Annotated in this window: 40 protein-coding genes; 12 read left to right on the top strand and 28 right to left on the bottom strand. The window is 41.3% G+C overall.

All coding sequences use genetic code 11. The features are described from left to right. Positions 1–310 precede the first annotated feature (310 nt). From ACLS0A_RS08275 to ltnD, 11 genes are all read right to left on the bottom strand, one after another. Entirely contained in the window at positions 311–961 is a 651-nt protein-coding gene (locus ACLS0A_RS08275; protein ID WP_416082988.1) for a TfoX/Sxy family DNA transformation protein, read from the bottom strand. Between the two features lie 408 nt (positions 962–1,369). Beyond that, on the bottom strand, positions 1,370–3,169 hold the full coding sequence (locus ACLS0A_RS08270) for an alpha/beta hydrolase (RefSeq protein WP_416082989.1): 1,800 nt from the start codon (positions 3,167–3,169) through the stop codon (positions 1,370–1,372). An 11-nt stretch (positions 3,170–3,180) separates the two neighbouring features. Further along, positions 3,181–4,524: a phospholipase gene (locus tag ACLS0A_RS08265; RefSeq protein WP_416082990.1), complete on the bottom strand. Its 1,344-nt coding sequence runs from the start codon at positions 4,522–4,524 to the stop codon at positions 3,181–3,183. A gap of 58 nt (positions 4,525–4,582) precedes the next feature. Continuing rightward, entirely contained in the window at positions 4,583–6,049 is a 1,467-nt protein-coding gene (locus ACLS0A_RS08260) for a gluconate:H+ symporter (RefSeq protein WP_416082991.1), read from the bottom strand. Positions 6,050–6,058: 9 nt separating this feature from the next. Next, on the bottom strand, positions 6,059–7,006 hold the full coding sequence (gene denD / locus ACLS0A_RS08255; protein ID WP_115248748.1) for a D-erythronate dehydrogenase: 948 nt from the start codon (positions 7,004–7,006) through the stop codon (positions 6,059–6,061). A 52-nt stretch (positions 7,007–7,058) separates the two neighbouring features. Further along, complete coding sequence (locus ACLS0A_RS08250) at positions 7,059–7,778, bottom strand: MIP/aquaporin family protein (RefSeq protein ID WP_115248747.1); 720 nt, start codon at positions 7,776–7,778, stop codon at positions 7,059–7,061. 56 nt (positions 7,779–7,834) lie between these two features. Continuing rightward, entirely contained in the window at positions 7,835–8,521 is a 687-nt protein-coding gene (locus ACLS0A_RS08245; RefSeq protein WP_115248746.1) for a cyclase family protein, read from the bottom strand. Between the two features lie 66 nt (positions 8,522–8,587). Continuing rightward, the gene (gene otnI / locus ACLS0A_RS08240) at positions 8,588–9,370 is read right to left on the bottom strand and encodes a 2-oxo-tetronate isomerase (protein WP_416082992.1); all 783 of its coding nucleotides are present in this window, start codon (positions 9,368–9,370) and stop codon (positions 8,588–8,590) included. 2 nt (positions 9,371–9,372) lie between these two features. After that, complete coding sequence (locus ACLS0A_RS08235) at positions 9,373–10,005, bottom strand: aldolase (RefSeq protein ID WP_416082993.1); 633 nt, start codon at positions 10,003–10,005, stop codon at positions 9,373–9,375. Beyond that, positions 10,002–11,243, bottom strand: coding sequence for a 3-oxo-tetronate kinase (gene otnK / locus ACLS0A_RS08230; RefSeq protein WP_423105281.1), 1,242 nt, complete (start codon positions 11,241–11,243; stop codon positions 10,002–10,004). The genes ACLS0A_RS08235 and otnK overlap by 4 nt, the downstream gene beginning before the upstream one ends. A gap of 1 nt (position 11,244) precedes the next feature. Next, entirely contained in the window at positions 11,245–12,153 is a 909-nt protein-coding gene (gene ltnD / locus ACLS0A_RS08225; protein ID WP_416082994.1) for an L-threonate dehydrogenase, read from the bottom strand. A 172-nt stretch (positions 12,154–12,325) separates the two neighbouring features. Here ltnD and ACLS0A_RS08220 point away from each other — a divergent pair, with 172 nt between their 5' ends. Further along, positions 12,326–13,084 (top strand): DeoR family transcriptional regulator, encoded by a 759-nt coding sequence (locus ACLS0A_RS08220; RefSeq protein WP_416083017.1) that lies wholly within the window; start codon positions 12,326–12,328, stop codon positions 13,082–13,084. 28 nt (positions 13,085–13,112) lie between these two features. Here ACLS0A_RS08220 and srmB read toward each other — a convergent pair whose 3' ends face one another. Further along, positions 13,113–14,429, bottom strand: a complete 1,317-nt coding sequence (srmB, locus tag ACLS0A_RS08215; RefSeq protein ID WP_416082995.1) for an ATP-dependent RNA helicase SrmB — start codon at positions 14,427–14,429, stop codon at positions 13,113–13,115. Between the two features lie 82 nt (positions 14,430–14,511). On the opposite strand from srmB, the gene ACLS0A_RS08210 reads away from it, so the two are divergent. Further along, positions 14,512–15,225, top strand: a complete 714-nt coding sequence (locus ACLS0A_RS08210) for a tRNA1(Val) (adenine(37)-N6)-methyltransferase (RefSeq protein ID WP_416082996.1) — start codon at positions 14,512–14,514, stop codon at positions 15,223–15,225. A 37-nt stretch (positions 15,226–15,262) separates the two neighbouring features. On the opposite strand, the gene ACLS0A_RS08205 is transcribed toward ACLS0A_RS08210, so the two are convergent. Genes ACLS0A_RS08205 through ACLS0A_RS08195 form a run of 3 tightly spaced genes read right to left on the bottom strand, consistent with a single transcriptional unit; the run spans position 15,263 to position 17,893 of the window. Beyond that, the gene (locus ACLS0A_RS08205) at positions 15,263–16,180 is read right to left on the bottom strand and encodes a Dyp-type peroxidase (RefSeq protein WP_416082997.1); all 918 of its coding nucleotides are present in this window, start codon (positions 16,178–16,180) and stop codon (positions 15,263–15,265) included. 45 nt (positions 16,181–16,225) lie between these two features. Continuing rightward, complete coding sequence (locus ACLS0A_RS08200; protein WP_416082998.1) at positions 16,226–17,068, bottom strand: hypothetical protein; 843 nt, start codon at positions 17,066–17,068, stop codon at positions 16,226–16,228. A 12-nt stretch (positions 17,069–17,080) separates the two neighbouring features. Then, a complete protein-coding gene (locus ACLS0A_RS08195) occupies positions 17,081–17,893 on the bottom strand; it encodes a Cof-type HAD-IIB family hydrolase (RefSeq protein ID WP_416082999.1) in 813 nt (270 codons plus the stop codon). Between the two features lie 142 nt (positions 17,894–18,035). On the opposite strand from ACLS0A_RS08195, the gene ACLS0A_RS08190 reads away from it, so the two are divergent. Beyond that, positions 18,036–18,725 (top strand): amidophosphoribosyltransferase, encoded by a 690-nt coding sequence (locus tag ACLS0A_RS08190; RefSeq protein ID WP_416083000.1) that lies wholly within the window; start codon positions 18,036–18,038, stop codon positions 18,723–18,725. Between the two features lie 108 nt (positions 18,726–18,833). Then, positions 18,834–19,418 carry a Fe-S biogenesis protein NfuA gene (gene nfuA, locus ACLS0A_RS08185; protein ID WP_423105280.1) on the top strand — a complete coding sequence of 195 codons (585 nt, stop codon included), beginning with the start codon at positions 18,834–18,836 and terminating at the stop codon, positions 19,416–19,418. A gap of 45 nt (positions 19,419–19,463) precedes the next feature. Here nfuA and trmL read toward each other — a convergent pair whose 3' ends face one another. The 7 genes from trmL to uspA all read right to left on the bottom strand — a co-directional run bounded on the left by trmL (position 19,464) and on the right by uspA (position 27,607). Beyond that, entirely contained in the window at positions 19,464–19,946 is a 483-nt protein-coding gene (trmL, locus tag ACLS0A_RS08180) for a tRNA (uridine(34)/cytosine(34)/5-carboxymethylaminomethyluridine(34)-2'-O)-methyltransferase TrmL (RefSeq protein ID WP_416083002.1), read from the bottom strand. 116 nt (positions 19,947–20,062) lie between these two features. Next, entirely contained in the window at positions 20,063–21,364 is a 1,302-nt protein-coding gene (brnQ, locus tag ACLS0A_RS08175) for a branched-chain amino acid transport system II carrier protein (protein ID WP_416083003.1), read from the bottom strand. Positions 21,365–21,628: 264 nt separating this feature from the next. Next, a complete protein-coding gene (gene galU, locus ACLS0A_RS08170; protein ID WP_416083004.1) occupies positions 21,629–22,516 on the bottom strand; it encodes a UTP--glucose-1-phosphate uridylyltransferase GalU in 888 nt (295 codons plus the stop codon). Positions 22,517–22,657: 141 nt separating this feature from the next. Further along, complete coding sequence (locus ACLS0A_RS08165; RefSeq protein WP_103854348.1) at positions 22,658–24,022, bottom strand: phosphomannomutase CpsG; 1,365 nt, start codon at positions 24,020–24,022, stop codon at positions 22,658–22,660. 22 nt (positions 24,023–24,044) lie between these two features. Further along, positions 24,045–24,227, bottom strand: a complete 183-nt coding sequence (gene csrA / locus ACLS0A_RS08160; RefSeq protein ID WP_103854347.1) for a carbon storage regulator CsrA — start codon at positions 24,225–24,227, stop codon at positions 24,045–24,047. Between the two features lie 149 nt (positions 24,228–24,376). Continuing rightward, positions 24,377–27,001 (bottom strand): alanine--tRNA ligase, encoded by a 2,625-nt coding sequence (alaS, locus tag ACLS0A_RS08155; RefSeq protein WP_416083005.1) that lies wholly within the window; start codon positions 26,999–27,001, stop codon positions 24,377–24,379. Positions 27,002–27,181: 180 nt separating this feature from the next. After that, the gene (gene uspA / locus ACLS0A_RS08150) at positions 27,182–27,607 is read right to left on the bottom strand and encodes a universal stress protein UspA (protein ID WP_103854345.1); all 426 of its coding nucleotides are present in this window, start codon (positions 27,605–27,607) and stop codon (positions 27,182–27,184) included. A gap of 223 nt (positions 27,608–27,830) precedes the next feature. On the opposite strand from uspA, the gene mazG reads away from it, so the two are divergent. Next, positions 27,831–28,622, top strand: coding sequence for a nucleoside triphosphate pyrophosphohydrolase (mazG, locus tag ACLS0A_RS08145; protein WP_416083006.1), 792 nt, complete (start codon positions 27,831–27,833; stop codon positions 28,620–28,622). 169 nt (positions 28,623–28,791) lie between these two features. On the opposite strand, the gene ACLS0A_RS08140 is transcribed toward mazG, so the two are convergent. After that, positions 28,792–29,436: a tellurite resistance TerB family protein gene (locus ACLS0A_RS08140; protein ID WP_416083007.1), complete on the bottom strand. Its 645-nt coding sequence runs from the start codon at positions 29,434–29,436 to the stop codon at positions 28,792–28,794. 160 nt (positions 29,437–29,596) lie between these two features. Further along, on the bottom strand, positions 29,597–31,078 hold the full coding sequence (ilvC, locus tag ACLS0A_RS08135; RefSeq protein ID WP_416083008.1) for a ketol-acid reductoisomerase: 1,482 nt from the start codon (positions 31,076–31,078) through the stop codon (positions 29,597–29,599). Between the two features lie 365 nt (positions 31,079–31,443). Between ilvC and ilvY the strand changes: the two genes are divergently transcribed. Both ilvY and rarD read left to right on the top strand, forming a co-directional pair. After that, entirely contained in the window at positions 31,444–32,322 is an 879-nt protein-coding gene (gene ilvY / locus ACLS0A_RS08130; protein WP_416083009.1) for an HTH-type transcriptional activator IlvY, read from the top strand. Positions 32,323–32,357: 35 nt separating this feature from the next. Beyond that, entirely contained in the window at positions 32,358–33,242 is an 885-nt protein-coding gene (gene rarD, locus ACLS0A_RS08125; RefSeq protein WP_126370973.1) for an EamA family transporter RarD, read from the top strand. A 148-nt stretch (positions 33,243–33,390) separates the two neighbouring features. On the opposite strand, the gene ACLS0A_RS08120 is transcribed toward rarD, so the two are convergent. Next, the gene (locus tag ACLS0A_RS08120) at positions 33,391–35,310 is read right to left on the bottom strand and encodes an ABC transporter ATP-binding protein (protein WP_416083010.1); all 1,920 of its coding nucleotides are present in this window, start codon (positions 35,308–35,310) and stop codon (positions 33,391–33,393) included. Between the two features lie 188 nt (positions 35,311–35,498). Here ACLS0A_RS08120 and ACLS0A_RS08115 point away from each other — a divergent pair, with 188 nt between their 5' ends. The 3 genes from ACLS0A_RS08115 to ACLS0A_RS08105 are packed head-to-tail and all read left to right on the top strand — an operon-like array spanning position 35,499 to position 38,931. After that, positions 35,499–35,753 (top strand): oxaloacetate decarboxylase subunit gamma, encoded by a 255-nt coding sequence (locus ACLS0A_RS08115; RefSeq protein ID WP_035688694.1) that lies wholly within the window; start codon positions 35,499–35,501, stop codon positions 35,751–35,753. Positions 35,754–35,777: 24 nt separating this feature from the next. Then, the gene (oadA, locus tag ACLS0A_RS08110; protein WP_416083011.1) at positions 35,778–37,613 is read left to right on the top strand and encodes a sodium-extruding oxaloacetate decarboxylase subunit alpha; all 1,836 of its coding nucleotides are present in this window, start codon (positions 35,778–35,780) and stop codon (positions 37,611–37,613) included. 13 nt (positions 37,614–37,626) lie between these two features. Then, complete coding sequence (locus tag ACLS0A_RS08105) at positions 37,627–38,931, top strand: sodium ion-translocating decarboxylase subunit beta (RefSeq protein WP_416083013.1); 1,305 nt, start codon at positions 37,627–37,629, stop codon at positions 38,929–38,931. 41 nt (positions 38,932–38,972) lie between these two features. On the opposite strand, the gene ACLS0A_RS08100 is transcribed toward ACLS0A_RS08105, so the two are convergent. The 3 genes from ACLS0A_RS08100 to lptM form a co-directional block, all read right to left on the bottom strand. After that, entirely contained in the window at positions 38,973–39,386 is a 414-nt protein-coding gene (locus ACLS0A_RS08100) for a hypothetical protein (protein WP_416083014.1), read from the bottom strand. A gap of 155 nt (positions 39,387–39,541) precedes the next feature. After that, entirely contained in the window at positions 39,542–40,792 is a 1,251-nt protein-coding gene (lysA, locus tag ACLS0A_RS08095; protein ID WP_416083015.1) for a diaminopimelate decarboxylase, read from the bottom strand. A 10-nt stretch (positions 40,793–40,802) separates the two neighbouring features. Continuing rightward, positions 40,803–40,922 carry an LPS translocon maturation chaperone LptM gene (gene lptM, locus ACLS0A_RS08090; RefSeq protein ID WP_264244790.1) on the bottom strand — a complete coding sequence of 40 codons (120 nt, stop codon included), beginning with the start codon at positions 40,920–40,922 and terminating at the stop codon, positions 40,803–40,805. Positions 40,923–41,069: 147 nt separating this feature from the next. Between lptM and cyaY the strand changes: the two genes are divergently transcribed. Both cyaY and recQ read left to right on the top strand, forming a co-directional pair. Next, the gene (gene cyaY, locus ACLS0A_RS08085) at positions 41,070–41,378 is read left to right on the top strand and encodes an iron donor protein CyaY (RefSeq protein ID WP_017806692.1); all 309 of its coding nucleotides are present in this window, start codon (positions 41,070–41,072) and stop codon (positions 41,376–41,378) included. A gap of 60 nt (positions 41,379–41,438) precedes the next feature. After that, entirely contained in the window at positions 41,439–43,283 is a 1,845-nt protein-coding gene (gene recQ / locus ACLS0A_RS08080; protein WP_416083016.1) for an ATP-dependent DNA helicase RecQ, read from the top strand. The last annotated feature ends 226 nt before the right edge of the window (positions 43,284–43,509 follow it).

Genomic DNA, 43,509 nt, shown 5'->3' with positions numbered 1-43,509 from the left:
ATGAATTTCAGTTAAGCACTAATTGTTTCTAAATCTTTTAAGTTTTTTTCCAGAATCAACAAGTGCCCACACAGATTGTCTGATTGATTGTTAAAGAGCAAAAAAACAACGACGCGATGTATATCTTTCAACTTCTACAACGTCGCGTCGTTGTGTGCGGCGTATTATAGGCATCTGAAAAATCTTTGCAAGCATTTTTTGACAATTTTTTACAAAAAATTTTAAAAACATTGCAAATGATTATTTAGAAAACAAAGTGCGGTGAAAAATCTTACACTTTTGTTTGTATTCCACCTCAATATGCTACTTATTAATCCTTGATAGGATCAATCGCCCTCATACCCTCTTTAGCAAGCTCAGTATTTAACGCCTCTAATGCTTTTTCCTTTTCCTCTTGTGTTAACATCATAGAATGCTTTTTCAAAGAAGCCGCTTTTAAGTTCCAGAAAAAGCTCAAATTAACACTCACTCCCGTTTTTTTAAGTGCAATATAGCAGTATTCTGCTCCTGCCTTTAAAAAATCATCAAAAGAACGAATTCCAATTTTATTCAGAAGACGTTCGTGTCTAACAGACAGGTTTACTCGTCCTCGAATTAAATCAACTTTTGCCATTTCTTTCTGATTTCTATCTTCTTCTATTTGCTCAATTGACCATAGAACAACAGATTTATATAAATCTTTATTCTCTCTAATCTTATCAGGAAGAAGATAAAAATTTATGCCACAAGAAACTGGCTTTTCAGAATGTTCCATATAAGGTATCGCTCCTTGGCTTTCCAAATATTGTGCTAATTTCCCAACAGCCCTTAGATAAAAATAGTTATCTTGGAATAAACCAAACATTGATTTTTCTTGGAAAATTCCATAACTATTAAAAACGCCTTTTGCTGAGACATCGCCAATAAGTTCACTTAGTTCTTTTCTAATTTCAAACGTTAGAGTGTTAGTAATACTCATCATTGCTCTCCTCCATTTAGCTTACTCATTTAGAAGTGCTTAAAGTTATATCACATAAAATCACTCTTTTTACTTAATATTTTCAAGCAATTATCATTTTTGCGACAGCGATCGTAAATCTACAATGTCATTCCCCTATTAGGGCTTAAAACACGATAAAATGGTTCTCTTTTCCATTATTCATTCAAATAGCACATTCTACTACTTTTGTGGTATTTTTTGCTCAAAATGATAACTATGTGTGAATAGTTTCTAAATTAAAGAAGGTTAGTATCAGAATAGAAGATGTAACGTAAAGGTAGTATTACAATGAAATGAAGAACCATTCACCTCAACTACTTGATTTAGATAAATCTATAAATAAGTGTGAATGGTACACAGATTATTAATTTTACTTATACCTTCAGATTGTCAAGCCAAAAATCGCCCAATAACCTGCCCGCCAACTAAAATCCACGCCATTAGCATTGAAGTAAAGAACACGCCAAGATAAATGTACCCTGTTTTGAGATAGCACCAATGGTTGATAACAATGAATACAATAAATTGTGGAATAATCACGGCGAGCATCATCATCCAGCGTCCACCAAATTGTGGCAAACCAATCAAGTCAAACCCCGGCCCAATTTGCATAAAATCAGGAATAAAGTGGAATAACCATAAAATAAATAAACCGCTGACGGCAAAAATAACGGTTTTTATCGACCAACGCATTAATGTGGCAAAAAATGTTTTCTGTAATGGTTGTTTCATTTGCACGCCAATGATTAATCCATTGAAAGCAAAGAAAAAGAGCAAAATCGGTAACCAATAAACGATAAATAGTTCCGCTCTTTCAAGGGTGAGTGGTTTTAAAAGCGGCCATAGGAAACGCAATTCTACGCCTAACCAAGCGTGTACAAGGCAAGTTAAAATATAAAGATAACCTACGGCAATGGTGCTTAACAATAACGAGCGTAGCACCAATGATTTCAAGCCGATATTTGCGTGATTAAGCACACCAAATTCTTGTAATGAAACGGTTGGGTTGGCTTTTTTCCATAATATAAAAAAGAGCAAATTTATTACCGCACTGACTAAAAGCCAGCTAATAATACCATTTCCCATTTCAAGGGGCATAAACTCAAGTGTTGCAGCAATAGGTTCATTGGCACCGCCCCATTGAGTAAAAATAGGATAAAGTAACATTGTGAGTGCAATATTAATGCCAGCAAAGATCCACCATTTTCTAGTAGATAGTGTAGTTTTCTCAGAAATTTGCTGAGTGATGGCAGAAAAATACGGACGTTTTAATAATCCATTTATTAAAAATAGCGCAGAAAGAATAGCACTAAATAATGCGATCAAGCCTGAGAATTCTTTATACCAATAGGTTTGATCGTCAGGATCAACCCAATCTTGATCTTTTACCCCATTTTGTAAGGCTTGGTTAAACCATAGGATTGCTTCTTTATTACTTTGTTCAGCAATCATTACACCAAGATGCGTGCCATCAACTAATGCAGCACGTCTTGCCGTTCCGTTATCAAAAGAACCATAAGTCTGATCCCATTGCAAGGTTGTATTTTCAGGTAAAGAAAAAGCTTTTAAACGAGCGGGGTGATTGACAAGATCTTTGACGGGAAATGTTTTCTCACGGTAACCGCCAATTTCTTCATATAAACCTTGTGTAAGCAAATAATTATGTAACGCTGGATCGCCGCCATTACTACTTAACCCGTTTACGGCTTTATGATCAGGGTTTAATTTTGCGACACGAATCGCATTTAATGCACCTGTCGAATGTCCAAAAATACCAAGTCGATCTTTATCAACAAAGGGTAAGGTTTTTAAATATTGATAACCATTGTTTGCACCACTAATAGTTTTATTGGAAGCGGGTAATTTGGTGGAATAACCGTGCCCAAAATGATCGATAGCAAGTACCACAAAGCCCCGCTTTGCCAGTTCCAACGCGCCGAAAGTACTGGTGGCTTCTTTATCGCTTTGATAGCCGTGCAGGGCGAGCAACGCAGGTTTTGGCGTTTGTGCGGTAGCGGAAATCGGGCGGTACAGTTTGGCGACCATCGGTTGTTTTTCTTCTGTGGGAATTGTGATTGTTTGTACATCAATACGCCCAAAATCACGCTCAATTTGAAAGCCTACATAAGAAGCCAATAGGGTAATGGCAAGAAATATCAAAGCAATGATATAGCTGGTTTTGGAGTTCATTATTTATTCCTCTATGGTTTAATGATTCTACGTTGTGCTAATAGCCAATGAATGACTTCAGGGCTGTTAAAAACAGCGTCCCAAGTGTTGTGTGGGTTGGCGTTTACAATGCCGTTATCACCTGCTTGTTTCATAGTAAATTCAGTATATTTCACATTTGGTGCATTGAGTTTGTCGCGCAAAATGGCGTAGTTAATCCTTGAGCCACGCACGGGGGAAACTTTGTCTTCTTTGCTATGAAAAAACCAAATATGTTCATTTTTGAGCATTGATAGATTGGCAATATTTGCATTGCCATCTATCCATTCTAATGTGTTCGCTTCTCGTCCACTCATTAATAAAGCCCCAGCAAAAAAGTGCGGTCGTTTTTGCAACAGTTTTAATGCTCCTTCTGCACCACGCGATAGCCCAATTAAATAAATTCGTGAGGGATCAATTTGCGGTTCATTTTTTAAGGTGTGATCAATCATTTTAAGAACTAGATCAAGACGATTATCGGTTTGCCAATGAATACCATCTTGTGGTGCAAAAGGATCAAATACTGTTTGATATTGTGGTGCAAGTACAAATCCTGCTTCATAAGTTAAGGTTGCAATCGCCCCTTTGCTAGACAATAAATGCGCAAGATTGTCTTTTCCAACTTGTCCTGAACCGTGTAGGAATATGGTGAGTGGATAAGTTTGATTGACGTTAAGTTGTGGGCGATAAAAGCGATAAGCTAATTGGTTTTCAGCAGGATTTCCTTTTACCGTTTTGGCAACAAATTCATCTAGATAAGGGGTATGAATCGTTTTTTGCGTGGCTGATTGTTTTATACTTGTTTTAGCTAAGGTTTTGCCATTCGTTAATTTAAGCAAGCCCGTTTGTTCAACCTGATAAATTAATCGATCATTGTAATATTCAGGCACTTTTGTACGTTGAATTTTTTCCACAGAAACAATCTCGCCATTTTTATCTTTTGCCTTAAATGTCATGGGCTGCGTATTTTCTTCACGCAAATTATAAGGAATGGCGTTTTTATCTTGAGTATCTAACTCAATGATGACAAATTTCCCTGCATTTGATTGATGAGATTTTTGCGCTTGATTATTCACATAGGCTTTTAAAACAGTTCGAGAAATCGGTGCTTGTTGATCTAATTGAGTTTGAACTTGATACAGCTGGCGTAAGTTTGATCCCGATAAAATATTGTCTTCATACTCTAAAGCAATACCGCTAATTTTTTGTCCTTGCTCGGTAATTTCGCCAATCAATGTCATCTTTATGGGCTTATTTGGTACTTGGGGCTGATCATTGGCATTGGCGATATTGAGCAAGCATAAAAAACTACAAAATAAAAGACCGCACTTTTTCATATTTCCTCCATTAGAAAAATTCCGTGTATTGAAAACAACACACGGAATTTATTTAAGGTTAAAGTTGTTTATTTTGTCGGTTTACATAAAGTAAGATTCCGCCAAGCACACCTAAAGGTAAAATTAAGTCAAATAACGAACCATCATTACCCCAAATTAGGTTAGCGAAAATCACCATAGAACCGCCAATTGCCCAAGCGATCGTGGTTGGAACAGACCAAACAATCATTTGTTTTTTCACATCGCTAATGCCCATCATACGGTTTACTACCCAGAATAAACTGTCGTTGAAATAACCGAAGAAAAGCGATCCCATTGTTGCAGCTTGAGCGGCAAGTAACATATTTACCCCCGGGATTTGCGCTAAAATAGGGGCAGAAATGGATGCAGCTGTAATCATTGCCACCGTGCCAGAACCTTGAATAAAGCGAACAAGAGTGGAGACGATAAATGGAATTAAAATGGGTGAAATGGGTAAAGATGCCACTTGTTTAGCAAGTTCTGCCCCCGCACCGCTTTCACGCAATACCGCACCTAATGCACCACCTGCACCAGTTACTAATAAAATAATACCTGCAGTTTTCACCCCTTCTTCTAAATGAAGTGCGGTGGTATTTCTGTCCACTTTTGGCAATAACGCATAAACAGAAATCAACACACTAATTGCTAAAGCAATGATTGGGTGACCAAGGAAAATAAAGGCTTGATAAACCACGTTGTGGGATAAATCTGGATTTCCTTTCGCGATTAAATCTAAAATCGCTTTGATAAAAATTAACACGATTGGCAATAAAATTGGCAGCAAAGAAAGCCCTAAACTTGGTAGATTTTTCTTTTCACGACTTTCAATGTAATCATCATATTTTTGTTTCAATTCTTCTTGAGTGAAGACTTGTTGATTAAAGTCAGGGTATTTTTTATCGAGCCATTTTGCATAGAGAACAATACCAATTACAGGAAAGGCTGCCATCGACATTCCCACTAACAACATTGCGCCAATATCTACGTTAAATAATCCCGCAACCCCTAACGGCCCTGGTGTTGGCGGCACGGTATGGTGTGTAACAACTAAACCACCCGCAAGAGCAACGCCAAGTGTTAATAGCGAGCGTTTACCGTTTTTTGCAAGCGCTTTGGCAACGGGATACAAAATCACAAAGGCGGAATCCACAAAAATCGGAATACTCACAACATAACCCGTAATGGCCAATGCCCATTCTTCTTTTTTCTTTCCAAGCATTTTGATAAAGCTATATGCCATTTTTTCGGCAGCGCCTGACACTTCAAGGATACTTCCCATCATAACGCCTAGACCAATAACAATCCCGATTCCTCCTAAGGTGCCACCAAAGCCTTTAGAGATCGCACCTAAGGTTTCTTGCGCGCTCATTCCACCAATCAACCCAGCAATGGAGGAAGCAATGAGCATTGCAATAAATGCGTGAACACGCGTCTTTAAAACTAAATAAACCAGTACAAAAACAGCAATGATTAAGCCGATAATTGGCGTAGGTAAACCAAACATATTGCCCCCTTACATATCATATTGAATAAATTGTTGAATCACGGATTTAAAATCTTCATCCGCTTTGAAACCTAATGCCAAGGCTTTATGGTTATCAATCTGAGCAGGCCAACTGGCGACAATGTCATTGATTTGCGGATCGAATTGGAATTTGACGTGCTGTAAAATGTCGCGTCCTTTTATTTCTGCAAGATCGGCTAACATTTCTTTCACTGAAACGCTAAATCCTGGCAAATTCACAATATGCCAACTACGCGCTGGTAATTTGGCTAATTGCAAGCAATGAATGAAGTTGTTTACTACGGTATTTGGGCTAGAAAGCCATAAACCGAGATCTTCTGATACAGGGCAAATACTGTCTTCACCGTGTAAAGGTTCACGCATAATGCTACTGACAAATGAAGATGCGGCTTTATTTGGTTTGCCTGGGCGAATACAAATGGTTGGTAAACGTACCACCAAACCATCAACAAAGCCTTTACGGCTGTAATCATTAATCAACAGCTCACACATTGCTTTTTGTGAACCATAAGTAGATTGTGGTGTTACCGCTGTGCTGTCTGTAATCACAGGGGGGAGCTCACCGCCAAACACCGCTAAAGAACTGGAGAAAATAAAGCGAATATTCGGATTGGTTCTGCGACAGGCTTCTAATAAATGACGTGTGGCGAGAAAATTAATCTCATAGCCTAAATCAGGATCTTGCTCTGCGTGGCTACTCACAATCGCAGCTAAATGGAAAATGGCAGTGGTTTGCTCGGTGATGATGTCCTCTAAGCCCTGTGGCTGGCGTAAATCCATTTCTACGCAACGCACCCTTGGATCATTGTTTGGCGCAACGGGTTTTACCACATCAATCAGCACGAGTTCTTCAATCGGAAGTGCGGTCTGTTTGAGTAATGTTTTTGCTAAACGTTGTCCAAGGAATCCTTGTCCACCTGTGATGACAATGTTCATTATGATCTCCTTTTCTATGAAAAGTGGATAAATGTAAAATGAAGTTTATGAATTAAGATACAAATAAAGCTCGATATAACAATGCTGCTAAACAAGCCCCAATAATTGGCCCAACAATAGGTACCCAAGCATATTCAAAGCGAGAATGACCTTTGTTTTTAATTGGCATAATGTGATGGACTAATCGCGGCATAAAATCTCGAGCGGGATTAATGGCATAGCCAGTTAATCCACCAAAAGACATCACCCCACCAGCAACAGCGGCAAAGACAAAAAACATCGCCATACCATTAGCAGGAATTTGATGCCCTAACGCGAATAAAATGAACAGCAAAGAGAAAGTGGCAACAGTTTCAGAAAGACAGTTACGCCAGTTGTTTTGATTAGATGCAATGGTTGCGAAAACACCTAATTTACTATTTTGGTTATCTTCTTCATCTAAATGATCTTTGAATAATAGCCAAATTATTAGCGCACCAATAAATGCACCGATTAACTGTGCAATAATATATCCAGCAACTAAATGAGCGGGAAAACGCCCAACAGCCCAAAAACCAATTGTTACCGCAGGATTAACATGAGCGCCCGTGAGTGGGCCGAAAATAACTGCAATAGAAACCATTGCAAGCCCCCAACCACAAGCAGCGACAATACCGCCACTACCATACATTCCAGATTTTTTTAAGGAAATATTGGCACACACGCCCAATCCTAATACCATAAAAAAGGCTGTACCGACCAATTCTCCAAGGTAAAGGTTAAGATTTTCCATAACCATCTCCTTTTGCTAAAAAAATAGATGCACATTTCAGCGCACCTATTCACAGATTATTCAAGCTCAACAATGCAAGTTACTTGGCTAGAATCTAACCCTACAATACGCAATGGCGCGTTGAAAAATTGCACAATATTGGCATTGCGCGGTAATTCTGCGAGATGCATATCTTCAATAACAGTAGTAAAACGACCTGTGTGATAACCTAAAATAGCTTGATGACAATGTTTTGGATTTTCACTGTCTGGTACGCGTGATGATGGAGAGCCTAAAGCAAGGAAATCAATGCCAACCCCTTTTAAATTTGGAAAGTTATCTGAGAGATATTTTCCTGCACTGGTCGCAATATAAGGACCTTCATTTTGGTAAAGTGCGGGGTTTTCTGTACGATATTTTTCAAAACCTGTGCGTAAAAAGGCAAAAGACACTTGCGATAAAATCTCAGCGTAAGGCATTAAATCTTCTTTCGTGATCCCTTCTGCTTCTCCTTTTGGTATTTCAATGAGAGCCACTTTTTTATGGCAAAAATAATCTATTGGTAGTTCATTAATACTCAATCCATCTTTGACAAAATGGCGTGGTGCATCCATATGGGTGCCACAATGATTGGGTATTTCACTAATAAAACTACTAAATGGGCAATCTTCAGTAACATCCGTGCATCTGGTTACTTTCACAACAGGTTCACCGGGCCAAGCAACGTCTTTCGGATCTAAAGGGTGAGATAGAAACATAAACATAATGATTCTCCTTGTTCATCAACGTGGATAAGGGCTTGCTAGAAATTTACCCTAGCAAGCAATGTACTATGCCTTTTTGTAAGGCTCGAACCAATCTAATCCTTCTTCGGTTTTCGCTCTTGGTTTGTATTCACAACCAACATAACCCTCATAACCCATCTCATCTAATTTATTGAAAATATATTGATAGTTAATTTCCCCTTCATCGGGTTCGTGGCGATCAGGAACGGAAGCTATTTGGATATGAGCAAATTTGCCAGCAAGTTTGTCCGTTAAGCAGGATAAATTGCCATCAACATTTTGTGCATGGAAATAATCTAACTGTACAAACACGTTATCACGATCAACTAACTCAACGATTTCTAACGTATCGTATTGGCTTTTAAGCAAATAATTCGGTTTCACTTCAGGGCTAAGGGCTTCAAGTAATACCTTGATGCCGTGAGGTTTAAATTTTTCTGCGGCATAACGGACATTTTCAATAAATGTCGCTTTGTAAGCCTCACGATCTGCCCCCTCAGGAACAACTGCCGCCATCACGTGAACATTTGGGCAATTTAGGGCAAGGGCATATTCCAACGATAAATCAATATCACGGCGAGCATCATCTTCTCGTCCGGGAATCGCGGCAACGCCCCATTCACCTTGACTCACATCTCCTGCTTGCGTGTTAAATAGCACTTGTTTCAAGCCAAATTGATCTAAACGTTGTTTTAACTCTGTGGTGGAATAATCATAAGGCCAAAGATATTCCACATAACGAAATCCCGCCTTAGCCGCTGCTTCAAAGCGATCTAAGAATGGAACTTCGTTAAACATCATTGTAAGATTAGCTGCAAATTTAGGCATAATTATTTCCCCCTGTTTTCTAAATCTTTCACTTCTGCATCTGTGAGATAACGGATATTTTGTTCTTTTAAGATAAAGAACAATTTGGCGGTTTCTTCTAATTCTTCCGTGTTATCCACCGCATCAACCAAGCTTGTTCCCGTAACAACAACACCGTGATTAGCAAGTAAAAAGGCTTTGCCAGATAAAGCACGTTCCCCTAATTCACGAGCAATATTGACATCACCAGGGCGATAGTAAGGAATCATCGGAAGTTGACCGACTCGCATCACATAATAGGGTGTAAAAGCACGCATTGCGTTGTCTGGATTTAAGCCTTCTAAACAAGAAAGAGCGGTTAAATAAGTAGAATGAAGATGAACCACCGCATTGCATTGCGGATTGTTCTGATATAACGCCAAATGAAAAACATATTCTTTAGAAGGTTTATCCCCTGCAAGCCAGTTGCCTTGCATATCCACCACAGATAGTTTTTCAGGTGTAAGCCGTCCTAAAGATGAACCTGTTGGCGTAACCAAAATCCGATTTTCATCTAAACGAACAGATAAATTTCCCGCCCCACCAACACTATAGCCACGTTCATAAAATGAGCGAGCAAGGTTCACCATTTCAATTTTTTGTTCTAGTTCTGTCATACAGCCATTCCTTGTGCAAATTCAAAGAAATCTACTTTGCCGAAATTGCCCGATTTCAAGGCAAGATAAATGGGTTCTTCCACCGCTTTTAACCAAGGCACACCCGGCGCAATTTGTTTACCAATATGGAAACCACTAAAACCAAGTTGCTGTACCACAATGCTAGATGTTTCACCGCCAGCTGTAATAAAATTGGTTACGCCTGCGTTTTTCAATTTTTCCGCTAAACGCGCAAAGGTTTGTTCAATAGCCTGACTGGCGCGTTCTGCACCAAATTCATTTTGAATAGCTTTAAGTTTTTCAGGGGGAACGATGGCATAAATCATTGGTGCTAATGGTGAATCTAAATTTTCCATCGTCCATTGATATAGCTTGTCCGCATAATCAGGATGATTAATGGCTTGTTCTACATCAAGGAATAAGTGCGGTGCTTTTTTCTGATAATTTTCTACTTGTTGATTGGTCATTACCGAACAAGAGCCTGACAACACGACAGTTTTTCCTTTTGTTGGGGTAAACGCATTGTCTCCTTTTTTACCGCCACTTAAACGCGCAGCCATATAAGCCGCAAGTCCAGAACCGCCTGTTACCAATTTGAAATCAGCCACAGCATCAGCTAAAACCGCAAGCTGTTGGTTATCAACGGCATCCACCACGGCATAACGGCAGCCTTGTTGTTTTAATGCTGCGAAACGCGCCTTAACTTGTTCACTACCCTGAATGACATCAGCATAAGCGACTAATCCCGTTTTCCCTTCTGCTTGAGAATCCATTAAACGGAGCAAATTGGCATCTTTCATTGGCGTGATTGGGTGGTTGCGCATTCCAGATTCATTAAGTAGCACATCGCCCACAAACAAATAGCCATTAAAAATCGTTCTACCATTAATCGGTAATGCCGGCGTGATCACCGTGAAATCATCATTTAACGCCTTTAATAACGCATCTGTAACAGGCCCAATATTGCCTTTTTCTGTGCTATCAAAGGTGGAACAATATTTAAAATAAAACTGTGAACAGCCATTTTGCTTTAACCAATCTAACGCTTGTAAAGATTGTTGAACGGCCTCATTTGCTGGATTTGAACGGGATTTCAAACTAATGACAATGGCATCAACACTATCTTGCAAAGGTTGTGTTGGTACACCATTCATTTGAACGGTGCGAAGCCCATTTTCTACAAGGAAACTGGCAATATCACTTGCACCCGTAAAATCATCTGCAATAACACCTAACATCTTAATATCCCTCCTTTTTTGGTAGCTCGATACCACTAAAAATTTTAATCACTGCGCTGTCATCTTCTTTTCCGTAACCTGCATTGCTTGCTTCTGTAAACATTGAATAAGCCGTGCTTGCCAAGTGCAGTGGGAAATGGAGCGATTTTGCCGTGTCATTCACTAAGCCTAAATCTTTAACAAAAATATCAACCATTGAAAGTGGGGTATAATCACCTTCGACAACGTGTTTCATTCGGTTTTCAAACATCCAAGAATTACCTGCCGCATTGGTCACAACGTCATACATCAAATCAAGGGGAATACCTGCTTTAGCCGCTAAAGCCATTGCTTCAGCACCTGCGGCAATATGTACACCAGCCAAGAGTTGATGAATGATTTTCACTGTTGCGCCTAAACCAATTTCTTCACCGATGTTATAAACCTTACCTGCAACGGCAGTTAATACAGGCTGTAATTTCTCAAAAGCTTGTTTTGAACCTGATGCCATTACTGTCATTTCTCCTGCCGCTGCTTTTGCAGCACCACCAGAAACAGGCGCATCTAACATAAGCAAACCTAACTCTGTTAATTTTTGTGAAATTTCTTTCGCATCTTGTGCAGAAATTGTAGAAGAAACCATTACTGCTGTATCTGGTTTTAAGTGCTGTGCTAAGCCATTTTCGCCAAACAACACCGCCTTAACTTGCGCGGCATTGACTACCAATAACACCACTGCATCTAATTCTTGTGCAAAATCTACCGCACTTTTTCCAACGGCTTTTGCCCCGTGATCTTTTAGGGTTTGTAGTGCAACTGGGTTTAGATCAACGCCATAGGTATCCAAGCCAGCATTTACGCAAGATTTTGCAGCGCCCATACCCATTGCGCCTAAACCAATAACGGCAACTGAATAATTTTTCATACCCATTCTCCTTTGTAATAATGATTAAGATGTAACTCATTTTATCTATTTTGAAATAAAAAACTGCGATAAAGATCACAATATTTAACATTTATTGTGAAATATTGTTAATTTTTAAGATGGGATTTTCCCGTGAAAGACTTTATAATAGAGAAAATTAATCCTTTCGGAGTATGTGATGATTCCTGCAGAGCGACAAAAACAGCTACTTAATCTTATTCGGCAGCATAATATTATTAGTATCACTCAGTTAGTCGAAGTGCTTGGCGTATCTCATATGACAATCCGCCGAGATATTCAAAAATTAGAACAAGAAGGGCGTGTAGTTTCTGTTTCTGGTGGTGTGAAATTATTAGAGCATTTATCAGACGAACTTACCCATAACGCAAAATCTTTGTTATCCACGTTACAAAAAGAAAATATCGGTATTTGTGCTGCACAATCCATTCCACAAAATACAACCGTTTATTTAGATGCTGGCACCACAACCCTTGAAATCGCCCATCGAATTGCAGATAGAGAAGATCTCTTGGTGGTAACCAATGATTTTATTATCGCAGATTTTCTAATGAAAAATGGACAATGCGAATTAGTACATTGTGGCGGAACGGTAAATAAATCTAATTATTCTTCAGTGGGAGAGCTAGCTGCTCAACTCTTAAGACAACTTGCTATTGATATAGCCTTTATTTCCACATCTTCTTGGAATTTAAAAGGACTTACTACACCTGATGAAAATAAGCTGCCTGTGAAACGTGCTATTTTGCAATCTAGCCAAAGAAAAATTTTGGTTTCAGATTCGTCTAAATACGGAAAAAGCGCAACGTTTCATATTTGTGCGCTAGATGAATTTGATCGAATTATTTCCGATCAGGATTTATTAGATAATGCGCAAGTCGCCATTCGAGAAATGAAGATTGATCTAACTTTAGTATAAAAAATGCGGTAAAAAACCACCGCACTTTTTATTCTACCCCACTCGGCTTACGGCGTTTGCCGATGTTTTTTGTGTCTTTATGGCGGAGTTTGGTTTTTTTCTGCTGTTCTGATTTTTTCTTTTCTGCCCGTTTTTGTTTAATACGCGCTTTTTGTTTTTTACTGACGCTTTTGACTTCGCCGTCTTTCGGTGCTTTGGTACGCGGTTCTAAGCCTTCGATAATGCGTGGTTTGAGCAACTCTTCGGTGTAACGCTTAATTTTGCCGAGCAGTTTATAATCGTGGGCTTCTACGAAAGACACCGCCACCCCTTTTTTGCCTGCGCGCGCGGTGCGTCCGATGCGGTGTAAATAAGTGTCTGCGCTGTAAGGCAAATCCATATTCATCACGTGGCTGATGTCATCAATATCAATCCCACGCGCTGCCACATCGGTGGCAACTAGCACGGTTACCACACCATTTTTGAGTTTATCAATGGCATTATTGCGTTGCGTTTGCGCCATTTCCCCTTCTAAATAGGTACTGCGAATGCCACGTTTGCGCAAGGTGTCGGAAAGCTCTCGCACAGTTTCACGGCGGCGAACGAAAATAATGCCCTTGCTTACCTTTTCCTGCTCAATAAAACGAGCGAGCAATTTCACTTTATGCTCATCGCTGTCTGCGTGATAGTACCATTGTTGGATTTTTTTACGCTCACGGCGACTTGGCTCCGCATCAATTTTTACAGGGTCATTGAGTAGCCGCCCTGCAAAATCCATTAGCAATTCCCCTTCTAACGTAGCAGAAAACAGCAAGGTTTGCTTACGCCAGCGGGTTTCTGCCGCGATTTTTTCTGCGTCTTGCCCAAAGCCCATTTGCAGCATACGATCCGCTTCGTCAAAAATCAGAATTTCTACCGCCCGACAATCAAAATTTTCTTCTTGAATATATTGCAGCAAACGCCCCGGCGTGGCGACCACCAAATCTTGGTTGCTGTTAAACACTTCGCCGTGGTTTTGATACGCCACACCGCCTGTGATGGTGGTAATATCAAGGTTGGTAAATTGCGCTAATTGCTCCGCTTGCTCTGCCACTTGCATCGCCAACTCTCGAGTTGGGGTGAGAACCAACACCCTTGGCGTACCAGGTTTACGGCGTGGATTATCTAGCAGATGTTGCAAGGCGGGCAATAAGAAAGCGGCGGTTTTCCCCGTGCCTGTTGGGGCTGAGCCTAGCACATCTCGCTCCGCCATTGCCGCTGGAATACTTTCCAACTGAATAGCAGTGGGGCGTTGGTAGCCTTTTTTCGCTAAGGCTTTTAATAATTCTGGGGCGAGATCCAATTCTTCAAATTGTGCTAAGTTCATATTTATTGTTACTATTAGGAAAAAATTGGTGCTGATTATACCGCACTTTGGGAGCAAAGTGCGGTCAATTTTTGGGAAGTTTATGGCAACGAAAAATCAAGGCTTTCGCTTTAAGCAGTTTCAGGTTAATCATCATCGCTGTGCAATGAAAGTGGGAACAGACGGCATTTTGCTTGGTGCTTGGGCGGATATTCAAGGGGCAAAAAACCTTTTGGATCTCGGCACAGGCACGGGGTTAATTGCGTTAATGTTGGCACAACGCACGGCACAAGATTGCCATATTAGTGCGGTGGAACTTGATAATGCCGCGGCAGAGCAGGCGCAGGAAAATATTCAGGCTTCCCCTTGGGCTGAGAAAATCTCGCTATATCAAATGGATATTGCAAAATTCGCACAAAATCCACCGCACTTTTTTGATTTAATTGTGGCTAATCCGCCCTATTTTGAACCTGCACAGGCTTGCAAAAACGCACAACGTGATCTTGCGCGCTACACTCTTGAACAAAGCCATAATGACTGGCTCAATGTGGCAGCGCAATGCTTAAATGAACAGGGGAAAATTCAATTTATCCTGCCCTATGAAGCAGGAAAAATCTTACAAAAAAGCACCGCACTTTATTGCACAGAACAATGTGATGTGATCACCAAAATCGGCAAGCCCGCACAACGCCTGCTGCTCACATTCCGCAAACAGCCCGCGCCAATGCAACATTCACAACTGATTATTTATGACGAAAATAATCAATACCACCCTGACTTTGTGGCGCTAACGAAAGGGTTTTATTTGAGGTTTTGAATAAAAAACCTAGCACAAACGTGCTAGGTTGATGAGATTACTCCGCAAATTCGTCCAACATATCTAAGGTTGGGACGAAGAAAAGCGTGCCGGTGCGGGTACGGCTGAAATCAAGCAAGCGGTCGTAATTGCCAGCGGGGTTGCCGATAAACATATTGTTTAACATTGCTTGCACGGTGCTGAAGGTGTTGGCATAAGCAATGAAATAAGTTCCCACTTCGCCGTTAGCAGAAAAGGGCATATTGTCGCGAATGACTTTACGATCATCGCCCACGTTAGCTAATGCGCTGTGGCTGTTAGCTGGTTTTGTGTCATCCTCCATTTCAATGTCATCTGCTTTAGAGCGGCCGAACACTTTTTCTTGCTCACTTAATGGCAGCGCGCGCCACGCTTGCATATCGTGAACATATTTTTGTACGAATAAATAGCTACCGCCTTGGTAAGCTGGGTCTTCTTCCCCTACGGTGCCGAATAAGATGCGATCTTCTGGATCGTGCGGGTTTTCTGTGCCGTCCACAAAACCAAGAATACTGCGTCCGTCCCAATAGCGGAAGCCTTGAATATCCACCACGCATTTTGCCACATCGTGTAATACATCGGTGATATTTTGTGCAATATCAAAGCAATAGCTTGGTTGATCACAACGGATATGGAAATGCAAATCGCCACGGGTTGCCACGGCAGTATATTTTGCACCTTTAATTGGCTCAAAAGGGACAAGCTCTTTTGGCAACGGCTGTGGTAAATCAAGGCGTAACCACGCATCGTGTCCAATGCCCATTACGACGCTGGCTTTGGCATCAGGAAAACGGGTTTTCGCCGAATTATTAAGATTGCCAATTAATCCGCAAAGTTGTTGGAACGCGGGTTTTACGTCCACATCATCGTGAAAATTCCACACCATAAAAATGGTGTTTTTGTTTGGTTCATCAAGAACATTTTGTAAAGCAGCCATAATATTTCCTTTCGTTAGAGGCACTTTAATAAGTGCGGTTGTTTTTTATTTCGTTTTTAAATATTGCAAACCGTCAATTTGCATTATTTTACCTGCTGGTGCACCAATGGCGTTCGGCAAGTTATGAATAAGTGAATTGGCAAAATCACCTGTATATAATTTCGCCCCTTGGTGAGTGAGGTTAGATTGGCAATCAATATAAACTTTACCGCCCATTTTACGCCATAAATAGCAAAATCCGTAATCTTCAGAAAGATAGCGGTTGGTCTGCGGGTCGATCATTACGTCAAAAAAACGATAATGTAGCCCTAAATCTTGGTAGCCAATGCTATCTGGCACATATTGCAATTCTGGATAATGCGCCATCATTTTTTCAAATACTTCGCGTTTAATGCACATAAACCCTGTTGGCGCTTCGTCCATTTCCATAAAGCCGTCTGGTTGAATGGCTAATTGCACCTTATCGCCTTCTACACGCCCTGTGTTTACCGTATATCTCGTGCTGGCAGATTCAAATTCTTGCTTTGTCATTCCAGCAGGAATTTCACTTGGAAATTGTTCGTATTTTAGAGGATAAACCCCTGCGGCAATGTCATAATCTGACAATAATAAACGCAAAGCAGCATCAACGGAGAAGCCAATATCGGAATCAATCCAAAATAAATGTGTCCATTGTTTATTGGCTAAAAATTCTGCAACGGCATTATTTCTTGCTCGTGTAATTAGGCTTTCACCACGCTGTAAAGACACCTGTAAACGCAAACCAAGATTACTTGCTGCACTAGTGAAATTTAATAATGAAATCACATAGTTATGAAAATATTTCCCATCGTGGCTTGGCGTCATTATAACGGGGCGCATAGTTTTTAATGCATCGAAATTTAACATTGAGTTTCCTTATTATTCGATTAACCCTGATTTTACAAGAAAATTGTACACGCCGTCTTCTTCAATATGATCCGTAACGTGATTAGCGAGAGCTTTTAAGGTATCGTGTCCGTTTCCCATTGCCACGCCAACACCCACCAAGCTAAGCATTTCGATGTCATTTAAACCATCACCAAACGCCATCACATTTTCCATTGAAAAACCAAGATGACGTGCAATCGCGGCAATGCCTCTTGCTTTTGAGCCTTCAGCATCAAAAATATCCACTGAGTTTTCGTGCCAACGTACCGTTTTCAGATCGTCTAAAATATGTGCTTGTGCAACCAATTCATCTTTATCTTCGGCATAAAAGGCGAGCACTTGGTACACATCATTTTGTTGATAATAGGTTTTATCAACTTGATAATCTGTGGTGATCGGATCAAGCGCGTACTTTAACATTGGTGTAATTTCAGAAACACGAATTTTATCATTAGAAACAAAGGCATAGGCAATATTATGAAGCTCAAAGAAATCCACTAACCGCTGAACTTTTTCTGTTGGAATCGGGTGCTTTTCAATCACCTCATCATTATGTACGGCAAATTGTCCATTGGTAGTAACAAAGGTGCGAATGCCTTCTTGCTCTACCATTTCATTAATTTTAGCTGGAAAGCTGCAACGTGCACGCCCAGTTGCAATGCCAACCAAAATGCCATTCGCTTGCAATTTTTGAATAGCAAGTCTAGCGCTTTCTGGAAAATGTACTTTATTTTTCACAAATAAAGTTTCATCAATATCAAAAAAAACCGCTTTAATTTGCTTACGATAATTCGGTACTATCATTTTTATCCTCTTCTTATCTAAATTTTGAGCAAATTTTACCATTTTTTGCGATCAAGATCGGAAAATTGATCAGAAAAAGTTTTTTTATCAAAAAAATCAATTATAGTGAGTTCAACCAAAAGAGAAGTGCGGTGGAAAATTGGTGAATTTTTTCGGTTTTCGTTGTGTATTATGCCAACAAGTTTTATCACAAGAGAAACAGGGTATATGCACAACTTGCAATAAAGCAATGAAATGTTACATCTATTGTGGTTGTTGCGGAATGCCAACCCCAAGTTACGTTAAACATTGTGGACATTGCACAACTGTTACTCCTCTTTGGGATCAAATAGTCATCATAAGCAAATATGATCCCCCTATATCGGAATTAATTCAACAATTCAAATTCCACCATCTCTTTTGGTTAGACAAAACCTTAGCACGCTTGCTTCTATTAGCGCTTTATGAAGCAAGACGACAGCATTCCCTACACTTTCCACAAGCGATTTTTCCTGTGCCACTGCACCATTTTCGTCAATGGAGGCGAGGTTATAATCAATCTGATTTAGTCGCTAAACATTTATCCAAATGGCTGAATATTCCTTGTCATTCGCAATTTATTCAACGGATAAAACAAACACCGCCTCAGCTTGGTTTAAACGCTAAGGCGCGCAGGCAAAATTTAAAACACGCCTTTAAGTTTGCTAATCAAGAGATAAATTATCGTTCCATTGCGTTGGTTGATGATGTGATCACCACAGGTTCAACCTTAAACGAAATCGCTAAACATTTTCGTCAATTAGGGGTGGAAAATATTCAAGTTTGGGGGCTCGCTCGGGCTTTCCATACTTAGCAATTCCTTGATTATAGAAAACACCAAATAAAAGAAAAGGTGGAAAAAAAGTCTATCTAGCGGTATGATGCCTGACTATCTAGCTCAAGTATTACTGAGGAATAAATAATGCAACAAATTACGATTTCTGACGCGGCGCAAGCGCATTTTCGCCGTTTATTAGATCAGCAAGAAGAAGGCGCAAATATCCGCATTTTTGTGGTGAATCCCGGCACGCCAAGTGCGGAATGTGGGGTGTCTTACTGCCCACCAAACAGCGTGGAAGCCACCGATACAGAAATGAAATATGATACGTTCTCCGCCTTTGTTGATGAAGTGAGCTTACCATTTTTGGAAGACGCGGAAATTGATTATGTTACGGAAGAATTAGGCTCGCAACTTACCCTTAAGGCGCCGAATGCGAAAATGCGTAAAGTGGCAGACGATGCCCCTTTAATTGAACGCGTGGAATATGTCATTCAAACCCAAATTAATCCGCAACTAGCAGGCCACGGTGGACATATCACCTTAATTGATCTGACTGAAGATGGTTATGCAATTTTACAATTTGGCGGTGGCTGTAACGGTTGTTCAATGGTCGATGTGACGCTAAAAGATGGTATTGAAAAACAACTGGTGAGTTTGTTCCCTGGTGAATTAAAAGGGGCGAAAGACGTAACCGAACATCAACGCGGTGAGCATTCTTATTATTAATCGTAAAACAAACAAAAAGGCGCGGATTCTCCCGTGCCTTATTTGTTATAACTCAGAGTCAAAATTAATCGCCCCTGCATAATTAAGTTGTCGCCACGCTTCATAAACAGCCACAGCAACAGAATTGGATAAATTCATACTACGGCTATTTTCTGTCATTGGAATGCGAATTTTCTGTTCCATTGGCATTTCGTCTAAAATCGCCATTGGAATACCGCGGGTTTCAGGGCCAAACATCAAATAATCCCCTGCTTGAAAGGAAACTTGGCTATGTGCTAGCCGCCCTTTGGTTGTCATCGCAAACAAGCGTTTAGGCTGTTCTGCCGCAAGAAAATCGGCAAAGGTTTTGTGCTTTTTAATTTCTGCAAATTCGTGATAATCCAATCCTGAACGGCGTAACCGTTTGTCGTCCCAAGTAAAGCCAAGTGGCTCAATTAAATGTAAACGAAAGCCAGTATTCGCACAAAGACGGATAATATTCCCTGTATTTTGCGGAATTTCTGGCTCATATAGCACAATATCTAACATAATTTTTTCTCATTCAATTTCGGTGTGCGAATTTTACCGCTGAATAATGAAAGATCAAAATAATAAAAAAACCACCGCACTTTAAAATTAAGCCCTCACAACGGAGGGCTTGGAAATTAGGCGGAAACTTTTTTTGCTTTAAACAAGGTGCATAACACAACCATTAGCAATGTTGGCAGTAACCAGGTTAAGCCCTCTTGATGTAATGGCACTTTTTCTAATAGGCTTTGAATAAAGTGCGGTAATAATTCCATATTTTTTAGGCTATCTGTAATACTAAACAAGGCGGTAATGCCAATAATTAAGTTGTAACCTGTGCGGCTAATGCCTAATTTTTCGCGTACCAGCTGCATTGCAACGAGCATAATGGCGATAGGGTAGATCAGCAATAACGCAGGAATTGTAACGCGTAATAAGGTGTTTAGCCCTGTTTCAGAAATAATAATGGTGCTGATGGTAAATAACACCACAAAGAACGTGTAATTTAAACGTGGGTGGAATTTTGAGAAATAGTCCGCACAAGCACTGGTTACGCCCACAAGGGTGGTTAAATTGGCTAAAAGCACGATACCACTCATAATCCAAGAGCCCTCACGCCCAAACAATACGTTCACATATTGAGCGAAAAGCTGTCCGCCATTGCTTGAGGTTTTTGCAACTTGCTCCCCTGTTGCACCTAAATAGAATAAGCACAAATAAAGCAAACTGAGTAGCACAACGGAAACCGTGCCTGCAATCAGCGTGTAGCGCACAATCGCTTTTTTATCTGACACGCCTTTCACTGCCAAAGCACGCGCCACAATACCACCAAATGCCATTGCAGAAAGTACGTCCATTGTTTGATAACCACCGATCAAACCTGTGGCAACTGCTGAATGATCTTGATAAGCGCCACTTGGCTCAACGATCGGAGAAAGCGGATAATTGACCACTTCAAAGGCAACAATCACCAATAAAACAAGCAAAGCTGGCGCCATAAATTTCCCAATACTGGAAATCATTGTGCTGCGCCCAAGCATAAATCCCATACCAATTAAATTAAAAATCGTTACAAAAATAATATGGGAATATTCGCCAGAGAATAAATTCAACGGCTGCCAAGCCATTTCATAAGCCACATTGGTTACCCTTGGCATTGCAAAAGTTGAACCAATCACTAAATACAAAATTGTCCAGAATGTAACGTGCGCCCATTTTGGCAAATCAACCGATAGCGCCTCACCACGCCCTTTTAAGGTAACAACAATCAAGGTGATGAAAGGCATTAACACACCGGTTAATAGAAAACCTAACGCGCCCCAAAACCATACATTCCCTGCGTGATAGCCTTCCATTGGTGGAAAAATAATGTTTCCTGCCCCTAAAAATAGGGAGAAAATCATCATTCCCAAAACAGCAATATCTTTTCCAGATAACATTTTATTAACCTCTAAAAATCAAGTATTTAATTTTATATGAATGAATAAACCAAATGATTTTTCACTAGAAAACCGAGAAGTTATAGGGTTTTATGATTTTTTTGTCAAGGTAGATTTAATTTTTTCAGGAATTATCGCAGAAAATCTGAAAATCACTTAAAAATAAGGGGAAAAATTGGACAATATTTAAAAATTTATCCATCACACAAGAAAAGTAAAAAAGGAATTATGTTTAACCATAATTCCTTTACTGAATAGAAAATATCAAAGGGTTTTCACAAATTTCTTCAAATAAGCACGAAACTCACTGCCCAGTTTAGGGTGATTTACTCCATATTCCACAAAGGCTTGCATATAGCCTAATTTGTCCCCGCAATCAAAATTGCCGCCTGTTTGATAGAAGGCTTCAACGGTTTCTTTTTCAATTAACATATCAATGGCATCGGTGAGCTGAATTTCATCGCCCACGCCCACTGGCGTTTTTGCCAATAAATCCCAAATGCTTGCGGAGAACACATAGCGCCCCACTACAGCAAGATTAGATGGCGCATCTTCCACCGCTGGTTTTTCTACGATGCGTTTAATCTTCGCACTTTCGCCTGGGTTAAACTGCACGCCCTCACAATCGACAATACCATAACTACTGATGTCTTGCTCAGAAACTGGCTCAACCAAGATTTGGCTGGCATTGGTTTCTTTAAAGCGTTTGATCATTGCCGCCAAATTTTCTTTACGCTGATCAGCGCTGAAATCGGTGAGTAATACATCAGGCAGCACCACCGCAAAAGGCTCTTTACCCACAACAGGCAAGGCACATAACACCGCGTGCCCTAAACCTTTGGCATTACCTTGACGAACGTGCATAATGGTTACGTCTTTCGGGCAAATAGAACGCACTTCTTCTAATAATTGGCGTTTTACCCGCTTTTCCAACATTGTTTCCAATTCAAAAGACGTGTCAAAATGGTTTTCAATGGCATTTTTTGAAGAGTGGGTAACAAGGACAATTTCTTTTACCCCTGCTGCCGCGCACTCATTCACCACATACTGGATCAATGGCTTATCCACAAGGGTTAGCATTTCTTTAGGAATGGCTTTTGTCGCAGGTAACATTCGCGTCCCAAGACCTGCAACAGGAATAATGACTTTCATTGGTTTTCCTTTTGTAAAAATTTCTAAAAAAACAACCGCACTTTAATAATGGGGTCGTTGCAAAAATAGCAAAGCGGCTATCTCAGATAGCCACTTTGATAAGCGATGCCGCAAACAAAAGTGCGGTGCTTTTTTCGCAAATTATTGACGTAATAATGCCAGAATTTCTTCTGTTTTTTCCGCCATTAACTCTTTATCGCCACGCGTTTCAAGGTTTAAACGTACCACAGGTTCAGTGTTTGATGTACGCAAATTGAAACGCCAATTTGGATATTCAATACTGATACCATCAATTTCATCTACTGAAATAGCCTCTTTTTCATAGGCGGCACGAACGCGCGCAATCGCCGCTTTGGCATCGGTTAATTTACTATTAATTTCGCCCGGAGATGGGAAAGTATTAATACTTTCATTAACTAATTCGCCTAATGATTTGCCTGTGGTGCAAACTAATTCCATCACTAATAACCAAGGGATCATTCCACTGTCGCAGTAGAAGAAATCACGGAAATAGTGGTGTGCGCTCATTTCCCCACCATAAATGGCATCAACGGCACGCATTTTTTCTTTAATGAAAGAGTGGCCTGATTTCGACATTACTGCCTCACCGCCATTTTCTTCCACCAATTTAACCGTATTCCAAATTAAGCGTGGATCATAAATGATTTTCGCCCCTTTATTTTTTTGCAAGAAGGCTTGACCAAGTAATCCAACAATGTAGTAACCCTCAATAAAGTTACCGTTTTCATCGAATAAGAAACAGCGGTCAAAATCACCGTCAAAGGCAATGCCCATATCCGCTTTATGCTCAAGCACGGCATCAATGGTATCTTGACGATTTTCGTGCAAGATCGGGTTTGGAATCCCATTTGGGAATGTACCATCTGGATTGTTATGCACTTTAATAAATTCCACCGGCACACGTTTTGCCCGGAATTGCGCTTCAATGGCATCAATAACGTGCCCTGCTGCGCCATTTCCTGAGTTAATCACCAATTTCATTGGTTTTAAATTATCTAAATTGATATAAGATAATAAATGCTCAACGTAATCACCTAATACGGAAAGTTGCTTATATTCACCACGTTGCGTAACAGGTGGAAAATTATTTTCCTCTGCTAAGCGTTGAATATCAGCAAGCCCAGTATCCGCACTAATTGGACGTGAACCCTCACGCACCAATTTTAAGCCATTGTAATCCATCGGATTATGGCTTGCGGTTACTTCAATTCCGCCATCGGCTTTAAGAAAAGAAGTGGCGAAGTAAACTTCCTCGGTTCCCGTTTCGCCTAAATCAATCACGTTTACCCCAGAGTCTAATAGACCGTTTGTTACGGCACTTTTTAATTCTTTACTGGTTAAACGCACATCACCACCAACAACGATAGTTTTAGGCTTTAAAAACTGTCCAAATGCTCGACCAATGCGATAGACAATATCCACATTCAATTCATCGCCCAAACGACCACGAATATCATACGCTTTAAAACAAGTTAATTTACCCATAACATCCACTTCCTTTTCTTAATTAAGATGATTGCTCATCTTTTGCTTCTCTAATACGTTGGTAAATTTCTTCTCGATAGACAGACACTTCTTTTGGGGCATTCACACCCACTTTGATCTGATTACCACGAACACTTAATATCGTAATAGAAATCTCATCACCAATGAGTAAGCTTTCGCCAACTTTTCTGGTTAAGATTAGCATACAACCTCCTCATTTCCTTTATTCGACATCCCTATCGATCATTTACCCCTTATATCCAAGGGTACATCACCCCTAAATATTACCGTACTTATGCTCACAACGTGATGACTGAAATGCAAAGTTGTGAGCTACGGCACAAAATTTTTATTTTATAAGTGAGAATTTAACCAGTCAGCGCAAACGGCAAGGGCTTTTTCGACATTCTCAGGTTGTGAACCGCCTGCCATTGCCATATCAGGACGACCACCGCCTTTTCCGCCTACTTGCTGAGCCATCAGATTAACAAGCTCACCTGCTTTGACTTTTGCAGTTAAATCAGCAGTTACGCCTACCACTAAATTTACTTTACCTTCAAATACAGAAACAAAGGCAATCACTGCAGAGCCAAGTTGATTTTTCAAATCATCAACCATCACACGCAGCGATTTTGTTTCCACACCGTCAAGTTGCTGTAATACCACGGAAACACCGTTAATTTTCACCGCACTTTTTGCAATATCCGATCCAGCTTGCATCGCAGCTTTCTCTTTGAGTTGTTGCAATTCTTTTTCTGCTTTCTTCGCTTTGTCTTGTAATTGTTGGATTTTATCCGTCAGCGAAGAAACATCAGATTTTAATAAGTCTGCGCTTTGATTTAACACGCCAAGCTGTTGGTGAAGCCAATCAATGGCAGTTTCGCCCGTTACCGCCTCAATACGGCGAATACCCGCCGCAATGGCACTTTCACTGATGATTTTGAACAAACCAATCTCACCCGTATATTGGGCGTGAATTCCGCCACAAAGTTCAATAGAAAAGTCGCCCATTGTTAAAACTCGCACCTGTTCGGCGTATTTTTCACCAAATAATGCCATTGCGCCTTTTGCTTTCGCTGCATCTAAATCCATAATTTCTGTTTGAATAGGGTGATTAGCACGCACTTGTTGGTTAACTAATTTTTCCACTTCAAACAACTGTTCTTTAGAAATGGCTTCAGGTTGTGCAAAGTCAAAACGCAATAAATTGTCTGATACCAACGAACCTTTTTGCGCAACGTGTTTACCTAACACTTGGCGTAATGCGGCGTGTAATAAGTGCGTTGCGCTGTGGTTTAAGGAAATTTGTTTACGGCGTGCCACATCAACAACGGCATTCACCGATTGTCCAACGCTTAATGTGCCTTCTGCAAGCGCACCAATATGCCCAAATACTTGACCATATTTTTGCGTATCAGTAACGTTAAATAAGAAATCTTGCCCTTCTAAACGCCCTGTATCGCCCACTTGACCACCAGATTCCGCATAAAATGGCGTATTTTCCAAAATTACCACCGCACTTTGTCCTGCGCTGATTTGTTCTACCGGTTTGCCCTCGTAGAAAAGTGCGGTGATTTTTGCGATACTTTCTGACTCGCTATAACCTTCAAATGCGGTTGAACCGTCCACACGAATGACGTTGTTATAATCCATACCAAACTGGCTGGCTGATTGCGCGCGCTGGCGTTGCGCTTCCATTTCACGCTCAAAGCCTGCTTCATCGATAGTGATGCCACGTTCACGGCACACATCGGCAGTAAGATCCAGTGGGAAACCAAAGGTATCATAAAGTTTGAATGCCACTTCGCCAGAAAGCACGCCGTCTTTCACTTGGCTTAAGGCGTCATCTAATAGCGCTAAACCACGCTCTAAAGTGCGCGCAAATTGCTCTTCTTCTAAGCGTAAGATTTTTTCAATATGCGCTTGGTTTTCTTTGATCTCTTGACCAGCTTCCGCCATCACTTCTGCAAGGGTTGGCACAAGTTTGTAGAAAAAGGCCTCTTTCGCACCAAGTAAATGTCCGTGGCGTACGGCACGGCGGATAATACGGCGCAATACATAACCGCGCCCTTCGTTAGATGGCAATACGCCGTCTGCGATCAAATAGGCACAGGAACGAATATGGTCTGCAATTACACGCAAAGATTTATTGCCTAAATCTTTCTCGCCTGTTAATTCTGCTGCTTTTGCGATAAGTGTTTTAAAAATATCAATATCGTAGTTGGAATTAACGTGCTGTAACACAGCGGTGATACGCTCTAAGCCCATTCCCGTATCCACAGACGGTTTTGGTAATTTTTCCATTGTGCCATCTGCTTGGCGGTTGAACTGCATAAATACGATATTCCAGATCTCAATATAGCGATCGCCATCTTCTTCAGGTGAACCCGGTGGGCCGCCCCAAATATGATCGCCGTGATCATAGAAAATTTCGGTACAAGGACCACACGGGCCAGTATCACCCATTTGCCAGAAATTATCTGACGCATAAGGCGCGCCTTTATTATCGCCAATGCGAATAATGCGTTCTGCTGGCACGCCAACTTGGTTGTGCCAAATATCGTAGGCTTCATCATCGGTTTCATACACCGTTACCCAAAGTTTCTCTTTTGGTAAACCTAACCACGCATCGGATGTGAGATATTCCCACGCAAAATGAATGGCGTCTTGTTTAAAATAATCACCAAAGCTGAAATTTCCTAGCATTTCAAAGAAGGTGTGATGACGCGCGGTATAGCCCACGTTTTCTAAATCGTTATGTTTTCCGCCTGCACGTACACAGCGTTGTGCGGTTGTCGCACGGCTGTAAGGGCGCTTGTCTAAACCAAGAAATACATCTTTAAATTGGTTCATTCCCGCGTTGGTGAACAATAATGTTGGATCATTTTCAGGAACAAGCGAACTGCTTGGGACAATTTGGTGTCCTTTACTATGGAAAAAATCGAGAAAAGATTTTCTAATTTCTGCGGTTGTTTTCATTAAATTTTGCCTTATTCTATCTTCATTAAATTCGTTGTGAATTGTGCTATTTTGGCACATTTTTTGCAATTTAGAAAAAACATTTTTCAATCCTAAAAACAAAAAGGACCTGCACTTTTAGTGATGAAATTCTTCATCGCCAAAGTACAGATCACAAGTGAGAATAAATCAGCTAAATTACTATTCTTCGCGTAATGGAACAACTAACATATCAACATTAATAGTATTCATTACTTGGCGAGTAGAAGACATCAATTTGCTCCAGAAATCTTGGTGATGACCGGTTACTAATAAATCCACATCATATTTATCAATAGCGTCAGCCAAAACCTGTCCTAAATCACCGCTACCACTTAATTTCTCTGAAACAGGATAACTAGATTGCTCCGCTAATTGCACCAACGCTTGGTGAGTTTCAGTGGAAATACGGTCTTGCATTGAAGACATATTCACATCAATTAACCCCGTATAAAGATCAGAGAAATTTACATCAACGTGGATAATGGATAATCTTGCCTCATTGCGTTTTGCAACACCCGCCGCTTTTTCCACCAAGAATGCACTTTCTTCAGAAAGATCAACAGCAACTAAAATGTGTTTGTACATAACTAACTCCTTATCTTTTTGAGAGGTTAATCAACTTCTTTTGTGGTAATACTAACACTAGTGCTATAAAAAAAATATGCACTGGATCACGTTTTAGAAAAAACATTTATTTTTATTTGTAAAAAAATAGCAATCCGCTATAAATTTTTACTCAAGCCCGCTAAACATTGTGCTATTATCGCCCCACTTCTTGCACGCCAACCGCAACAAATAAAGGATCAAAATGAACCATTCTATTCAAGATTTTGTACAACTCATTGCCAAACTACGCGATCCAAATGGAGGCTGCCCTTGGGATCTAGAGCAAACTTATCAATCAATGATCCCTTGCTTATTAGAAGAAAGCTATGAAGTGGTAGAAGCCATTGAACAACAAAATACAGCAAATTTACGCGAAGAACTGGGCGATTTACTGCTCCAAGTGGTCTTTTTCAGCCAACTTGCCAAAGAAGATAAGTTGTTCACCTTTGATGATGTGGTTAATGAAGTGGCAGAAAAAATTCTGCGCCGCCACCCACACGTTTTTGGTGAAGAAAAAGCACACAACGAACAAGAAGCGCTCAGCCATTGGAATAAAATCAAAGCACAAGAAAATAAAAACAAAGCTTACCAATCTATTTTGGATAATATTCCGCAATCTTTTCCAGCCCTAATGCGCGCAGAAAAATTACAAAAACGCTGTGCCAAAGTAGGGTTTGATTGGGATAACGTACAACCAGTGATCGCTAAAGTACAAGAAGAATTACAAGAAGTACAAGCCGAGCTTGCTCGCCCACAACAAGATCAGGCAAAAATTGAAGAAGAAATCGGTGATTTGCTTTTTTCTGTCGTTAATTTAAGCCGCCATTTAAAAACTGCGCCAGAAGAAGCCTTACGCAAAGCCAATCAAAAATTTGAACGCCGTTTTCGTCAACTAGAAACCTTAGCAAAACAGCAGGGCAAATCTTTACAAAACAGCACACTAGCAGAACTTGATCTATTGTGGGACGAAGTGAAAAAACAAGAAAACGGGTAAAAATTCCACCGCACTTTAATTTTTCCTCGTTCTTCTTTAATCTCCCGCTAACTTCTCTTTACAAAAACGGGAGATTATTTCTTTATTGCATCAATCCATAAACCATAAAAATAAAAAACGGCGTGTTGTTTAAACACACCGTTTATTTCAAACGCAATTCTTAAAGAAATTAGAAGCCGGCTTGTTTTTCTAATTGTTCAACTAAAGCATCATCAAGATTTAACGCCGTGGCAAGATTAGCAAGAAAAACAATTTCTTTACGATCTAACTCACCGCACACCACACGAGCTGCCAAATAAACTTGTGAAGCCAAAGCAGTGTCGTTGCCTACTTGTTGTGCAATTTGTGAGATAGAAATAGGTTGCTCAATTTGTTGCTGCAACCAGTGATAGACTTCAGGATCATTGCCCGCTTCAGTGATGATGAGTTGTTTTTCCTCATCAGTAATCGCTCCATCAGCGGCAGCCGCTGCAATCATCGTTTGCAAAATTAACTGCCCTGATGTTGCTTTTTCTGCGGTATCCACAAAGGTTTCTTCGCTAAGCGTGGAATCAAGTGCGGTAGAATTTTGTGAATTTTTTTGCTGATATTGTTGATAAGCCTGATAGGCTAAGCTACCTAGTGCCGCAAGAGAACCTAACTTTGTCAGGCTTGCTCCACCGTTACGTCCAAAAATCATTGAAAGCAAGCCTATCGCTGCCGCACCACCACCTACTTTGGTAATTTTATCCGCGGTGGAATTACCGTTCATTGTTTTGCCAAACTGATCTTTAGTCACGTTGAATACTTGATTTAAAATTTGGTTAAAATCCATAGAAGTTTCCTCTCGTTATCATCTTTCCTAATATTGTCAATTTATTCGCCAATTAGTTCATTTTATTTTGCCCATTAGAGAAAGTGCGGTGCATTTTTTGCAAATTTTTTACCAACAAAAAAGCCAGCATCATAGCTGGCTTTCTATTTAAAACAAGTGATTAACCTTGTGAAGAAATGCGTTTCATATCTGTCATATAACCACGCAATTCTTGACCGATTAGCTCAATTGGGTAGTTACGGATTGCGTCATTCACATCGCGTAAGGTGATGTTGTCGATTTCCACGGTTGGTGTTGGCTCTCCCAAATCACCACGTTGTAAATGTTGCATTACCGTTTTAGCTAAAATTGGGGTTGCTACATTGGCGAATAAATAGTTACCGTATTCCGCTGTGTCTGAAATCACCACGTTCATTTCGTATAAGCGTTTACGCGCAATAGTGTTAGCGATTAATGGTAATTCGTGTAAGGATTCATAATAAGCAGATTCTTCAAAAATACCTGCAGAAACCATTGTATCGAACGCCAATTCCACGCCAGCTTTTACCATTGCCACCATTAATACGCCGTTATCAAAATATTCTTGTTCGCTGATTTTGATTCCGTCCGCTTTTGGTGCATTTTCAAAGCCAGTTTTGCCGGTTTCTTCACGCCATTTTAATAGGTTTGCATCGCCGTTTGCCCAGTCTTCCATCATCACACGAGAAAACTCGCCGCTGATAATGTCGTCCATATGTTTTTTGAATAAGAAGTCTAATTCTTGCTTAATTTCTTCCGCAAGTCCAAAGGCACGCAATTTTGCACTGTTAGACAGGCGATCCATCATTAAGGTGATGCCGCCTTGTTTTAGCGCTTCAGTGATAGTTTCCCAACCGAATTGCACCAATTTTCCAGCATAAGCAGGATCTTTGCCGTCCGCCACTAATTTGTCATAGCAAAGGATTGAACCTGCTTGCAACATACCACAAAGAATGGTTTGCTCACCCATTAAGTCAGATTTTACTTCCGCCACGAATGAAGATTCTAACACACCGGCACGGTGTCCGCCTGTGGCTGCCGCCCAAGCCTTAGCAATCGCCATACCTTCGCCTTTCGGGTCATTTTCAGGGTGAACCGCGATAAGCGTTGGCACACCAAAACCACGTTTATATTCTTCACGCACTTCTGTCCCTGGACATTTTGGCGCAACCATCACAACGGTAATATCAGGACGAATTTGCTCCCCCACTTCCACAATGTTCAAACCGTGTGAATAACCTAACGCCGCGCCTTCTTTCATTAAACCCATTACATCTGCAATCACTTTGCTGTGCTGTTTATCTGGAGTCAGATTAATCACTAAATCCGCAGTAGGGATTAATTCTTGATAAGTGCCCACTTTGAAACCATTTTCAGTGGCTCGTTGGAAAGAAGCACGTTTTTCCGCAATGGCTTCAGGGCGTAGCGCATAGCTGATGTCTAAGCCTGAATCACGCATATTTAAACCTTGGTTTAATCCCTGAGCTCCACAGCCCACAATCACAATTTTTTTGCCTTTTAAGAAATTCGCTTCATCAGAAAACTCTTCACGATCCATAAAACGACAGCGACCTAATTGGTCTAACTGTTGGCGTAAATTTAATGTATTGAAATAATTAGCCATTTTTTTATCCTTTTGGTTAAGTTGGTTTACAAAATAATCAATGACAGATTATACCTTTATAAAGATTGCGTAAATTGATATTATTGGAACTTAATGTTGCAGTTTTTGCAATATATAGTTAGTAAATTAATGTTGTTGATCATTCCCCGTGTAAATTGCCTGAGCAAAAATAAAATTTTTAGAAAAGTAACGCCTGAACGCAGCGTAGCGAGTATGGGCTTACTTTTCGTTAAGAAAATTTTATTGGTGCGAAGAACAGCAATTTAGTCGGGGTTCCTTTTTCTTTGCTTACTTTCTTTTGGGAAAGCAAAAGAAAGTAAGGCGCCAACGGCGAAATCCGTTATTCATATAAAAGGAAAAAACCAATGAACTTCCAAGATCTCAAACTCTTCATCGATCTCGCGGAAAACAAAAATTTCGCTAAAACTGCCGGGCAGCATTATATGTCGCCTTCCACCCTTTCACGGCAAATTAAACGGCTTGAAGAAGAACTGGGTGAACCGTTATTATTGCGTGATAACCGCAAGGTTTCGCTCACTCCCGCAGGCGAGCTATTTTTGCAATTTGCTTATCCGCAATGGCAACAATGGCTATCTTTAAAACAGCAATTTCGTTCTAATCAGCAGGAATTGCAAGGGGAGCTACGCCTATTTTGCTCGGTTACTGCCGCATACAGCCACCTGCCACCAATGTTAGAAAAATTCCGCTCACACTATCCGAAGGTAGAAATTCAGCTAACCACTGGCGATCCTGCGATGGCACTTGACTTTATTCAGCGTCAGCAAGTTGATTTAGCCCTAGCTGGACGCCCCGCGCACTTGCCACAAAATGTAATATTTCATCATATTGATGATATAACCCTTTCCCTCATTGCGCCACGCGTTGCCTGTGCCACCACGCAATTATTGCAACAAACACCCATTGATTGGCAAAAAATCCCCTTTATTTTGCCAGTGGAAGGGCCTGCTCGACAGCGGATTGATCAGTGGTTTCAACAGAAAAAAATCAAACACCCGAAAATTTACGCCACCGTATCAGGACACGAAGGGATCGTGTCAATGGTGGCGCTTGGTTGCGGCGTGGCGTTATTGCCTGATATTGTGATCCAAAATAGCCCGCTTAATTTGCAGGTTTCTACTTTAGAGATTGATATTCCTGTACAACCATTCGATTTAGGGATTTGCGTACAAAAGAACTTACTCAATTTGCCCTTAGTTCGTGCATTTTGGCAAATGTTGGGGTAAAGTGCGGTAAGAATTTGGTGAATTTTAGGTGGATTATGGTAAAAGGTATCGGTTTTTCTCTTTTGGCCTCAATGTTGTTTGGCTATATTTATTATTTTTCCACATTATTATTGCCATTAAGCGGCGAAGATATTTTTGGCTATCGTGTTGTTTTTACAGCACCTTTTGTGATTGCCGCCGTGTTCATTTTCCGCCAAAAATATATGTTGATCGCTCACCTAAAACGCATCAAAGCACAGCCTTGGTTATTACTGGTTTTTTTGTTTAACGGTAGCATTATGGGCTTTCAAATGTGGCTTTTTTTATGGGCACCAAACAACGGCGGTGCATTGAGCGTTTCTCTTGGTTATTTGCTACTGCCCCTCGTTTTAGTGGCAGCAGGGCGAATTTTCTTTAAAGAACGCATTTCCCCGCTGAAATTTCTTGCCATCATCATCGCTGCCATTGGCATCGCCTTTAACATTAGCGCAAAGGGCGGACTTTCTTGGGAAAGCATTGCCGTTTGCACTTACGCCGTTTATTTTATGGTTCGCAAATGGTTCGGCTTTAACGACATCACCAGCTTTGCCATTGAAATGGTATTGACCTTGCCCGTGTGTATCTATTTCGCCGCGCAAGTAAACATTGCAGAAGTGCGGTTGGTTAATCCGAATATTTTATCGTTATTATTTCTGCTCGGCTTACTCAGCGGCATTGCCTTTAATGCTTACATCGTTGCCAGCAGCCTATTGCCGATCAACGTGCTAGGATTACTCGGCTACGCTGAACCCATAATGATGCTCGCCGTTTCCCTATTCATCGGAGAAAATATTGACGCCGAAAATTACCCGCTCTTTTTATCTTTAATGATCGGTATGGGGCTGATCATCATTGATGGATTGCGAGCAATGCAACGAAAAACAGTTCCCCCCATTTCCTAAACGCCCTCATATTTTCCATACAAAAGGAAATATAAAGTGCGGTGGGATTTTGCGGAGTTTTTATCGCAACAGGCTACCTTTAATAGAAAGAAACAAAAAGGTAAATCATTCGCCCCAAAAAATCCTAAAAAAGCACCGCACTTTTGTTTTAGCTGCCTAATATCATTTCAATCTCTTCCTGCGCGGCAAACCATTCCATTTCGACTTCGTCTAGCTGTTTTTTGTATTCCGCTTGGTCTTTTAAAAGTGCGGTGAGATTTTCTTTCATTTCTGCTTGGTACAGATCACCGTTGGCGAGTTGTTGCTCAATATCTGCCAGTTTTTGTGATAGGGTTTCCATTTTGCTTTCCCATTGTGCAAGGGATTTTCGCAGTGGAGCAAGTTGTTGGCGAAGCTCGGCTTCTTTGCGCTTTTGTTCTTTGCGATTTATGAGAGAATTGTCGCTTTCCGTTTTTGTCGCGTCTTTCTCTGTTGACTGAGGTTGGCTATTTTGCTCGTTAAGCCATTTTTGATAATCCGCTAAATCGCCTTTAAATTCTTCCACTTGCCCATCGTGAACCAAATAAAACTCATCAACGGTATTGCGTAATAAATGGCGGTCGTGGGAAACAATTACTAATGAACCTTGATAATCCACCAAGGCTTCAGTTAGCGCTTGGCGCATATCTAAATCTAAATGGTTGGTCGGTTCATCTAATAACAATAAATTTGGTCGCTGCCAAACGATTAATGCCAACACCAAACGTGCCTTTTCGCCACCTGAAAAGGTGGCAACAGACTCATTCACTTTATCGCCGTGAAAGGCGAAACTGCCGAGATAGGTGCGTAATTGTTGCTCCGTTTGTTGTGGAGCGAGATGCTGCATATGCCAAAGAGCGCTTTCTTCCGCGCGCAAGGTATCCAACTGATGTTGTGCGAAATAACCAAGTTGTACGCCTTTTGCGAGCTGAATATTGCCAGCAAGTGCGGTGATTTCTCCCGCTAATAATTTGATCAGTGTGGATTTTCCTGCGCCATTCTTACCGAGCAACCCAATGCGTGAACCAGGAACAAGATTTAATTTGATTTGTTTCAGAATTTCCGTGGTTTGCCCATTATTTTCATAACCCGCACTGACTTTCTCCATTGAAAGCAACGGATTAGGCAATGCCAACGGCTCGCGAAATTCAAAGGTAAATGGATTATCCACATAAGCGGGGGCGATAAGCTCCATTCGGGCTAGGGCTTTCATTCGGCTTTGGGCTTGTTTCGCTTTAGTGGCTTTGGCTTTAAAGCGGTCGATGTATTTTTGCAAATGAGCCACTTTTTGCTGTTGTTGGCGGTATAACGCGGTTTGTTGGGCGAGTTTTTCTGCCCGTTGCTTTTCAAAAGAGGAATAATCGCCGGTGTATTCGTTGATTTTTTGATTTTCGATATGCAGAATTTTATCCACAACAGGATCGAGAAAATCACGATCGTGAGAAATCAGCACCAATGTGCCTTGATATTGTTGCAACCAGCGTTCCAGCCAAATTACCGCGTCTAAATCTAAATGGTTGGTTGGCTCATCAAGCAAGAGCAAATCGGAGGGGCATAATAAGGCTTGGGCTAAATTTAACCGCATTCGCCAGCCACCAGAAAAGGCACTCACGGGCTGGCTTAATTCTGCTTGGCTAAAGCCTAAGCCGTTTAATAATGACGCGGCACGGGATTGAATCGTCCACGCGTCAATGGTATCTAATTGTTCGTGAATGCGCGCAATGGCATTGCCATCATTGTTTTGATTGGCTTGCTCTAACTGTTGCTGTAATGCCATATATTGGCGATCGCCTAAAATCACATAATCCAAGGCAGAAATGGCAAGAGATGGGGTCTCTTGATTCACCCAAGCCAGTTGCCAGTTTGCGGGGTAACTCACTTCGCCACCCTCTGCACTGATTTCTTTTTTTAATAAGGCGAGTAGCGAAGATTTACCACAGCCATTTTTGCCCACTAAGCCCACTTTTTGCTTAGGATTAATGGTGGCATTGGCATTTTCTAGTAAGGTCGTTTGTCCACGTTTTAGCGAAAGATTGGTAAATAAAATCATTAAATTTCGGTTTATCTCTGATCAACAAAGGGGTTATTTTCCACGTTTTTATAAAAATTGCCAATCATTCCAAATTTTTATTGGAAATTTTTCAAAAATCATTTTCAACAATGTGATCTAGTTCAATTTTTTTATAACCTAAACAGGATATGATATGAAACGCTGTTTTACATCTTTGAGGTATAAAAATGACAAACGCTGAACTTATGCAAGAGGGCATTAACCTAATGTTTTCGGGAATGGGGTTCGTGCTGGTTTTCTTGTTAATCCTAATTTTTGCCATTGGATTAATGTCGAAACTAGTAAACCGCTTTTTTCCTGAGCCTGTTCTCACCCCGCCTGCACCGATAAAAGCACAATCCACTCAAACAGATGATTTAGAAAGATTACGCCCTATTATTGTGGCAGCGATTGCTCATCATCGCCGTAATCAAGGGCTTTAAATTGATTAATTTGGAGAAAATACAATGACTGTTGAAAAGAAAAAAATTGCTGTAACTGATGTTGTGTTGCGTGATGCGCACCAATCCCTTTTTGCGACCCGTTTACGCCTTGATGATATGTTACCTATTGCTGCTGAACTTGATGAAATTGGCTATTGGTCGCTTGAAGCTTGGGGCGGTGCAACCTTTGACGCTTGTATTCGTTTTTTAGGGGAAGATCCTTGGGTGCGTTTGCGTGAACTCAAAAAAGCAATGCCAAAAACCCCATTACAAATGTTATTACGCGGACAAAATTTGCTAGGTTATCGTCATTATGCTGATGATGTGGTAGATCGCTTTGTAGAACGTGCCGTGCATAATGGAATGAGCGTGTTCCGTGTGTTTGACGCAATGAATGATCCGCGCAATATGCAACAAGCGCTGAAAGCGGTGCGTAAAAATGGCGGACACGCGCAAGGAACATTAAGTTACACCACAAGCCCCGTGCATACTTTACAAACTTGGCTTGATACCACAGAACAACTGTTAGAAATTGGTATTGATTCCCTTGTAATCAAAGATATGTCGGGTATTCTCACACCAAACGAAGCCTATCACTTAGTTAGCGAAATCAAAAAACGCTTTGATGTGCAACTTCATCTGCATTGCCACGCCACCACGGGAATGGCAGAAATGGCCTTATTGAAAGCGATTGAAGCGGGCGTGGACGGCGTAGATACTGCCATTTCTTCAATGAGTGGCACATACGGCCACCCAGCCACAGAAGCCTTAGTCGCCACCTTAAAAGGTACACCTTACGATACAGGCTTAGATATTCAAAAATTAGAGAAAATTGCCGCTTATTTCCGTAATGTGCGGAAAAAATACCATAAATTTGAAGGACAATTAAAAGGCGTAGATAGCCGTATTTTAGTGGCACAAGTACCGGGCGGAATGCTTACCAACCTTGAAAGCCAATTAAAACAGCAAAATGCTTCTGACAAATTGGATTTAGTGTTACAAGAAATTCCAAAAGTGCGGGAAGATTTGGGCTATATTCCATTAGTGACGCCAACTTCACAAATTGTTGGAACGCAAGCGGTGATCAACGTATTAATGGGTGAACGCTACAAAACCATTGCCAAAGAAACCGCTGGGATTTTAAAAGGCGAATATGGCCGCACGCCAGCGCCAGTAAACGCAGAATTGCAAGCGCGTGTGTTAGAGGGTGCAGAACCAATCACTTCACGCCCTGCAGATCACCTTGAGCCAGAAATGGAGAAACTCACGCTCGAAATCAAACAACAAGCCAAAGAGAAAGGCATCAAACTGTCTGACAATGAAATTGATGATGTGCTTATTGTGGCATTATTCCCACAAGTGGGACTGAAATTCCTTGAAAATCGTGGCAACCCTGATGCCTTTGAGCCTGCACCAACGGTGAAACAAGCGCCAGAAAAAACTTCGCAAAAAACCACCGCACCTGTAAAACAATCTGCCGGTGGCGCAGCGGTTTATACTGTGGAATTAGAGGGCAAAGCCTTTGTGGTTAAAGTAAGCGAGGGTGGCGATATTAATCAAATCACCCCAGCTGCAACACCACCAGCTCAACCTGCACAAACCGCACCACAGCCTGCCGCGCCGCAAGCCACACCGCAAGCAGCAAATGGTACGCCAGTGAATGCGCCAATGGCAGGCACCATTTGGAAAGTGGTGGCAACCGAGGGGCAACAAGTGGCAGAGGGTGATGTATTGCTCATTCTTGAAGCAATGAAAATGGAAACCGAAATCCGTGCTTCGCAAGCGGGAACGGTGCAAAATATCAGCGTGAAAGCCGGTGATGCCGTTGCCGTGGGCGATACCTTATTAACAATTGCATAAGTGCGGGGTAAAAATGGAAAGTATTTTGTCTTTACTGCGTGGAATGGGCATTATGCACCTAGAGTGGGGACAGGCGGTAATGATTGCCGTCAGCCTGCTACTCTTGTGGCTTGCCATCGCACGAAAATTTGAACCCCTGTTATTGCTCCCCATTGGCTTTGGTGGATTGCTCTCTAATATCCCTGAAGCAGGCTTAGCAATGACCGCATTGGATAACCTTTTGCATAACGGCACCAGCGAGCAACTTGCCATTGTAGCAAGCAAACTCGGTACCATTGCTGATCCTGCGTCCATTAAGACCGCACTTAACAATGCGCTGCATTCTGTACAAAATGAATTGGAAGTAATGGCTGGGGATATGGGCTATTCCGCAGGCGTGTTGGCGTTGTTCTATAAAGTAGCGATTGGCTATGGCGTTGCACCGCTAATTATCTTTATGGGCGTAGGGGCAATGACCGATTTCGGCCCATTGCTCGCCAACCCACGCACGCTCTTATTGGGCGCTGCGGCACAGTTTGGCATTTTTGCTACGGTGTTAGGTGCGTTAGGTTTAAACTGGCTAGGTATTATCGACTTCACCCTGCCACAAGCTGCCGCAATCGGCATTATTGGTGGAGCAGACGGCCCAACCGCTATTTATCTTGCGAGCAAACTCGCCCCTGAATTATTAGGTGCGATCGCCGTGGCAGCCTATTCTTATATGGCGCTCGTGCCATTAATTCAGCCGCCGATTATGAAAGCGCTCACTTCACAGCAAGAACGCAAAATCCGAATGGTGCAACTGCGTACCGTAAGCAACCGCGAAAAAATTCTTTTCCCGATTGTGCTATTAGTGCTAGTGGCATTGCTCTTACCTGATGCTGCGCCATTATTAGGAATGTTCTGCTTTGGTAATTTAATGCGCGTCAGTGGCGTGGTGGAGCGCTTAAACGACACCGCACAAAATGCGCTGATCAACATCGTTACCATTTTCCTCGGGCTTTCCGTTGGTGCAAAATTGGTGGCGGATAAATTCCTCCAACCACAAACCCTCGGGATTTTATTATTAGGAATGATCGCCTTTGCTATCGGCACCGCATCTGGCGTATTAATGGCGAAATTAATGAACCGCTTTAGCAAAAATCCAATTAACCCATTAATTGGCGCAGCGGGGGTTTCTGCCGTACCAATGGCCGCGCGCGTTGCCAATAAAATTGGTTTAGAAGCCGATCACCAGAACTTCCTATTAATGCACGCAATGGGGCCAAATGTCGCAGGCGTTATTGGATCTGCCATCGCAGCTGGGGTAATGTTGAAATATATTTCAGCAATGATGTGATAAATGTAACCTATAAAAAGGCCACCGCAAAGGTGGCTTTTTTATTCTTTTTTCTCTAAAGAATAATGTTTCTTCGCAAAGCGGAGAATTTTAGTATAAAAGAAGCTCAATATTACACCTAAAATAATAAAATAGATTAGGGCTAAAGACGTATCCAAACTATATTTTTTACTCCAAAAATAGCAGAGATAAAAAATCATTAAACAACAGGCAAAATAAAACAAAAGTACATTACGGCCTTTTACATTTAAGCCATTAAATGGATTATTCGGTTTAATGGTATTTTTATTAATATATAAGGTAGAAAAGTAAACAATAGAAAGTAAAATAATGAGCGATAAAAGCACAAACTCAAGCTCATAGCCTGATACCCAGCCTGATTTTTCAACACGCCTAATCATCATACCACTAAATCCTATTATCATCATATTTAAACATTTTAAGAGTTTTTTCATTGGGTTACCTTAATAATATTTGAAGGAAAAATTCAGCAAAATCGCACCGCACTTTATTTTAGCAAAATAAATTTTTACATTCTATTTTGAGCGATATAACGCTCATCAAATCCTAAAAAAATAACCCACAAAAACGTGGGTTATTTCTATTATTTTTACGGCAATAAACTTTCTAGCTGCCATAATTCAGGATAGGTTTCACGGCGTTTGATAAGATGCGCTTGATCACCGTCCACCATCACTTCAATGGCTCTTGGGCGTGAGTTGTAAGTGGACGCCATACTTGCACCATAAGCCCCCGCTGAACGTTGGGCGATGAGATCCCCTTGGGCGATCGCCAGTTCACGCTGTTTGCCTAAGAAATCAGAGGTTTCGCAAATGGGGCCGACCACATCATAAACTTTTGTTTCGCGCGGCAGGCTGCGATCCACTTCGATAATGTTCATATAAGCTTGATACAACGCGGGGCGGATCATATCGTTCATCCCCGTGTCCACAATGGCGAAATTACGGCTTTCATTGCTTTTTAGGTATTCCACTTTAGTCAGTAAAATCCCAGCATTTGCGGTGATCGCACGCCCCGGTTCGAGGATAATTTCAAGATTTGGGTAATCCTTTAATTTTTCCAATAAGGCTTTGGCATATTCGCTAGGGTGTGGGGCTTCTTCGTTTTTGTAGGTTACACCTAAGCCGCCGCCTAAATCTAAATGCGTAAGCTCAATGCCGTCTTGCTCTAATTGTTTCATTAGCACAATCAGGCGATCGGTAGCATCAAGGAACGGCTGAATTTCCGTGAGTTGTGAGCCGATATGGCAATCCATTCCCGTAATTTTAATGTGTGGTAGCTGGCTTGCGATGCGATACACTTCGCGGGCTTCATCAACATTCACGCCGAATTTATTTTCTTTCAAGCCTGTGGAAATGTAAGGGTGGGTGTGTGCGTCCACATCGGGGTTTACACGCAAAGAAATGGGTGCGATTTTGTTTAAACGTCCTGCTACCTCATTAATGCGATAAAGCTCCGCAAGGCTTTCTACATTGAAACAACGAATGCCCACGTTTAACGCACGTTCAATTTCTTGTTCCGATTTTGCTACGCCAGAAAACACCACTTTGCTCGCGTCGCCACCTGCTGCAAGGACGCGTTCTAATTCCCCTTGCGACACAATATCAAAGCCCGATCCTAGCTTCGCCATAATGTTCAAAATGGCTAAATTTGGGTTGGATTTCACCGCAAAGCAAATGAGGTGAGGGTGATCGCCTAAAGCGTTATCAAAAGCGTGCCAGTGGCGTTCAAGGGTCGCACGGGAATAAATATAAGCGGGTGTGCCGAATTGCTGGGCGATTTCAGCCACGGGCACTTGTTCTGCCATTAATTGATCGTCTTTATACTGAAAAAAATCCATTACCAATCCTTTATTGTTGTTGTGTTTGTGCGTTGTCTTTTTCTGGGAAATACAGTGGGCCTTTCACGCCGCAGCCCGTGGCAGCGAGGGTGATCACCCCTAAAGTTAAACATAAAATCAGTTTTTTCATTGGTGTTTCTCTTGGTTTTTGTGCTTAGATGATAAATCTTATGTATAGTAACGATATTTAGAGAAATTTCTATTCTTTTTTGCACTTTGTATAAATAGCAAAAACTCTCTATAATTCCGCCTTACCTATTTCGCTTATGGAAAAATTATGAACGTTACAGAATTTCATCAAAATATTGAGCAAATTTGGCTCAGCATTGAAGAACAATTAGAAGAGCAAGATTGCGATGTGGATTGCGATACGCAAGGTTCGGTGTTTACTATCACCTTCCCTGATCGCAGCCAAGTGGTGGTAAACAAGCAAGAGCCATTGCTTGAACTCTGGCTTGCCAGCAAAGCAGGCGGTTTTCACTTTGCGTTTAAAGACGGACAATGGATCGCCAATGATGGCAAATTATTCTGGCAATGCTTGGAAGAAGCCTGTCGCGTACACGGCGAGCAAGTGCATTTCGCCTAATGGCTCATTTCATAAATAAACAAAGTGCGGTGCGTTTTTAACCAGTTTTTCGCAAAAATAATGAAAAAAAACACCGCACTTAAGGTTCTGAACGAGGTTTTTGGTTATCAATCTTTCCGCAGCGGACAGGAAGAAGTGATCCAAGCTGCCCTTTCGCAACGGGATAGCCTCGTGATTATGGCAACGGGAAACGGCAAATCCCTGTGCTATCAAATCCCTGCACTTTGTTTTTCGGGCTTAACCCTTGTTATTTCTCCGCTGATTTCGTTAATGAAAGATCAGGTGGACCAACTGCTTGCCAACGGTATTGAAGTGGATTATCTCAATTCCACACAAACCTTTGAGCAACAGCAAATTGTGCAGAATAAGGCGATTTCAGGGCAGCTCAAATTGCTTTATATTTCGCCCGAAAAGGCGATGACCACCAGTTTTTTCCAATTTATTTCTCATTGCCAAGTGAGCTTTATTGCCATTGATGAAGCCCATTGTATTTCTCAATGGGGACACGATTTTCGCCCTGAATACACCCAGCTAGGCGGACTGAAACGCTGTTTTCCTAATGCCCCGATAATGGCACTCACTGCCACCGCCGACAGTGCCACTAGGCAAGACATTCTGCACCATTTGCAACTGAATGACCCGCATATTTACATCGGCAGTTTTGATCGCCCCAATATTCGTTATACCCTTGTGGAAAAATTCAAGCCAATGGAACAGCTCAGCCACTTTGTGCTAGGGCAAAAGGGCAAAAGCGGAATTGTATATTGCAACAGTCGTAATAAAGTTGAACGCATTGCGGAAAGTTTGCGTAAAAAAGGCGTGGCAGCCCAAGCCTATCACGCAGGAATGGAAGCGAGCCAGCGGGAGCAAGTGCAACGTGCTTTTCAGCGGGACAATGTACAAGTGGTGGTGGCGACCATCGCTTTTGGAATGGGGATTAACAAATCCAACGTGCGATTTGTCGCCCATTTTGATTTACCGCGTAGCATTGAAGCCTATTACCAAGAAACAGGACGAGCAGGACGTGATGACTTGCCTGCCGAAGCGGTGCTGTTTTACGAACCTGCCGATTATGCGTGGCTACAAAAAATATTGTTGGAAAAGCCAGAAAGCCCGCAACGACAAATCGAACAACACAAATTAGAAGCCATTGGCGAATTTGCCGAAAGCCAAACTTGTCGCCGTTTAGTGTTGCTCAATTATTTTGGCGAACATCGTCAAACCCCTTGCGGAAACTGCGATATTTGCCTTGATCCGCCGAAAAAATATGACGGCTTAATTGACGCTCAGAAAGTGATGTCCACCATTTATCGCGTAGGGCAAATGTTCGGCGTGCATTATGTGATCGGCGTGCTGCGCGGAATGCAAAACCAAAAAATTAAGGATAACCAGCACGATCAGCTCAGCGTGTACGGCATCGGCAAAGACAAAAGCAAAGAATATTGGCAGTCCGTGATCCGCCAGCTTATTCATCTTGGGTTGGTGCAACAAGTGATAAATCAATTTCATTCCGTGTTACAGCTTACGGAAAACGCACGCCCCATTTTGCGAGGCGAAAAGCCGTTACAACTCGCCACGCCAAGGGTTTCTTCTATTATGACCGCACAAAGCACGCAAAAAAGTGCGGTGCAAAATTACGACAAAGATCTCTTTGCCCGCCTGCGTTTCTTACGCAAACAAATCGCCGACAAAGAAAACATTCCACCTTACATCGTATTCAACGATGCTACCTTGCAGGAAATGGCACAATATCAACCCACCAGCAAGCGTGAAATGCTACAAATCAACGGCGTGGGTGCAACCAAATTAGAGCGCTTCGGACAGGCATTCCTGCATATTATCCAAGAGCATAAATCACTCAGCGCAAAAAACAGCCAACCACTTAAATTATCTAACGAAAAATAACCGCACTTTGTTTTCCCCCTGTTTTCTTCCTTAGCTCCTCTCTTTTTTGTGAACCTGATCACAAAAACGAAACGTATGTAATCAAAATGTTAAAAAATAGTTGACACAAAAAACAGAATTAATAACTATACATAATATTAATAACAATTCTCATTTGTATTACTATTACAATGAAAATACTCACACATATAAAATCTTTCTTTTTCTATATAGGAGTATATATTTT

This window comes from Avibacterium volantium (genome assembly GCF_049366555.1).
Classification (GTDB): Bacteria; Pseudomonadota; Gammaproteobacteria; order Enterobacterales; family Pasteurellaceae; genus Avibacterium; species Avibacterium volantium_A.
Note: the sequence above shows the minus strand (reverse complement) of the source record. Positions and strands in the feature narration are given on the sequence as shown.

Bases quoted from the DNA above. Each gene is read 5' to 3' on its own strand.
- ACLS0A_RS08275 (WP_416082988.1), bottom strand. From the start codon at position 961: ATGATGAGTATTACTAACACTCTAACGTTTGAAATTAGAAAAGAACTA.
- ACLS0A_RS08270 (WP_416082989.1), bottom strand. From the start codon at position 3,169: ATGAACTCCAAAACCAGCTATATCATTGCTTTGATATTTCTTGCCATT.
- ACLS0A_RS08265 (WP_416082990.1), bottom strand. From the start codon at position 4,524: ATGAAAAAGTGCGGTCTTTTATTTTGTAGTTTTTTATGCTTGCTCAAT.
- ACLS0A_RS08260 (WP_416082991.1), bottom strand. From the start codon at position 6,049: ATGTTTGGTTTACCTACGCCAATTATCGGCTTAATCATTGCTGTTTTT.
- denD (WP_115248748.1), bottom strand. From the start codon at position 7,006: ATGAACATTGTCATCACAGGTGGACAAGGATTCCTTGGACAACGTTTA.
- ACLS0A_RS08250 (WP_115248747.1), bottom strand. From the start codon at position 7,778: ATGGAAAATCTTAACCTTTACCTTGGAGAATTGGTCGGTACAGCCTTT.
- ACLS0A_RS08245 (WP_115248746.1), bottom strand. From the start codon at position 8,521: ATGTTTATGTTTCTATCTCACCCTTTAGATCCGAAAGACGTTGCTTGG.
- otnI (WP_416082992.1), bottom strand. From the start codon at position 9,370: ATGCCTAAATTTGCAGCTAATCTTACAATGATGTTTAACGAAGTTCCA.
- ACLS0A_RS08235 (WP_416082993.1), bottom strand. From the start codon at position 10,005: ATGACAGAACTAGAACAAAAAATTGAAATGGTGAACCTTGCTCGCTCA.
- otnK (WP_423105281.1), bottom strand. From the start codon at position 11,243: ATGTTAGGTGTTATTGCAGATGATTTTACGGGTGCAAGTGATATTGCC.
- ltnD (WP_416082994.1), bottom strand. From the start codon at position 12,153: ATGGGTATGAAAAATTATTCAGTTGCCGTTATTGGTTTAGGCGCAATG.
- ACLS0A_RS08220 (WP_416083017.1), top strand. From the start codon at position 12,326: ATGATTCCTGCAGAGCGACAAAAACAGCTACTTAATCTTATTCGGCAG.
- srmB (WP_416082995.1), bottom strand. From the start codon at position 14,429: ATGAACTTAGCACAATTTGAAGAATTGGATCTCGCCCCAGAATTATTA.
- ACLS0A_RS08210 (WP_416082996.1), top strand. From the start codon at position 14,512: ATGGCAACGAAAAATCAAGGCTTTCGCTTTAAGCAGTTTCAGGTTAAT.
- ACLS0A_RS08205 (WP_416082997.1), bottom strand. From the start codon at position 16,180: ATGGCTGCTTTACAAAATGTTCTTGATGAACCAAACAAAAACACCATT.
- ACLS0A_RS08200 (WP_416082998.1), bottom strand. From the start codon at position 17,068: ATGTTAAATTTCGATGCATTAAAAACTATGCGCCCCGTTATAATGACG.
- ACLS0A_RS08195 (WP_416082999.1), bottom strand. From the start codon at position 17,893: ATGATAGTACCGAATTATCGTAAGCAAATTAAAGCGGTTTTTTTTGAT.
- nfuA (WP_423105280.1), top strand. From the start codon at position 18,834: ATGCAACAAATTACGATTTCTGACGCGGCGCAAGCGCATTTTCGCCGT.
- trmL (WP_416083002.1), bottom strand. From the start codon at position 19,946: ATGTTAGATATTGTGCTATATGAGCCAGAAATTCCGCAAAATACAGGG.
- brnQ (WP_416083003.1), bottom strand. From the start codon at position 21,364: ATGTTATCTGGAAAAGATATTGCTGTTTTGGGAATGATGATTTTCTCC.
- galU (WP_416083004.1), bottom strand. From the start codon at position 22,516: ATGAAAGTCATTATTCCTGTTGCAGGTCTTGGGACGCGAATGTTACCT.
- ACLS0A_RS08165 (WP_103854348.1), bottom strand. From the start codon at position 24,022: ATGGGTAAATTAACTTGTTTTAAAGCGTATGATATTCGTGGTCGTTTG.
- csrA (WP_103854347.1), bottom strand. From the start codon at position 24,227: ATGCTAATCTTAACCAGAAAAGTTGGCGAAAGCTTACTCATTGGTGAT.
- alaS (WP_416083005.1), bottom strand. From the start codon at position 27,001: ATGAAAACAACCGCAGAAATTAGAAAATCTTTTCTCGATTTTTTCCAT.
- uspA (WP_103854345.1), bottom strand. From the start codon at position 27,607: ATGTACAAACACATTTTAGTTGCTGTTGATCTTTCTGAAGAAAGTGCA.
- mazG (WP_416083006.1), top strand. From the start codon at position 27,831: ATGAACCATTCTATTCAAGATTTTGTACAACTCATTGCCAAACTACGC.
- ACLS0A_RS08140 (WP_416083007.1), bottom strand. From the start codon at position 29,436: ATGGATTTTAACCAAATTTTAAATCAAGTATTCAACGTGACTAAAGAT.
- ilvC (WP_416083008.1), bottom strand. From the start codon at position 31,078: ATGGCTAATTATTTCAATACATTAAATTTACGCCAACAGTTAGACCAA.
- ilvY (WP_416083009.1), top strand. From the start codon at position 31,444: ATGAACTTCCAAGATCTCAAACTCTTCATCGATCTCGCGGAAAACAAA.
- rarD (WP_126370973.1), top strand. From the start codon at position 32,358: ATGGTAAAAGGTATCGGTTTTTCTCTTTTGGCCTCAATGTTGTTTGGC.
- ACLS0A_RS08120 (WP_416083010.1), bottom strand. From the start codon at position 35,310: ATGATTTTATTTACCAATCTTTCGCTAAAACGTGGACAAACGACCTTA.
- ACLS0A_RS08115 (WP_035688694.1), top strand. From the start codon at position 35,499: ATGACAAACGCTGAACTTATGCAAGAGGGCATTAACCTAATGTTTTCG.
- oadA (WP_416083011.1), top strand. From the start codon at position 35,778: ATGACTGTTGAAAAGAAAAAAATTGCTGTAACTGATGTTGTGTTGCGT.
- ACLS0A_RS08105 (WP_416083013.1), top strand. From the start codon at position 37,627: ATGGAAAGTATTTTGTCTTTACTGCGTGGAATGGGCATTATGCACCTA.
- ACLS0A_RS08100 (WP_416083014.1), bottom strand. From the start codon at position 39,386: ATGAAAAAACTCTTAAAATGTTTAAATATGATGATAATAGGATTTAGT.
- lysA (WP_416083015.1), bottom strand. From the start codon at position 40,792: ATGGATTTTTTTCAGTATAAAGACGATCAATTAATGGCAGAACAAGTG.
- lptM (WP_264244790.1), bottom strand. From the start codon at position 40,922: ATGAAAAAACTGATTTTATGTTTAACTTTAGGGGTGATCACCCTCGCT.
- cyaY (WP_017806692.1), top strand. From the start codon at position 41,070: ATGAACGTTACAGAATTTCATCAAAATATTGAGCAAATTTGGCTCAGC.
- recQ (WP_416083016.1), top strand. From the start codon at position 41,439: ATGAAAAAAAACACCGCACTTAAGGTTCTGAACGAGGTTTTTGGTTAT.